Genomic DNA, 57,671 nt, shown 5'->3' on the forward strand with positions numbered 1-57,671 from the left:
AGATCGGAATAGGAACAAGCATTCCGGATGCCAGTGCAGCTTTAGAAGTGGCTTCTACCAACAAAGGAATGCTGATTCCAAGGGTGGCTTTAATGGGTTCTACCGATCAAACAACCATACCTTCTCCTGCTACTGGATTAATGGTTTACAATACCGGAGCAAGCACTCTTACCTACAAAGGTTTTGTATTCTGGAATGGAACAGAATGGAGATCGGTGAATAACAATCCTACGATATCTCCAGCGATTGGATCTCTTAATTGTACGGATTCTTCTACTTTTCCGGCAACCTTTACTTCGGGTACGGCTTATAATGGAACGCTTACCGTTCCTTATACCGGAGGTAACGGAGGAAGCTATTCTTCAGGGACTTCATTCTCCCAAAACGGACTGACGTTTACCTTAAATCCTGGTATGCTCAATTATGGGAATGGTTCGATATCTTATTCTATATCGGGAACTCCCAACTTTACCTCACCTAATACTATCTCAGTTCCACTAAGTTTTTTGGGGCAGACTTGTAATGCTACTGTGGGAGAAAATGTAAGTGTTAACCCTATTCAATCTTTAAAAAAGGTAACCAGTCCTATTCCTACAACAAGTGATGCTGCCGTTCAGAATGCAACTAAAACTACTTTTGGGAATTTGTCAGTGAGATATGGGGGGATACCTTCTAACGTTGCAAATAGTTCTAATTCAATTCAGCTAAGCTCTTCTATAACAACTCAAATAGGAATTTGGGCAATTAGGAATGGATATGATACTATAACAGCTACAACCGTTAATGCTAATAGCTGGACAGGATGGGGTACTAGTTTTAATCCTATAACAAGAGATCAAGCTACAATATTAGTATCCCTGTATGCAACAGGCGAATTATACCGTATCACCATGCTATGTAATGATAATATGACCAGCCCTACAGTGGCAAGTAATATTACCTTTTTTATTGAGAAATTATAATCCTAAGTACATAAAGTAATGGCAAACATCCTACACAAAATCAAAGCATATCTCTACGATAACACCTTAACCAAAGACAACCCCAATGATTTCATTGCCCGTACGGCAAGCGAGCGTTCCCTTTCTGTAAAGCAGATATGTGAAGCCGCCGCCAGCCGAGGTGGTGCAGATGTTTCCGCTTCGGCAATGGAACATGCAACCGAGCTATTCCTGAAAGAAATGGCCTACCAGCTGTGTGATGGCTTTTCAGTCAATACCGGCTACTTTACTGCAAGCACTACCATCCGCGGGGTATTCGATAGTCCTTCAGAGACTTTTAACAAAGATAAGCACAGCATTATTTTCCAGTTCAACCAGGGAGAAAAGCTACGGGCTGAGATTCCTAATATTGAGGTCAATATTTTAGGTGTAGCAGAATCTTCTGCGGTCATTTTACAGGTAATGGATGTGAAGAGTGGTTCGGTGAATGATCTGCTTACTCCAGGCAGAAACCTGAAGATCGTGGGCAGTAAGATCAAAGTTGCAGGATATGAAGCTTCGGTAGGGATCTATTTTGTAGACACAGCAACACAGGGAAGAACCAAAGTGGAGCAAAGTGATATCGTCACCAACAATCCTTCGGAACTTATTGTAGTGATTCCTGCATTAGCAGCGGGAACTTATAATCTGGAAGTGGTCACCCAGTATGGCGGTGGTACTCCCCTGAAAGATGCGAGAACCGCTACTCTCGATAAAATACTGACGGTAGCGTAAGTAATGAGTCTCTGTTTTCCGAGAGACGCTTTCGTCGCCCGACACAAGGGTCTTGCGTCGGGTGTGGTAAGGAGGTTGCGTCGGGCGTCACAAGGTGCCTTCGTCGCCCGACGGAAACATCTCTCGGAAACTGACCCTCTTTTTAACAGAATAATTTTAGTATAATGGTACTCCGGCTTTGGGAATTTCCCGGCCGGAGTTTTTTGTGCGGGGGTGGCTTCGACTCCGCTCAGCCAACTTTGAGTGAGAGGGTTTGAGGGTTACGGAGTGTGAGTATTTTATCATTCCAGCTTGTCATCCCGTAGGGATCTAAGCACGAATCTTCCATGCTAACTTTAAAAGCGATGCCGAGATTCCTACGGAAATCACAGATTCGACGTAGTCAATGACAAAAGTGTGTGGTAGTGTGTGAGGGGTTGGAGAGTTTTAGAGTATGAGTTTTCTAGCGTATTAGGGTGTATGCATATTCTACAGAACGACGAAAAGTTGTCGAATGGCGGCGCCGGAGCGGAGTCGAAGGCCCGCATGTACTAGAAGGACTGATGGCTTCGGCTCCGCTCAGCCAAATTGAGTGGGAGGGTTTGAGGGTTATAGAGTGTGAGTATTTATCATTCCAGCTTGTCATCCCGTAGGGATCTAAGCACGAATCTTCCATGCCAACTTTAAAAGCTATGCCGAGATTCCTACCGGATGACAAAAGTGTGTGGTAGTGTGTGAGGGGTTGGAGAGTTTTAGAGTATGAGTGTTCTAGCGTATTAGGGTGTACGGATATTCTACGGAGCGACAAAAAGTAGTCGAATGGCAGCGCCGGAGCGGAGTCGAAGGCCCTCACGTACTAGAAGGACTGATGGCTTCGGCTCCGCTCAGCCAAATTGAGTGGGAGGGTTTGAGGGTTATAGAGTGTGAGTATTTATCATTCCAGCTTGTCATCCCGTAGGGATCTAAGCACGAATCTTCCATGCCAACTTTAAAAGCTATGCCGAGATTCCTACCGGATGACAAAAGTGTGTGGTAGAGTGTGAGGGGTTGGAGAGTTTTAGAGTACGAGTGTTCTTGCGTATTAGGGTGTATGGATATTCTACAGAACGACGAAAAGTAGTCGAATGGCGGCGCCTGAGGCTCTCGAAGGCCCGCGTTACACTACAAGGACTAGTGGCTTCGAGTGGCCTCAGCCACCATTGAACGCATGGACCTACTTACCCTTGTCATTCTGAAAGAAACTAAGCACGAATCTTTCCATCAATATTACAACGATGCCCAGATTCCTACCGGATGACAAAGACTGTGGAATAATGTGAATACAGGACCCAAAACCCGACACTAGATCTCTAGACTTGCAATCTATACATCACAGTTTCGATCCCCGTATTCTCACCATATAGCCGCTATTATACTCATCAAATTATCGGTTTCTCTTTCTCGTCATCACAATGACGCCATTTTTCCCCTTGTCGCCGTACTTTTCAATGGCAGCCTCTCCTTTAAGAACCTGAACACTTTTTATTAGATGTGAATCAATTTTTTTAAGTTGTTCTTCACTGATTATTTTCCCATCCATTACATACAGAGGAGGGTTGCTCCTTATCGTTTGTGCATGCATCCCTCCTAAAACCATATTCTGCCTTCTTACACTGTCCTGCACGGCAGGTGAAACCACTTTTCCTTTGAGCCTGGGCTGTTTGAGGGTATCCGGCTTCGGTTCACATTGCTGAGCCTGAACGGAAACGAACCCTCCCGCTGTTACGATAAAGCCAATAGCAAACTTCGTAAGCAAGGAATTAATATAAGAAAAGCTCAGATCACGATTAAGCTGCGATGCTTTAAAATGCCCACATACATTCTCAGGATTTCCCGAAAAGGCCTCAACAATTTCTTCATCCGAAGAACCGCTAAAATCTCTCACTGTTTTGGTGCATACAGAACAGAATCTTCCCTTCTCATCCGGCGACATGGCATCCCAGTTTTCATGACAGGGTGTTGGTATGATTAGTTTCATAATATCTCTTTTCTTATAAAGATGCAGTTTTGACAGTAAGGGTTGGAAAGGCATTGATTTCCACAATAAAAATCCGTAGAAATACGGAATGAGGTGTGGTCGTGGTTTTTATTTTTAATGCTTATTTCACTGATTTTGTTGCGGTAAAAATTGATTTAAATACGGGAATCCGTAATGAGTTGTTGTACGCTCTCTTTACATTTGAACATACTATTCAACTAATAATAAAACACTAAAAGTTATGGGATTATTTGACTTTTTAAAGAAGAAAGAATTAAAGGAAATACAAGAATTAAAATCTGATCTGGCAAGTTGTAATCAATCAAGAAGTCAAAAGGAAAAAGATCTAGAAAAGTATTCTTCAATAATAAATCTGGAAGAAGAAAAAAAATCTATTATATCAGAAATTGCACAGCAAAAAACAGAGCTTATAAAATTAAATGAGAAATATTTAGAGGGAATTACCACTTATAAAAATCTGAAAAATGACATTTCAATCTTTGAAAACAATTTAGAGTTATCAGAATTTGGAGTTTATGAGCCTATATATGATTTTGAAAAATCAGATGATTACAGGATTGAGCAAAATAAAATTATAGAGCTCCAAAAATCAATGATCAAAGAAGCAACCGCTGCAATATGCAGAACAAATTGGACTGTTGACGGAAGCCTTTCAAAAGGAAAAGCCTCAACAACCCGATTCATAAAACTGATCTTACGGGCCTTTAATGGTGAAGCGGATTCTCTTATCGCTAAAGTGAAATGGAATAATGTAAATCAGATCAAAGAGAGACTGAAAAAAGCCTTTGAAACTTTAAATAAACTTGGCGAAAGCCAAACAGTAGAGATAACTCACAAATATTTTAAACTGAAAATGCAAGAGCTGATTCTCGAATATGAATACCGAGCAAAAAAACAACAGGAAAAAGAAGAGCTTAGAGCTTTACAGGAAGAATTGAGAGAGGAAGAAAAAGCTAAAAGAGAATTTGAAAAAGCTCAAAAAGAGGCTGAAAAAGAAGAGGCTTACTATTTGAAAATTTTAGAGAAAGTTAAGAAAGATTTCGCGGAAAAAAATGGTAATCCAGAAGAATTACAAAATAAAATATCAGAATTAGAAAAAGAATTGGAAGAGGCTCAGCTCAAGAAAGAACGAGCGTTATCAATGGCTCAACAAACAAAAAGAGGTCATGTATATATTATTTCAAACATTGGTTCATTTGGGGAAAATGTGTTTAAAATAGGTATGACCCGAAGATTAGAGCCGATGGACAGGATCCGGGAATTGGGAGATGCTTCAGTTCCGTTCAGGTTTGATGTTCATGCGTTAATTTATAGTGATGAAGCACGGACTTTAGAATATGAACTACATAAAGCCTTTTCAGAAAAAGCCTTAAACTTATTCAATTTCAGAAAAGAATTCTTTAATGTGACTCTTGAAGAAATTGAAGATAAAATCAAAGAGTTAGGATTTTCGGCCGAGTTTACCTCTGAGCCTGAAGCGATGGAATACAAAGAAACTTTAGCCATAAAGAATAAAGAAAATATTGAAGTGACCGAAAGAGAAACCTTGGAATCTGAATTCCCTCAATCACTGATATAATTAAAAATTAAATAACAACAAATATTGTCTCAGATGAAACAATAAATTATAAATCCAGAAATTACAAAATACAAACCTGCCTCACAGCAGGTTTTCGTATTTCAAAACTTTGTCAAAGATTTCAACTTTAACAAAGTAGAGGCAACCATCTTCTATTTCCTGCGTCTTTTATTATAGAGAGATTCATTACCTATTTAACAGTAAATATTGAGTATGAAAAAAGCAATCTATATGTTAGGGTTCTTCGTGAGTTGCAATCTGTTTTTTGCTCAGAGAGACCATATTGCATTTTTTGCAGGATTAGAATTACAACCGGCGTTAAACGGATACGCACCAGCCTTCCAAATGAATGGACGGTTGTATGTGAACGACCGTATTTCATTGGGTGCCGCACTGGCCTATACCCAGCAGAACCATTCAGACAATTTCGGGTATCTGGCTGATCGAACGAGATCTTATCATACGACATTCAACCTACTTGCCCAAAATGATCTTATTCAAAAGGAAAAATTCTCATTAGGCATTTATATTTCTACAGGGATGTATTTTTTGAGCCTGGTGAATCCCGATGAGACGTACACCCAAACTACGTACAATCAAGTTGAGGACGTATGGTTTGTTCATCAACAGGAAGTACCGAGAAGATTAAGCCGTAACCTGTTTTACAATATACAACCCGGCCTCGACCTCTCCTATAAGCTGGGAACTATCACCAAAGAAAAAGTAGGAATCTATCTTACTTCACGGGTCGGCTATCAGTTTGTACTGGGAAACGGAGATATTACCAATGGAACACAACTGACCAAACCTGTTGTATCTTTGGGCATCACTTTCAACGGACCTAAATAAAACCATGATTACGGATTGGTGAGATTGTAAAAAAAGAACCTGCCTGATGGCAGGTTTTGGTTCTTTTGACGGCAAAACGGCACGCCCATTCTTGACTGGCATTGTCGGGATATTCTGCGTAAGCATAGCAAGTACAGAATTCCCCTCCTTTGGAGGGGTGGCAAAAATTCAAAGAATTTTTGACGGGGTGGTCTTATACTTTTCTACTTTCCCAAAAAAACTTAAATTAGTTCAAACTTAAACACAAATGTTAGAAAAACAGATACTCACCCAAATAGACGGTGTCATTATTTACCGCAATTTTGTCGAACATCTACCTTACAATCCCCATCTTAAGCCCTTAATAAAAGAAAAGAGAAAATTAGGTATTTTATCAGAAGTATTGTTTTGGAAACAGGTCCGAAACAAAAACTTTCACAATATTGATTTTGACAGACAAAGAATTATTGGTAATTATATTGTTGATTTTTATGTAAAAACATTAGGCCTGGTGGTTGAAATTGATGGTATAAGCCATGATTTTAAGCAGGACTATGATTAGGAAAGGACAAAGTTTTTGGAAAGTCTAGGTCTGAAAATTTTTAGAATTACCGATTTTGATGTGAAGCAAAATCTCTCAGTAGCAATGAATGATCTTGAGAACTTTATTATTGAACATTATAGTTCATAGTAATTAGTTTCCTTTTGGAAGGGGTGATCTGATAAAACCTGTATAATGCTTTATAACCACCCCGTCAAAATTTTTCAAATTTTGCCACCCCTCCAGAGGAGGGGAATTTTATTAAAACAAACTTTCATCCACAAAATTCGGGAGTGTTACTTTCAATTTTGGTTCGGTTTCCATGGCTCTTTTGATGGCGAAAACGGCGCCTTCATTTCTGGCCCAGCTGCGTCGGGAGATTCCATTGTTCACATCCCAGAAGAGCATTGATTTTAATCTTCGGTCGGCATCATCGCTGCCATCCAGCAACATTCCGAAACCTCCGTTGATCACTTCGCCCCAGCCTACACCTCCACCGTTGTGAATAGAAACCCAGGTTGCTCCACGGAAACTGTCGCCGATCACATTGTGGATAGCCATATCTGCGGTAAATCTTGAGCCGTCATAAATATTGGAAGTCTCACGGTAAGGCGAGTCGGTTCCTGAAACATCGTGATGATCACGTCCCAGCACGACAGGTCCGATCTCGCCGTTCCTGATTGCTTTGTTGAATGCTTCAGCGATTTTCATTCTTCCTTCGGCGTCAGCATACAAAATTCTCGCCTGCGAACCGACTACCAGCTTATTTTCCTGTGCTCCTTTGATCCACTGGATGTTGTCTTTCATCTGCTGCTGAATCTCTTCCGGAGAATTCTGCTGGATCTCTTCCAATACCGCACAGGCAATATCATCGGTTTTCTGCAGATCTTCAGGTTTTCCGCTGGTGCACACCCAACGGAACGGTCCGAAACCATAATCGAAACACATCGGCCCCATGATATCCTGAACGTATGAAGGGAATTTAAATTCTCTTCCCAGTTTTGGGTTTTCTGCCATGACATCAGCTCCGGCTCTGGAAGCTTCCAACAAGAAAGCATTTCCGTAATCAAAGAAGTAGGTTCCTTTGGCTGTATGCTTGTTGATGGCTTCCGCATGTCTTCTCAAGCTTTCCTGTACTTTATCTTTGAACAGTTCAGGGTCTTCTGCCATCATACGGTTGGATTCCTCAAAGCTTTGTCTGACCGGATAATAGCCCCCCGCCCATGGATTATGAAGTGAAGTCTGATCGGAACCAATATCGATCCTTAAATTTTCCTGATCGAACTTTTCCCAAACCTCAACAATATTTCCCAGGTAAGCTAAAGAAACGGTTTCTTTATTTTCCTGAGCTTTTCTCACTCTTTCTACGAGTTCATCAAGATTTTCGTGAATTTCATTTACCCATTTCTGGTCGTGACGGATTTTGGTAATTTTTGGGTTGACTTCCGCACAAACCGTCACACAACCTGCGATATTTCCGGCTTTCGGCTGAGCACCGCTCATTCCGCCTAATCCCGAAGTCACGAACAATCCGCCTTTTGGTTCTTTGTTGATCTTTCTGAAAGCATTCAGCACCGTGATCGTCGTTCCGTGAACGATTCCCTGCGGACCGATGTACATATAGCTTCCTGCGGTCATCTGTCCGTACTGTGTTACGCCCAATGCATTAAATTTTTCCCAGTCATCCGGCTTGGAATAGTTGGGGATCATCATCCCGTTGGTTACCACTACTCTCGGTGCATCTTTATGTGAAGGGAATAATCCCATCGGGTGTCCCGAATACATGACCAACGTCTGCTCATTTGTCATTTCGGAAAGATATTTCATCGTCAGCAGGTACTGCGCCCAGTTACTGAAAACAGCGCCGTTTCCTCCATAAGTGATAAGCTCATGAGGGTGCTGCGCTACGGCATAATCAAGATTATTCTGGATCATCAGCATGATGGCTTTAGCCTGCTCTGATTTTCCTGGATATTCTGAGATCGGTCTTGCCTTCATCTCATAATCCGGACGGAAACGGTACATATAGATTCTTCCGTATTTTTCAAGCTCTTCTCTGAATTCAGGCAATAATTCCGCATGAAACTGAGGCTCGAAATAACGTAAGGCATTCTTCAGGGCAAGCTTCTTCTCTTCTTCCCCTAAAATTTCTTTTCGTTTTGGAGCATGATTGATATTGGTCTCGTAAGGTTTCGGCTGTGGCAGGCTGGCCGGAATGCCCTGCTGTATCTGTTCCTGGAATGTCATATAATTTTAATTCTACTTTTTAATAAATTTCTGTACTGAAGTTTCTTTTCCGTTTTTCAGAATAAGATAATAAATACCTGTTGAAAGATGAGAAACATCAATCGTTGGCTGTATCTTAGTTAATGGTATAATTGTTCTTCCCAAATGGTCTGTTACTTCGTATTGGCTGTATCCTTCGGCTTTAATGTTAATAATTCCTGTGGTTGGATTTGGATAGATAAGATTTTTTTTGCTGGTCTTTGGCTCTTTGACATTAAGAGAGTTCTGCGGAATAAGTTTAGTCAGCCCTTTCGCATACTGTCCGTCGAAAGCACTGAATTCACCACCTACTAAAAAACCGCCATTATATTTTTTAATTGAGGTTACAATATCTCCGTAGTAGTCGGTATGGCTCATGGTAAATCCGGATCCTATATCAAAGGAGGTATCATAAGAACCGTTGGCATTATGCCGAACCAAATTTCTGGGATCAAATGTATTGATAACTGTTGTGAAAAACTTCCCGTTATTCTCAAATTCAAGTGGCTGCTGCTGAAGCGGACTTCCCGGCAGAGGATAGGTCGGCTGGCTGAATGAAGCATCAACTGTTCCGTCATTATTGAATCTTGAAATCCGGTGTCCGGTGGCTGTGTACCCCATTGTCAGTATTTTACCGTCAGGCGTAGGATAGAACTCGACAATATCAGGCTGCGAAGAGTCCTGAAAGAAACCAGGATCAATCGTTCCATTCGGAAGAAGCCTTCCCAATGTTCTCTTTGAACTGTTGGCATTTTTCCCAGTGAGAAGGATTTTGCTGTCCGGTAATAATTTCAAAGACCTGATTTCCGAATACGGCTTCTGATAATTGATGCTATTATCAAGATTCCCATCGGTGTCAAGTGTTATTATTTCGTAATTGAGATTTACTGTTGAGTTATACCTGTACATGTTAGGAACCACTACCTTCCCGTCTCCTTTCAGAATAAATTTATCCATATATCCCTCTAAACCTATATCAGTTCCCGTAAGGCTGAAAAACGAGGTATCGAGAGAACCATTGTTGTTAAGCCTTATAACGGCACCTCCGAATGCACCGAGTCCTGAAGTATAAATAAATCCGTTCGTACCCATTAAGATCTTCCCATCCGGCTGAAAATGGATATCTACCGGAAAATTACTGGACTGCATATAGAGATGGGTATCCACTTTAAAGGTTTCGTCTACACTTCCGTCGGCATTCAATCGGATGATCCGGTCGCCGGTAAATCCGTTGTAGGAAAAGAAATATCCGGTGGCAATGATCTTACCGTCAGGCTGTACAAAAAGCTTATGAACAGCCCTGTCAAATCCTTTACAGATATTACGGAATGCCATATTAATGGTTCCGTTGGAAGAAAATCTTACCATATTATTAACGGCTACCTCATTAAACATCCTGATATTTCCTGATGCCAGGATGCTTCCATCGCTATAATAACTCAGATGACTAATGACATCCTGATCTGAATAGCCATTGATCATCCCTGTTACTTTTCCCTGGAAAGAGGTATCGATGGTGGCATCATCATTCAGACGTAAAATTCCGGCTGCCTGGTCAGATCCATATTTTTTGAAACATCCGCCGGCAAGCACTTTTCCGTCCGGCTGGATAAGAAATGAGAAAATTCCGTAATTGGCATTATTTTCCCAGGACTGGTTAAAAAAATTCTTCGGTATAAAAGTACTGTCAAGAGTTCCGTCAGCATTTAATCTTGCAACATACTGTCTGTTCAGGGAAATAACAAATCTTCCACCCAAATATATTTTACCATCGTTTCTTACAGCAATACAATACAGTCGCCCACTTACTTCTGTGGATCCCCATCCTTCAATCGTAGAAAAACTGCTGTCGAAAGATCCGTTCGTATTGAATCTTGCCACTTTGGTAGAATACATCGCTATAATCCTGCCATCCGGCTGCAGATCGAAGTCTTTCACTTCGTCATCATTATAACTGTCATCAAAGGTAAAAGTATTGTCTATCGATCCGTCGGTATTCAGCCTGATCATATATTTTTTGGTAACTCCATTATAAGACCAGAAGTTGCCGGCAATAAGAATCTTGTTATCGGACTGAATTTTTATTTTCCGCGGTGTCTTAGAATTTGCATATACATAATAATTAAATCCCGATCCCACTGCAAAACCTGTATCTAATGTGCCGTCTGCGTTCAGCCGTACGATGTTGTAAGAATTGGTTGTATTGTATTTTCTAAACGTTCCAACGAGTATTATTTTACCATCAGTTTGCAGGGCGATGCTGCTGATTGTGCCGTCGAACTCTCCGGCATTATAAGAAGTATCGAGCGTATGGTCCGCATTGATCCTCACAACCTTTGAAACAACCTGTGTAGTACCGGAAATAACGTATTCATAAGTATCGTAAACGACAAGTACTTTTCCGTCCTGCTGTGCTACCGTAGCGGTAATTTTCTTCCCGTCAATGAAATGCGTATTACTTTGAAAAGCTGCATTAAAATCAGGATCCATTACATATTTATCCTGTGCATACAAAAGATCGAAGGATACAAAGAACATCAAAACCAGAAGTATCTGGGAGTATATTTTCGTCATAATTAAATTTAAATTAGTTTTTCGCTAAAATAATGATATTAATTGAATTACTTGATTATTCGATTTCAGAATATTACGTTCCGCAAAGGCGCTTTTCCATTAAAAAATTCCGCGGCAACTTCGTTGCCGCGGAATTTTATTAAGCGTAATTTCAAGTATTATTCATTATTTTTCACCAGAATCCATCCTGTAAACGTCCTGCCATCCGGAAGCGTAATCACATACCAGTAGCTGGAAGTCGGAATAGCCCGGCCTTTTATGGTGCCGTCCCAGAAAAACTGCGTATTCGAGCTTTGTTCGAAAACCTGATACTGGTAACGGTCATAAATTTTAACCGTCGACATCCTGTTGCCAAATACCTGGAGGTCCTTAACAATCCAGTGATCATTAAGCCCATCTCCGTTGGGTGTGATGGCATTTTTAATATCAAGTACTACCCCATCCTGCTTTACGATACAGTCGCTGTTGACATATTTCACATAGAAAGTCGTAACTCCCGTGGGTAAATTGTAGAAAATATTGCCCGCCTGCCATGTTACGCCGTCTACGGAATAAAGAATGGTCTGTGTACCGGTGGCATTGACTACTGCCGTATTGCCATTAAATTGTATTTGCTGAATCACCGGAACATCATAGTGCTTGATTTCAAAGGTATCAGTGTAGGTACATCCGTTGTCAGCTGTTACGGTAAGGGTGTAATTTCCGACAACAGTAACTCCGGTAATGGTATCCGTTGTAGAAATGACCTGTCCCGATGGATTCGTCCAGACGTAACTTACAATCGTATATCCTTCAACATTCACGGTATAATCCAATGAACTTTCCGGACAAAAATAGAGCGTTGGAATATCAAATACCGGCGTCGGTTTCAATGACAGATCAATCTGTACAAGATTCGGGCACGAACCCGGAACGCTAACTTTTACATAAATAATAGCTGAACCTGTACCCTGGTTATAGCTAAAGCCGGAAGGTGTGGCAACAGCATTTGTTCCGGCATGAAGATCAGCCAGGGAAGGATAATAAGTAAAGCTAACGTTTTGCCCTGTATAAATCTGGTTTTCAAACTGTGTCAGGTTGACATTTTCCACACCATCATTCGCAGTATCACAAACTGCAATCTGAAAGGGCCCTCCGTTCTGTAAAACCACTTTATTTCCGAAAGTGAAATTAATGGTTGCTATATCATCACACCCCGGAATATTCTGCACTTTTACCCAAATCTGCGTTGGAAAAGGATTGGCCGAAAAATTACCGGGATTGGAAATGGCATTGGTTCCGTTCTGTGCATCCTGCTGGGTCAGATAAAAGGAAAATGAATTGGCAGGATTCTGTATATCCACCATAAGATTCGTAAAATTCAGCAGATTGACATCATAGCTTCCATCTAAATTTTCGTCACACACGGTAATGGTTGAATTGATGGCCTTTGGCGGGAAATAGGTATTCAGCTGAATCGGAGCAACAGAGTAACAGCCGGTAGTCTGCGACTGAAATCTGGCCCAGACCTGAATGGAAGATACATTCGTTGTTACAGTCGGACCGATCTGGTTGGAAGGATTTCCTGCGTTCGCCTGCGCCGCGGTATTGTAGTAGCTAATCGTCATCGCCGACAATGGATATGTATTCTGTGAAGCGACAAACAATTGTGAAATGGCATCACTAAGCTGGAAAGTTTCATTTAAATTAAAATCTTCATCACATGTTGCCAACGTTGCGGCATTGAGAACGACAGGTGGTAAAAACGTCATCTGTATGCTGAGCTTTGAGACTGAAAAACAGTCACTGCCGTTATATTGTACTTTGACGTACGCCGTTGCGTTTCCGGCAGAAATCAGAAACTGTGAGGGATTTGTGATCTGATTGGAAAATACCTGAGTGGAAGGATTATAATTTAAATAATAGGTAAAATTAACATTCGTCCCAGAATAAATCTGAGGTTGTTCCTGTGTAAGATCATAGATCTCACTTCCGTCATTGTTATTATCGCAGATATCATTTAGATTGATATTCACCTCAGCATTTACTGCCGGTGTTGAAGTTAAGTTCAAGGTAACCGGATATATCTGCTGGCAATTGTAAGAAGTTATTTTGACAAATACCTGCTGCGTTCCGTTTACTGTAATATTGGTGATCGGGTTATTTCCGCTGGCTGCATCAGCTGCCGTCTGATAAAAAATAACGGTTGCATTCTGGTTTCCAATAATAGCCGGAGCATACTGAGACAGCTGTACATTTTCCGAATTGTTATTATTAAAATCACAGATGGTGAATGTAGACTGAACAATTACCGGATGCACGAGATAAACTGTAATCGGCCTTACTGTATAACAGTCATCGGAATTTTCAAACCGTACAAAGTACGTACGAATGACCAGGTTTCCGTCTGTAGTTATCGTTTGGTTGGGACTGATCGGATTGGTTCCGGCATTGGCATTTGCTGAAGTGGCATAGAACTCCGTCACAGGAACCGTAGAAGGAGAAATCAGCATTCCGGTAACAAGGGTATTTAGATCGACCGTAATATCATCCGTCCCGTTAAAGCAAATATATTCCTTCTTCTCATTAGCCACAATCTTGTTGAAAGTAACATTCATATTAACTGTAGCTACGGCAAAACATCCGTTCGGAATCTCCACTCTTATAAAAATGGTATATATTCCTGCTTTAATGGTACTTAAACCCGTTCCGGCTCCTGTAAATGCCTGATCATAGGTTTCGTAGGCAGTAAATGTAGCTCCTGTCTGTGTTGTAATCAGCGGACCTATAACTGATGAATAATTAAAAGGCTCCTGGTTATCAGCATTGATATCGCATACCGTATAAGTAAAATTAACCGGTGAATTGATATTTACTCCAGGTCTGAACTGAAAGCCGACAGGTCCTAAAATATAAGTACAGTTTGCCTCCTGAAGCCTTATCCAAAGATTGGTTCCGGCTGAAACATTTACTGTAGTCAACGCGTTGGTATTATTCTGGGCATCAGACTGTGTCGGATGATAGGAAATTCCGGTAGTGCCGGGAGCAAACAGTTCTGTATTTAATAAGCTTACATTATAATTAGCTTCCACACCGTCATTATTGGTATCGCATATTTCCACTGTATTTTTGATCAAACTTTTAGAAACAAGATTTAAAGTAAGCACTGCAATGCGGTAGCAAGTAGGTACATTCGGATTCTGTATTCTTACATATAAAACCGTATTTGCCGTGAGAGTATAATTGTTAGGTAAAGCATTAACACTATTCTGTGCATCCTGAAGACTGCTGTGGAAACTGAAGTGAAAGCCAGCCGGGTTTTGAGTAGTAAGATTTCCCTGAAAACTATTTAATGTAAGATTTACAGAAGTATTGCCACAAAAGTTCTGGGTATAGTTTGTTGCCACAGGATAAGAGGGATCAAATGTTACCGGAAAGCCATCGGTCAGTGTGAGATCACTGTTTCCGCAAATATTAAACTTAACATTGGCTGTAAATACATCATTCTGAGTAGGGCAAACCGTAGTCTGAACTCCGGTTCCCACGGTCTGACCGGCCGCATTGGTCCAGGTAACTTCAGGCTCAATCACATTTCCCAGTGGGCTAAACTTCCAGCCTTCCTGCATAGCCTGCCAAACGCCCGTATTACGGTTTGCAGGTGATACGCCCTGTGTACCGTCACTGTTGAGAACACCAACCAGCGCATTTTCAAATTTTCGTGTTGGGCAGGGAGTTAGCTTTTTATCGATAAAAACCTCGATCACATTAGTTGTTTCGTGCAGAACAATCTGCGAGGATGATCGGTCGGTACATCCGGAAACTCTTCCTTCAAAAAAGTTAATGACAAATTTTCTGTAAGGCGCTGTCCCAATGGTTGAATAATAGATCTCAGAAGAGTCTCCCGCGGAAAAGACGATATCATGGTATGCTCCGAAGATTGAGTTTTTGGGAAGGTTCGGGTTAGGATTTGTCCACTGTACATTAGGATAATTGATATTTCCTAATTGATTGAGATCAAAAGTGACCATTCCGTTAGAACCCACAATGAGTGACTGGTAATATTGATTATAAAAGCAAAAATTGAAGGGAAGATCTAATTTTTTAGCAAACAGGTCATCATAATTGGCATTCAACGCAGTTCCCTGGTTTAAAGCAACCGGCGGACTGTAAATTTCCTGACTTACCTGATAGCTCGCCGTCTGCCTGAGCACAGGATATTCGACACTTAAGGCAACACATCCGTTGGCATCAAGATCGGTATTGCATGTCACGTTGAAACTTTCATTTCCTGAAGCGTCTTTTACTTTCACATTTACCGGTGCCTGGGAAAACGTAAAAACGCTTAAGAATATGAAGAGAGTTTGTAGATATTTTATCATATTCTTTGATTTTTAATTTATCACTAAGTAATGATAAATTTAATCATTTAAATTAGAATATTTTCTACAAAAATTAATTATCGATACCACATATTTACCATAGCAACAATCTGAAATTTAACAGATAGAATTGTATTAAAGCTTTAGAATTTTTTCTAAAATAATTTGAAATATAGAATAAAAAAAACCTTACCGGTTAAGGTAAGGCTATCTTATCAAGTCGTCGTTCTGCTCTTCGTGGTCATCATCATTGTCACTTAGACCCCAATAACTGTTTTCTTCATCTTCTCCGATATCTTCGGTTCCTGCTTCCTCATCAACTCCGGGAATATCGAGTCCTTTATCTAAAGTATCATCGTCGGTATTTTCATTAAAAATTGGCTTTCCATCTCCGTCTAAAGAGACATGGTCCTCCTGGCTGAATATATCTTCACTGGGCTTATAATCTCTCTGTTCCAGTCTTCTTTCCTGTTCCTGTTCGCTGTTTTCGGGTATCATATAATTATTATTTAGTATTGATTTAAAGTAAACAAAAATAATTCCAAGTTTTTACGAATTGTCAGAATATACTTCAGGATTAGCACAAGCCGGCATCCTCACTCCTTTTGAGAAAGCGATAAGATTTTCCGCAGCGATTTTTGCCATTCCGTTTCTGGCTTCTACTGTTGCCGAGCCGATGTGCGGAAGAACACAGACATTTGAGAGTTCTAAGATAGGATCATCTTTATAAATCGGCTCAGGATTGGTTACATCCAGCCCGGCACCCCAGATTTTATGTTCGGCGAGTGCATCGTACAAATCTTTCTGGTTATGAAAACCTCCTCTCGCCGTATTGATAAATATTGCATTTTCTTGCATCTTTTCAAAAACCGAAGCATTAAAAAGTTCTTTTTGTTCGGGCTTGTAATTTGCGTGAATACTCAAAACATCTGCCGTTGAAATTAATTCTTCAAAAGAAACATATTGTGCTCCCAGCTCTTTTTCAGCTTCCTCGTTTTGGTGACGATTGTGATAGATTATCTCCATATCAAAAGCCGCCTTTGATTTCTTCGCCATTTCAAAACCTATTCTTCCAAGCCCGAAAATTCCTAATGTTTTTCCGTAAAGTTCCTGCCCTAACGCATGAAGCGGATCAAAATCTCCCCAGTTACCCGATTTTACTTTCTCAAAATTGTAGCTGGCTCTTCTTGCAACCGACTGCATCAGCAGAAAAGCAACATCTGAAGTAGCTTTGCTCAGGACATCCGGCGTATTCCCCACCGGGATTTTTCTGCTGTCGGCTTCCTGAATATCCACATGATCAAAGCCTACGGAATACAACGCAATGGCTTTAACATCCGGGCATTCATTAAAGAAATCTTTATCATATTTAAACTCCGTTCCTACACTCAAAATCATGTCGTGACTTTTGCAGTAACTAATCCATTCTTCGCGAGACAAATTATCATGATCCGGGATAAAAACTTCCAGACCAGATTCTTTCAGCATATTGATTCCTATTTCCGGAATTCTTTTATTGATAAATACTTTCATTATTTAATTATTTGAAATTTTTGGATGCTTATATTTCATCAAAAAGCAAACCACCAAAGAAAAAGCCTCACCAAAGTATGATGAGACTTTTACTTCTATACTAAAATGAAGAGCTATAAATTGGTATTTCCAAGCATCGGCACAAATTTATAGGCACCGAATTCTTCCTTTTCAAATTCAGTCGGAGATACTTTTGTGAATCTGTATAAAACCTGTTCATCCGTAGGACCTAATGGAATCACCATTTTCCCACCTACTTTCAGCTGCTTTAGTAATTCAGTCGGCAAAACCGAAGCACCGCAAGTCACAATAATCTTATCAAAAGGCGCAAAAGTAGGAAGTCCGGCAAAGCCGTCACCAAAACTCTGAAATTTCGGATAAAAACCCATTTCACGAAATTTCTTTTTAGAAAAATCAAAAAGATCTTTTTGTCTTTCTACCGTATATACCAACGCTTTCATCGCAAGTAAAACGGCCGTCTGATATCCACAGCCGGTACCAATTTCAAGTATTTTTTCGCCTTCTTTTATCTGTAGCAGCTCAGACTGTTCTGCAACTGTGGAAGGATGGGAAATTGTCTGATGGGCGAGAATAGGAAAAGCTCTGTCTTCGTAAGCAAAATCCTCAAAAATGCTTTCTATAAAAAGATGTCTCGGAACTTCATTCATTGCCGAAAGTACATTTTCATCTGATATTCCGATCCTGTTCCTGAGATAATCAACCAGAATCTTTCTTTTTCCTTTGTGTACAAACGAGTCTTGCGCCATTTAAATTCAGTTTAAAATTTCAGGTAGTAATTTTTACAAAAGTAAAAAAACATTCAGTATTTATCAACCTAAAACCTATCATCTGTCAACCGTTCTTTAAAATTCTTATCTTTACCGAAATTTAATACAGCTATGTTAAAAGCAGGTTTGGTAGGCGCCGGACATTTGGGAAAAATACACTTAAGACTCCTTAATCAGTCAGATCAATATGAATTTGTTGGTTTTCACGATAAAGACATTGAAAACGGCAGAAAACTGGAAGCGGAATTCGGATACAAATATTTTGAAAATTTTGATGAATTGCTTGAACAGATCGATATGCTCGATATTGTAACTCCGACTGTTTATCATTATGATTATGCTTTGAAAGCAATAGATAAAGGGCTTCATTTTTTCATTGAAAAGCCGGTAACACAAACACTTGAACAGGCTGAAGAAATTCTCAGACAATGCCTTGAAAAAGGGATTAAAGCGCAGGTAGGACACGTAGAAAGATACAATCCCGCTTTTATCGCTACGAAAGAATACATTAAGAACCCCATGTTCATTGAGATCCACAGACTTGCTGAATTTAATCCACGAGGAACGGATGTTTCTGTTGTGCTGGATTTAATGATTCATGATCTTGATATTTTGCTGAGTATTGTGAAATCTAAAGTGAAAAACATCCATGCCAGCGGTGTTTGCGTAGTGAGTAAAACCCCGGATATCGCCAATGCAAGAATCGAATTTGAGAACGGATGCGTGGCCAATCTCACCACTTCAAGAATCTCTATGAAAGCGATGAGAAAAAGTCGTTTTTTCCAGAAGGATGCGTACATTTCTGTTGATTTTCTCGAGAAAAAAGCTGAAGTTATCCGAATGAAGGATGCGCCAGAAACGCCGACTCCGTTTGATATGATTATTGAAAATGCGGAAGGTGAAAAGAATCAGATCTTGTTCGAATACCCTGACATTCAACCTAATAATGCAATTCTGGACGAACTGAATTCTTTTGCAAATTCTATTACTGAAAATAAAAACGTTGAAGTTTCCATCGAAGACGGAACGGAAGCACTCAAGGTTGCTTTACGGATCATGGAGCTTATTTCCTGATTTTTAAACATTAAAATAAAATTACCGGCTGCCAAAAATTGGCAGCCGGTAATTTTTTTGTCATTTAATGAAATCATATAATGCATTCCAGAATTTATCATAAACTTCGATATGCGGAAGATGGCCTACGTTCTCAATCTCAATTAATTGAGAACCTTTAATTTCCTGCTGCGTTTTCTTGCCTAACAGTTGGTACTGCCCCATTTTAGGCTGAAGCTCTTTCGGAGCTCTGTCTTTTCCTATAGCTGTTCGGTCTCTGGTTCCGATAATCAAAAGCGTGGGAACTTTGATATTTTTGAACTCATAACAGACTGGCTGATTGTAAATCATATCCGATGTCAGGGCTGCGTCCCAAGCCACTTTTGGATAATCCGGATGAAGTGTCCATCCTGCTATTAAATCAAGCCATGGCTGATATTCAGACTTCCACTTATTATCGTAGTAAAATTTAAGCTGATAATTTTTATATGATTCTGCCGTATTCTTCAGTTCCGACTGATAGGCCTGATCAATTGTCTGATACGCTGCAAATGTTTTATAATCCTCCAATCCGATCGGGTTTTCCAGAATTAATTTCTCTACTTTTTCTGGATATAAGAGTGTAAATCTGGTCGCTACCATTCCACCCATTGAATGTCCTAAAACAATTGTTTTGTCAATATTCAGTTTATCCAAAATTGCTTTAGTATTTTCAGCCAGCTGCGAAAAGGAGAATTGGTAATGTTGTGGTTTAGAAGATTTTCCGAATCCGATCTGATCAGGAATAATCACTCTGAAACCTTTTGCAGAAAGATCTCTTGCGGTTCTTTCCCAATATGCTCCGTTGAAATTTTTACCATGTAACAGCATGATGGCCTTACCGTTTGGCTTTTCAGGTTTTACATCCATATAAGCCATTTTCAAATCATTATTCTGAGATTTAAAATTCAGAAATTGCACTTCAAATGGATATTGATAATTGGTTAGTTCGGCATCAAGAGGTTTAACCTGAGAAAAAAGCATACCGGATATTGTCAATAGCATTACATTCACAATATTTTTAAAATACTTCATAAAGATTTATTTTGATATTAAAATTAAAAAAACTGTCTCAAAAGAAACAGTTTCATTGTTTTATTTTGATGTAATGTAAGTTCAAATATTACACCACAGCAACTTCTTTCTTTGAAGGAAGATTCATTAAAACGATAGCGAAAAGAATCAAGGCAATTCCGACCCATTGCATCAAAATCACTTTTTCCCCTAGCAGTACAAAAGCCATGGTCACGGAAACTGGTAATTCAAGTGATGATACAATGCTTCCCAAACCCAATCCTGCATTCGGAAAACCTATATTAAATAAGATCGGCGGAATGATAGTTCCAAACAACGCCAACACAAAACCATACTTCCATAAAATTGAATACCTGAACGCATGAATATGATGGGTGTTGTCCGTAAAATTAAGGTAAAAAGCTTTTAAGCTTTCCGAATATAATGGTCCTATCTGAGCGAAAATTAAAAATAAAAAAACCACTAGCGAGCCGCCCGCAAGCATAATAATACTTTTTCTGAGCACCGGAAGATGAGTAGCAATTTTATTTGATGAAAACATCGTCAGTGTATAAGAACCGGCCGCCATCAATCCCCAGAAAATTCCTTTTACATCGAGTTCGATATCTGCATTAATAAGATCTGTAGCCAAGACTGTTCCTAATAAAACAATCAGAACCGAAATGATTTTTCTTACATTCGGAAACTTTTTAGTTATGAAACTTTCAACAACCACACTAAACCAAACGGACTGCATCAGCAATACAATAGCAATAGATACATTAATATACTGAACCGCAATATAATAAAACAAACTGGTGCATCCTAAAGACGTTCCTGTCAACAAAAGATTTCTAACTTCTCCGAAACCTGGTGACGAAAGTCTTTTTTTAGAAGTAATGGTTTGAATAAAATTAAGCATCAAAAGACCGATTAAGCCTAATATAAATTGTGAAGTAGTAACTTCTGAAGTTGTATATCCGTCCTGATAGGCGAGTTTTACGAAGGTTGCCAGCATTCCGTATATACTTGCGCCAATTCCTACAAACAGTACTCCTTTCAATACATTTTTCTTCTGCATGATTCATTTTTTAAAAGCCTGCAAAGTTACGGTTATTAAATTAATTAATCTTTATGCTGATGATAGATAAAAAAGTCCGGGCGCAAGCTTCGCTTGCGCCCGGACTGATTAAATATTTTTGGTATTTATTTTTTAACGATCACTTTTGAAGTTGCATCAATACCAATACCTTTTACTTTTACCAGATAGGTTCCGTTGATTAATCTGTCGGTAGAAATGGCTTTTTTAGCATCCGGAGAAACTTTATCTTCAGATGATATCAATTTACCGGACATATCATAGATTTCAACACTCACTTTTCCTAAGGTTTTGCTTGGGAAATTAATGAAGAATTCATTTTTAGCAGGATTCGGATAAATTGAAATTGTATTTTTAACAGTTTGTACTTCATCAGTAGCTAATACACAATCTGTGGGTACACTAAAATCTGCTGTCTGGTCATTAATATCATTTAAAAATCCTGCTGATGCGTTAACCCCTAAACCTCTTTTTGCAAAAGTTCTCCAGATCATACAACGATCTGCTCCCTGTGTAGTAGCCTGATCAGCATCCAGAATTGCATCTCTGCCATCAATAAAAGAAGGATAACAAGGTTGAAGTTTCAATGCATCAGTTACTAACTGTAATACTCTAGTACTGCCATTAGTTGCGTTTGCTGTTACATCTGAAGAATAACCATATTTTGCCACGTATTGCCAATGAAGGTCCCACAACATTGTTGCCCAAATAAAACCAATAGAATGCACGTCCGGAACTATTGCATTTCCATTGTTGTATTCCATACCATTTGTATCATCGTATGTGAAATCATTAATTGCAAAATCAGGAGAATATTTAGCAGGTCTTATTCCTGTTCCTGATATTGTTTGTCCTGTAGGATATGTTCCTATTCCTCTGGGTACAGCAGCATTATCTCCAGCTTTATTAGTAAGCATTAAAGCAAAAAAGTCAGACCATCCTTCACCCATCTGTTCATTATCATCATTTGAGTTGAGGCAACCTGAACCACTACCCGTTAATCTATTTGAAATACCATGCCCATACTCGTGAGCTACAATTCCATTATCAAAACTTCCATCATATCTTGTATCTGCTCTCAGGTCTACATCGACTACTGTATTTGCGGCTAGCTTGGTTTTGATATATTCACCTTCAGCATTGGTAATAAGTACAGAAGGTATGGTGATGGTTGAGTTTGTACCCCCCATATTAATAAGAGTAGAACCATTTGCTGTATTATTATAAATTATTACACCAACTGCTCCCGCATTCTGTGCATTTTTTACCTTAACCGTAAAGGTACATGATGAAGGCCCTCCTCTTTCCACTAAACCAATTTTCCCTGCCAATTCTCCTGCCGGTAATGCCGTACAGGCATTAATTACACTGGCCAGTTTTACGTTACCGGTTACTCCAACATCATTAAGGGTAGGACCAAATTCGGCCACTCCGGCATTTACTATTCTTCCAACCGCATCCGACGGAGCTTTATAAAATACCTTTCGGTTTGATCCTAACCAAAGATACATTTGCATGATTGGGTTGTAGCTATCAGGATAAGGTGCAAAATTGGCGTTATTAAATCCGCCACCGTCCTGTGACTGTGCAAAAACTTCATCGTCGTCTAAACCTCCATTTCCGAAATTATTGTTTTGAAAGTTTTTTGCAGATTCGGTAAATCCTAATTTATAAAATATATCATGAACCATGTTACTGATATAAAAAAGGTTCGTTGTTGCAGCAGATAAATTTGTATATGTTAGAGCTGTTGGATTATATGGAAAATCGAAGTTCCTTGTACTTCCGCCATTTGGTGAAGTTCCAAAAGTATTTTCATTATCATCTTTATCATCGTAAGCATAAACATTGTTACCTCTTGTAATGGTATAATGGGTAGTCCCGTTTGAATGCCATCCTTCAGGTGAAGATGCCAAAATCCAAGGATTGCTCACGACAGATCTTGATCCGAATGTCGGAGCTTCAATAGGAAGTGGAAAAACATTGTAACTGGCATTATCAGGCGACAACATTACCAAGTTATTTTGGTTCGTCTGATATGAGTTTTTATTATCAGGTAATGAAACCATATGACTTTCATCGTGAGAATAAGAGCCATCTGTAAAATTACATGATAAATTTATGTTAAATTTATTCAGTATACTACCTGTATTTGCATCAATAAGATAGCTCCAGTGATTATTTGTTTTAGGCTCATTCAGTAAATATTCGTAAGCAAGTTTTAAATTTCCTGTCTTGTCGGCAGTATATACGAAACGCTGTTTCGCCGCCGTCATTTTGTAAGCTCCCTTTTCAAAAAAAGCCATAATAGGTAAATCTGAAATTTCAGGCTTACCAAGATCTTCAGCGATTTTATGTAGTGCTACATCTTTAGTAATTGCGGCAACTGTAGATGTCGAGTTTTTATAATCTTTAATGAAATTATCTTTATAATAGACAATTTTATTGTCTTTAATTAAAACCGTTCCAACAGAATTATAAACAGGAATTCCATTATACATCTGCTGAAATTTTACGACATTTCCATTCATTGACTTTGAAATATCAACATTATCTATAACAAAACTGTTAAGATCAGATTTTTTATATTCTCGTAATTTATTTTGAGAAATATAATCTTTGATCAACCTTTCATTGTCTTGTGCAAACAACACGGAAGGAAAGATTGTTGAAACTACAAACAGAAGGGGTAAAGCTACTTTTTTCATATTTACAAATAAAGGCGCTAATCTACAAATAATTCCTATCAGAACAATGATATATTTGAAATTATTTAATCATAAACTAATATCACAAATTAATCTTGATTTTGAATAAGCAAGAAATTGAAAATAAGTATGGAAATCACTTTAAATAAACTGCCCCGGAAAGTTTAACCTTCCGGGGCAGTGTAATGAAAGACTGTTAATTATTATTTCTTAATAATCTTTTCGGTGTAAATTTCATTTTTAAGTGAAATTACTTTTACAATATATATACCTTCTTTTTGAGAATGAATATCAATATCTATAATATTCTGACCTTTAAAAGGCTTACTATATACTATATTTCCGTTCAAATCCATGATTTGGAGATTTCCTGACTCAATTTTTTTATCTAAAATAACTTTAAATGCTCCATTGGTAGGATTAGGAGATATTTTAAGACCGTTTTCTTTCAATACAATTGAAGAAGGTGACATTCTTGTAACACCGCAATTTGGTGCCGTAGTAAGGTAAAGATCATAATCAAAGTATGGATGACCATTCCAAGAAATTACATCATATGGTGCGCCTTGATATTCATACTGCATAGAAAGAAGAAATACAAATTTTCCCACTGTTCCCGCTGGAAAAGTAAAATCCGAAGGCTGAAGCGAATAATAAAAACTTGTAGAAGAAGTCATCACCGGAGCAAAGTTAACCGAATAATCCTGTCCCGTTACGACATCCCTTGCTACTAATTTAAACGCAGAAAATGTAGCGCCAGCCGGCAATATATAGCTTCCACTGATTGTCTGCGCCTGTGAGATTCCGCATCCGTTGGGCTCATATTTAAAATTAATATTGCCCCATCCTGAATTATTACAAATTTCAAAAGCTAAATGTGACCAATAATCCGCTTCAGCAGGAGATATATCAAAATAAGATCTCTGGTAATATGATCTGTAAGGTACTCCATAATCAGGATCATCAACATTGGTTTCTACTGGTCCGTTATAAGATCCTCCTTCGCTTGCTATAGATGCCGCAGCAGCCGTCGCCAGCGCATCCGGAGTAAGATGTACCATTGTAAATTTTGCCTGTCTTGCTATTTTAAAATCAAGAACATTTTTAAAGGCGTCAGGTGTATTCAATGCAGGAAAATCATAATTTACCAAATACGAACCATCATCTATACCTCCTGTGTTTCTTTCCGCATCAGTAAATACGATAACTCTCATAGGATTTGCAGGATCCCTGTTTAGCGTTGTCTGAGGACTTACGATATTCGCATTCGAAACACCATCAAGAGCATTACCTATTAATCCTAAGGCTTCATTGAAATGATCACCATTGTCAAGTCTTCTTTGAATCGCTTGCGTCATGAATGTACCGTTTGTAAAATCATATTCAATATAAATTCTCGGCGTATAAAAAGAATTGGTGGTATTGTAAATTCCTGCTCCATAATGAACTACCGCAATTCTGTTTAAAGGATTACATGCCAAAAGCTGTTCAATTACTTTTATTGCTCCTAACTTCATTGATGTAAAGCGGGCGTTCGTCATAGAAGTTCCGTTATCCAAAACAACGATGTAATCTGTTCCTCCAGTTTGTGCAGATAAAGAGTTCCATGACATGATGAAAGTCAGGACTAAAAAGAAGAATGTTTTTTTCATAGTTAAAAAGTTTAAATTTAGGTTCGGCTAAAGATAATAATTATTCTTTAATAAGTGAGTTATTTAAAATCTTTTTAAAAATTTTTAATAATAAAAAAAGCCACTCAAATTGAGTGGCTCATATTTTAAAATGGGTTAAAGATTATTTACCTTCTTCCATTTTTCTTTTTAATTCTGCTAATGCATCGATATCTCCAAGAGTAGATCTCTCTTCGTTTGAAGAAGATGAAACATTATTAGATCTGTTGTTAGAAGCTTCTCTCGCATTTTTCTTTTCTTCGTCTCTGAAGATTCCTGTGTGAGAAACTACTACTCTTTTGAATTCTTTGTTGAATTCAATTACTTTGAAATCAGCTTCTTCACCTTTCTTGATTTTAGATCCGTCTTCCTTCTCTAATAATCTTGATGGGCAGAAAGCTTCAACCTCAGCATCTTCGAACTGTACAGAAGCACCTTTATCGTGAACTTCTACTGCTTTACCAGCGTGGATTGTTCCTTCAGCATATTTCGTTTCGAATGCATCCCAAGGGTTCTCAGTCAATTGCTTGTGACCTAGAGATAATCTTCTAGCCTGGATGTCAAGTTCAAGAACTACAACATCTAACTTATCACCAACTGCACAGAATTCAGATGGGTGCTTGATTTTCTTAGTCCAAGAAAGATCAGAGATGTAGATTAATCCGTCGATACCTTCCTCCAACTCTACGAATACACCAAAGTTAGTGAAGTTTCTTACAGTTCCTACATGCTTAGATCCTACAGGGTATTTAGCTTCGATATTTTCCCATGGATCTTTGCTTAATTGCTTGATACCCAAAGAAATTTTTCTATCTTCTCTATCTAAAGTTAATACTTCAGCTTCAACTTCATCACCTACTTTCACGAAGTCACCGGCAGATCTCAAGTGAGTAGACCAAGACATTTCAGAAACGTGGATTAATCCTTCAACACCTGGAGCGATTTCTACGAATGCACCATAGTCAGCAAGAACAACTACTTTTCCTTTTACTTTATCACCAACTTTTAAGTCAGCAGAAAGAGCATCCCAAGGGTGAGCTTCTAATTGCTTCATACCCAATTGGATTCTTGTTTTCTCATCATCAAAGTCAAGGATAACAACTTTTACAGTTTGTCCGTCCTCAAGGATTTCAGATGGGTGGTTCACTCTAGACCAAGAAAGATCTGTAATGTGGATCAATCCATCAACACCTCCAAGGTCAATGAATACACCGTAAGAAGTAATATTCTTAACAGTACCTTCAAGAACTTGTCCTTTTTCAAGCTGAGCGATGATTTCTTTTTTCTGACCTTCGATATCTGCTTCGATCAATGCTTTGTGAGATACTACTACGTTTTTGAACTCAGGGTTGATTTTCACAACTTTGAACTCCATAGTTTTACCTACGAACTGATCGTAATCTTTGATTGGCTTAACGTCAATTTGAGAACCAGGTAAGAATGCCTCGATTCCGTGTACGTCAACGATCATACCTCCTTTAGTTCTGGATTTAACAAAACCGTTTACGATTTCACCTGTTTCGTGAAGTTCGTTTACTTTATCCCAAGCTTTAAGCGTTCTAGCTTTTCTGTGAGATAACTGTAACTGACCAGTTTTGTCTTCTCTTCTGTCAACCATTACTTCTACCTCGTCACCTACTTTAAGGCCTTGGTTGTAACGGAATTCGTTAAGAGAAATAACACCTTCAGATTTGAAGTTGATGTCTACGATAGCTTCTTTATCAGTTAATCTTACAACTTTTCCAACCAATACGTCATTATCGTCAAGGTTGTTTAAAGATCCGTTGTAGATTTCCTCAAGATCGCTTTTCTCTTTTCTAGCATCAGCATCAAGACCAGATTCGAAAGAATCCCAGTCAAATTGTTCAGGTGCTACGTTTTGGTTTAATAATAATTCTGCTGAATTTGTCTCTTTTGACATAATTCTAATAAAATTTGTATTCCTTCTCTTTCAACGGTTTGAATAAATGTGAATTGAAAAATACGGAAGTAATTAATTTTTAGTTATTTACTTTTCAAACCTTTTCGCCACAAAAGTGGGTGCAAAGATAGTGATTTTATTTGAGATAAACAATAATTCAGAAGATTGTTTTCTTACCCTTAATTAATTGATTTTCAGATTTAAATTAAATAATATTTAGGGAGTTTTGATTATAAGATCCAAGAATTTCACTCTATCTTTCAATGAATGAGTTGATAACTTCATAGCTAATCATTAAAATATCAAAATGAGACAATATTTTTTTTAACTTTAGCTTTTAAATTTTGATGATGAAAAAGCTCTCTTCTTTACTGCTAATTCTGATTACTCATTTACTTTATGCACAAAATGATACCGAAGCTGCCAAGGCACTTCTTCTGCGAATAGCTCCGACCTATAAAGACAAAATAGTATTCAAACAAGAAGCAGATCCCAGAAAGGATTTCTACCAGCTTGAATACAAAAAAGATCACCTTATTATTACGGCAAATTCCGCAAATTCTATGGCGGTAGGATTAAATTTTTTCCTTACAGCCTATTGCAAAATCTCTGTTTCATGGTATGCCGATAACCGAATAGAAGTTCCCGCAACATTTCCTAAACTTTCAGAAACTGTAAAAATGAATCCCGGGTAAATAACCGTTTCTTTCTGAATTACTGCACATTCGGTTACACGATGCCTTGGTGGAAATGGAAAGACTGGGAACGCTTCATCGACTGGATGGCATTAAATGGCGTCAATCTTCCTCTTGCCATCACCGGACAGGAAAAAATATGGCTGAATGTTTGGAAGAAATTCGGGTTTTCGGAGGCTGAGATCAGAAATTACTACACCGGTCCGGCATATCTTCCCTGGCACAGAATGGCCAATATTGATCACTGGGAAGGTCCATTGCCGATGTCATGGATTGATGGACAGGCTGAACTGCAACAAAAGATCCTGAAAAGAGAGCGTGAACTGAATATGAAACCGGTGTTGCCTGCTTTTGCAGGACATGTTCCAAAGATTCTTAAAGATAAATTTCCGAATGCAAAGATTACCTCATTGGGAGAATGGGGAGATTTTGACCGGAAATACGAAAGCTATTTTCTCGATTCCTTTGATCCGCTTTTTGAAAAAATTCAGGAAGAATTTCTTAACGAACAGACTCAATTATTCGGAACTGATCATATTTATGGAACTGATCCTTTCAATGAAGTGACACCACCCAGCTGGGAACCAAAAGATTTAGCAAACGTATCCGGACATATTTACCAATCAATGGCGAAAGTAGATGAAAAAGCACAATGGCTGCAGATGGGATGGATATTTTATTTTCAGAAAGATAAATGGACCAACGACAGAATAAAGGCATTTTTACAGGCAGTTCCACAAGATAAAATGATTCTTCTGGATTATTATTGTGATAAAACTGAAATATGGAAAACAACCGATTCCTTTTTCGGTCAGCCTTACATCTGGTGTTACCTCGGAAATTTCGGGGGAAATACTTCTATTAAAGGAAATCTGGTTGAAATTGATAAAAGAATTGAAAATACCTATCAAAACGGAGGCAAAAACCTCTGGGGACTAGGCGCTACACTAGAAGGCTTTGGCAATAATCCGATGATGTATGAATTTGTTTTAAATAAAGCCTGGACGCATTCAAAATCAAAAGAAGATTTTATTTCTCACTACGCTTTGGCCAGATCAGGGAATACAGATCCTAAAATATCCGAAGCCTGGAAGATTTTATCCGAAAAAATTTATACCGAATCCGCAGATTTAGGAAATGCTGATCTCACCAATTCCAAACCGGTTTTTGAAAAAGCAGGCAGTTGGACGACCAATTTTACCATTCATTACAGCAATAAAGATCTGCTGCAGGCCTGGAAATTACTGATTGACAGCAAGTCAGACATTGATAATTATAAGGATGATCTGGCAGTTGTGGGAAAACAGGTTCTGGGAAATTATTTTCCGGTGTTGAGAGATGCTTTCACACAAGCATATCGTCAGAAAGATATTACCGGAATGAAAAATTCAGGAAAAAAAATGCTGGATCTTATTAATGATATAGACCTGTTGCTATCTGCCAACAAGAATTTTCTGGTTGGAAAATGGATTAATGACGCGAAAGCGATGACGGATATTCCCGGCCAAAAGGCCTATTACGAAAAGGATGCAAGGAAAATCATTACCGTCTGGGGAGAAAAAGGGAAAGGATTGAATGACTACGGCAACCGTTCTATTGCCGGACTTATGAAAGATTATTACGGTGAAAGATGGCGAATCTTTATTGAGGCTTCAATCAAAAGTGTTGAACAGGAAATTCCTGTCGATGAAAAAGAAATCCTGAAAAAAGTAGACGATTTCTCCTGGGAATGGAGCGAAAAACAAAATATTTATCCGGATCAGCCTCATGGTGACGCGAAAAAGATCAGCAGGTTATTATACCAGAAATACGCACCTTTAATTTTAAATACCAAAATAGATGGAAAAAAGTAAACGTTCTCTTTCACTTGATATTTTCCGTGGAATGACCGTATGTTTTATGATTATCGTCAATACGTCAGGAAACTGGGCAACCACTTACGCACCGCTTCTGCACGCTAATTGGAACGGATTCACACCCACCGATCTGGTTTTTCCGTCATTCCTTTTTGCGGTGGGAAACTCGATGAGTTTTGCGATGGATAAATGGAAAATGATGCCCCAGCGTGAAGTGCTGTACAAAATTTTTAAGAGAACTCTCATTATTTTCCTTTTAGGATTTCTGATGTATTGGTTTCCTTTCTATAAATTGGATGCAAATTTCAACAAGCTGCCTTTTCCCTTCTCGGAAACAAGAGTTTTCGGGGTTTTGCAGCGTATCGCTATTTGCTATGGAATCGCTTCCCTCTTGTTATATTATTGTAAACCAAAAATTTCCTTATATATTAGTGCCGGAATTCTGATTATTTACTGGGTCATTTTTGCATTTTATGGCCCGTATGACATTCATCAAAATCCTGTTCTTGATCTGGATTTAAGAATTTTCGGAGAAAATCATCTGTACAAAGGTGAAGGATTTGCATTTGATCCCGAAGGTCTGTTAAGTACCTTTCCTGCATTGGTGAATGTTTTTGCAGGATACTTTACCGGAAAATATATCCGGGAAAAAGGATTTAATTATGAAATGCTTTCCAAATTGTTCTTAACAGGTTTTGTTCTTCTGGCAGCAGGATTTATGTGGAATTATGGATTTCCGATCAACAAGAAGATTTGGTCCAGTTCATATGTGCTGCTAACTGTTGGTTTGGACTTAATGATTCTGGGAATAATTATCTATTATTCTGATTTTCTTAAAGAATCAAATGGCGTTTATTTCTTTGAAGTTTTCGGGAAAAATACGTTAGCTATCTATCTATTCTCAGAAATACTTCCTATCATCATGTACCATATTCCGATTGGTAAAATTAACAGTTACTCATGGATTTATCAGCACATTTTTGCAAAATTCGGCGATTATTCCGGGGCATTTTTATTTGCTTTTTCTGTGATGATGATTTGCTGGGCCGTAGGATACTGGCTCGACCGAAAAAGAATTTATATTAAAATTTAGAGTCTATGGCTGTTTAAACTTTTATATAACCGCAAAAGTTGCAAAAGACGAGCTCAACGTTTATTTAAAGTTGATAATTACAAATGAAAAAAGGCTACAATAGCTTAAAAAAAATCTTCGATTTTTATTCTTTTGAAAACTTTAAATATACTAATCATTTCATTGTGATTATCTTTTGCAACTTTGCGGTTAATTCCGAAATTAGTTCAAACAAGTTTTAGAATGATATTAAAAGAATCAGACTGTCAATACAACTGTCTGATGTTGTTTTTCGTAAAATTTTGACGAAGACAGCTAAAATTTTGGCCAGATCATCTAAAATTTTAACCGAAAAACCTAAAACTTTAGCCAAAAGACCTAAAATTTTAACCATAAGACCTAAACGGAACGTAAAAGGACTTAAACGGATCATCATTGAACCTAAACATTTAAGGTGAAGTATCAAACAGAATTAACGCTGAACTTATTAATGTTTAAATTTCAAAACAAACCATCCAACAGCAACCAACACCAAATTCCTTACCTTTGCAGCATGGAATTAGAATCGATTTACCAAAAACTGCAGATTCAGCAGATGAATCAGATGCAGAAATCTACCTATAAAGCTACTGAAAATAACCAGGACGTTGTGTTGCTCTCTCCTACCGGCTCAGGAAAAACATTGGCTTTTCTGTTTCCCGTTCTACGAAATCTAAAGAAAAATACATCAGGAATTCAGACTTTGATTTTGGTTCCGGCAAGGGAACTGGCGCTACAGATCGAGCAGGTTTTCAAGGCGATGGGAACAGATTTTAAAGTTTCTGTATGCTATGGTGGTCATGATAAAAAGATTGAAGTTAATAATTTAATTGAAGCTCCGGCGATTTTGATAGGAACTCCGGGAAGGGTTGTTTATCATTTAAGAAACAATAATTTTGATCCGAAAACAATTCAGACATTGGTGTTGGATGAATTTGATAAAGCGCTGGAATTAGGTTTTCATGAAGACATGGAATTTATTTCCAATTCTTTGAAAGGCCTTTCACAAAGGATTTTAACGTCTGCAACAGCAATGGACGAAATTCCAGCCTTTACCGGACTGAAAAATGAGAAGATTATTGATTTTCTAAAACTGGGTGATGCAAAACCAGATATTCAATTCAAAAAGGTGATGATAACACCAGAAGAAAAACTGGATACTTTATTCAATTTAATCTGTAAAATCGGAAATAAAAGGACTCTGATTTTCTGCAATCACCGTGAAGCTGTTGACCGTATTTCAGAGCTTCTCCGACAAAAAGGTATTGACAGGGAAACCTTTCACGGGGGTATGGAACAGGATGAAAGAGAACGTGCACTCTTAAAATTCAGAAATGATTCTGCAAGGATTTTAATTACGACTGATCTGGCTGCAAGAGGTTTAGATATCCCTGAAGTTGAGTCGATCGTGCATTATCAGCTGCCTCCGAAAGAAGATGCCTTCATTCATAGAAACGGCCGTACGGCAAGAATGAATGCCAAAGGTTTTGCTTATCTGATCATGACAGAAGATGAAAATTTCCCTTTCATCAAAAACAATACTCCCGAAGAAAGTGTTGCCGGATTTAATAAAGTTCCTGAAAAAACGCCTTTTCAGACCATTTATATCAGCGCCGGAAAAAAAGACAAAGTCAACAAAGTGGATATTGTAGGCTATCTGCTAAAAAAAGGAGAACTCCAGAAAGAAGATGTTGGCTTGATAGAAGTGAAAGATTCAACTTCTTATGTTGCCGTTTCAAGAAATAAAGTAAATGCCCTTTTAAGAAAGCTTGCCAATGAAAAACTCAAAGGCAAAAAAGTGAAAATGGAAGTGGCTTATTGAGGTTGAGGTTGAGGCTAAGGTAAAGTGTTATCCTAATTTTATTGAATTTTACTTTTAACCTTAGCCTCAGCCTTTTCCTATTTTACACCCTTCACTTTTGTCGGTAAGGTATACACAGATTTGCTGGCCGTTATAAACAATACATTATTGTCTTTTCCGCCAAATGTGATATTCCCCGTCCAATCCTCATCAATAGGGATATGGTAGATTTTTTTTCCTTCGTGATTAAAAACATGTACGCCTTTTCCTGTAAGATACACATTTCCGTGTTTGTCAATAGTCATTCCATCTGAACCCATTTCGCAGAACAGCTTTTTCTCAGACAATTTTCCCTCTCCCAATATATCATAAACATATGTTTTTCCGGCATCGATATCAGAAACGTACAGTTTTTTAAACTTTTCACTTCCAATAATTCCATTCGGTTGTGTAAAAGTCTCAATTTTTGTAACATTCCCATCTTTGCTTCTGTAATAAAGGCTTTTATGAGGAAGTTCCTGTTTAAAATCAACCCAATAATCTCTTTCGTATAACGGATCTGTAAAATACATTCCGCCAAATTGATCATTCCAGATATCGTTTGGGCCGTTCAATCTTTTTCCTTCAAAACCTTTCAGCAAAACCTGAACTTTTTTGTCTTTAGAAATTTTCCAGATTTCGCCATTGTTATCAGAGCAGGTGATCAGATTATCATCTTTATCAAAATGCGTCCCGTTGGCTCTGCCGGTATGATCTAAAAACTCTACAATTTTATTTGTTTTCCAGTCCCAGTAATAAATTTTGTCATTGGGCTGATCTGTGAAATAAACATTTCCTTCCTTGTCCGAAGAAGGACCTTCCGTAAATTTGAACTGATCCGAAATTTTTTCCGGTTTTACGTCTTCATAAAACATATTATTAGTATTTACTGATTTGCAGTTTAGTAATACTAAAACCAAACCAACCGGAGCAAGCCGCAGGATATTTTTCATACAACATTAAATTTTAAGCGCACAATTTACGATTTGTTGACGCAGATTCAAAGATTATTTTCTCATTTCTAAACAATAACAACAATTCTGAAAATGTCCGAATAATCCTATTTAAAGAGCAGATCATATTAGGAAAGAAAAGCATTATTAATGAGCTTTGCAGAACCGGAATACGTATTTGATTTCGGGTTTAAAAATCAACATTAAAACGATGAATACACAATCCAACAGCTTTCAGGCACTGGAAAAAAATGATGAGAATTTCAGAAACTCAGTTGGCACGATGGATGAAACCGGAAAGAGAAAATGGGTATATCCGAGAAAGCCTAAAGGGAAATTTACCAATTATAGAAACTACACAAGCTTTTTTCTGCTTGCCCTTTTCTTTGTTTTGCCATTCGTGAAAATCAATCACAATCCTTTTTTGTTGTTGAATGTGATTGACCGGAAATTTTTCATCTTCGGGCAGCCATTTTATCTCCAGGACTTTTTTATTCTTGCTTTAGGGGCTGTGACTTCAGTCATTTTTGTCATGTTATTTACAGTAGTTTTCGGAAGGATTTTCTGTGGCTGGCTTTGTCCGCAAACCATCTTCATGGAAAGTGTTTTCAGAAAAATAGAATATCTCATTGAAGGCGACCGGAACAAACAGATAAAACTCGACCGTCAGGAATGGAATTCCGAAAAAATTAGGAAAAGGTTGTTAAAATGGTCTGTTTTCGTATTAATTTCTGTTGTTATTACCAACTTTATGTTTATGTATATCGTTGGTTATGAAGAGGTTTTCAGGATCATTTCTCAGGGACCCGCAGAAAATCCTTTCAAATTTATTGCAATGGTTGCTTTTACCTTAATTTTTTATTTTGTTTTCACATGGCTTCGTGAGCAGGTTTGTACCTTGGTTTGCCCGTACGGAAGGCTGCAGGGCGTACTAATCGACAAAAACACCATTAATGTATATTACGATTTCAAGAGAGGTGAAAATCGTTCAAAATGGAGAAATAATGAGGACCGAAAAACTGCAGGAAAGGGAGATTGCATCGACTGTAACCAATGCGTCATTGTCTGCCCTACAGGAATCGATATCCGAAACGGACAACAACTGGAATGCGTCAATTGCACCGCATGTATCGATGCCTGTGATCAAGTAATGGAGAAAGTAGGTCTTCCGAAAGGACTTATCCGGTATGCCACAGAGGCTGAAATCGAAAATCAGGAAAAATTCACATTTACTTCCAGAATGAAAGCAACAGCTATTTTCTTGTTTTTACTGATCGGATTTTTAGGTTTTCTGATGTATGACAGAGGTTCAATGGAAGCCAAATTTATCAAACCGGCAGGATCAACATTTTTCGTTAAAAACGGAAAAATAACGAATACTTTTATCTATACCCTTTTAAATAAATCTAATGAAAACAAAACATTAACCATAAAAGTTTTAAATCCTGAAAATGCAGAGATACAGTACTTTGGTAATGAAAAGATTATATTAAAAGGAGATCAGATCTTAAAAGGAAATATCAATATTTCATTCCCTGAAAAAGAGATAAAATTTTCGAAGCAGAATATGACGATCGGAGTTTTTGATGAAAAAGGAAATCTTGTTGATTCTTTCGATACTATTTTTGAAGGGCCTTTCCAGCTGGTATTGTAATTCTTTATGACTTATATATTTTAATAAACTGCGTCGGAGTCATTCCGGAAGATTTTCTAAAAACCCTTACAAAATAAGAATATTCTTCATATCCAAGACGGAAAGCGATTTCTACAAGACTTTCATCAAGGTAGATCAGCATTCTTTTGGCTTCCAGGATTACTCTCTCGGTAATAAGATCTGTCGCCGTTTTCTGAACAACAGTTTGAATAATCCTGTTTAAATGCTTTGGGGAAATATTCATAGCGGATGCGTAAAATGCAACAGATTTTTCTGTGGTAAAATTTTCCTCCAGCAAATCTTCAAAATCCTGATAATGCTTAAAATAAGAAAGTCCTGCAGAAGAGGAAAGATGGTCAAAATCTTTTGAAAACAACCTTGTAGAATGAATAAAAATCTGTGATAACAATGATAATATCAACCCATTTTTCATCAGGTTTTGCGAATGATATTCATTTTCGAGATGATGAATAATCGAAATAAACTCTTGTAAATGCTCATCCTCAAGCTGAACTTTTCTGGGAAAATGCACCGATCCGAAGAAAGGAAAACTTCTGAGCTTCTGATTCACATAATGCATCTCATAAAAATCCTGAGAGCAAAAGAAGATATACCCGTCGATATCGGAAGAAAGCTCCCAGCTGTGGATCTGTCCGGGAGACATAAAAAACAAACTTCCCGGAGAAACATCATATCTTTGGAAATCTATTTCGTGAATACCTTTTCCCTGTGTAAAAAGAATAGTAGCATAAAAATCGTGGCGGTGAGGTTTTTCCAGATGCCGGTGACCGACGATCAGATGCTTTTTCAGAGTACTGAAATAAAAATCAGAGGTATTTCTGCCTCCCTGAAACAAATCAATATTGAGTACCGAAATAGAATTCACGCTGGTTTTAATTTAGTCCAAAAATACTGAAAACAACAATAATGCTATCAGGTCTGAAAATGAATTTTTACCGTAATAACACGTAAAGATCAACTTTTAAGTCACAGTATTGCTGAAGAAAATTAAAAAATTTTTATCTTTGAAAATTACGATTCCAAAAATGAAGATAAATTTACCAGATAAGCTGTATTATTCCATAGGAGAAGTTGCGAAAGCATTTGATGTAAACACTTCATTAATACGCTATTGGGAACAGGAATTCCCTATCATTAAGCCTAAAAAAAACAAAAAAGGCAACCGTTATTTCACACCGGAAGACATCAAAAACCTTCAGATTATCTATCATTTGGTAAAAGAAAAAGGCTACACGCTCGACGGAGCCAAAATTGCGCTTACGACAAACAGCAAAATCTCAGAAACCATTACGCTGATCGACAGACTTGAATTTGTAAAAGCGGAATTATTGAAACTTAAAGATTCTCTTGTTGAAAAGGACAGCGAGTAAGTAAAATTTTAAGATTATTCTTTACATCAATTTATTTTTTCAACCATTTATCTGAAGTTATATATTGAAATTCACCATTTGTAACTTACTCATTGCTAATAACTGAAAGAATTATTAAGTTTACGGCAATGAAAAAAAGTTATTACCAAAGGCTGGCAGGTATTGGAATGCTACTCATCATCTTATTTGCTTTTCAAAAATACAGAAGCAAGGAGAAAGAAGATTTTTCTGATGTGCATTTTATCACCAACAATTCCAAGGCATTACAATTAGCAGAATTCGATCCCAACGAGCTGGATGAAAAACAATGGCAGAATTTAGGCTTTACCGAAAGACAGATTGCCACGATTCTTAATTATAAGAAAGTAGTTGGAGGAAAATTTTTATCCAAAGAACAATTCAAAAAATGCTTTGCCATTTCCGGTGAAAAGTTCTCAGAACTGGAACCATATATTCTTTTACCGGAAAATAGTCTTGAAGCAAAATTCACTCATTTCAAAAATTTCGAGAAAAAATCAATTACGGTTTTGGGTAAGTTTAATCCTGATCTTTATACAGCAAATGACTGGATAAAAATGGGATTTTCTGAGCGGCAGGCGGAAGCCATCATAAAATATAAAAGCTATCTGGGAGGCAGTTTTGTAAGCAAGGAAAAATTCAAAGAATGTTTTATCATCAGTGAAGAAAACTTTGAAAAGATCAATCCATATCTGATCTTACCTGAAAAGACATCGGCGAATTATAACAAGTATGTTAAAAACTTAAATTCCACCAAAATCCAATATCACGCTTTTGATCCGAATACATTGACCCTTGAAGAATGGAAATCTTTTGGCTTTTCCGATAAACAGGCACAAACTATTGTCAATTACCGCGATAGAAATTTAAGAGGAAGCTTTAAAAGCATAGAAGACATTCAAAAATGTTTTGTGATTTCCACTGAAAAATTTGAGGAAATGAAACCTTTTATCAGATTAAATCCGGCAACCATGGCAAATAACGGAACCTCAAAAAGCGAAACTAAGCAACAGGAAAAAACGGATTTTTCAAAAATTGATTTAAATGCAATTACTTTTAAACAGCTTTTAGAATTTGGGTTTGATGAAAAAGCGGCCGGTTCTATGCTTGGTTTCAGGAAAAAATTAGGAGGATTCGTCAATAAAGAACAGATTTTAACTACGTATAATATTGATCCTGAATTAACGAAAAAACTGCTTTCCATAGCACAACTAAACACTTCAAATGTTCCTAAGTATACCTTGTTGGATGCCCCGGAAGAATGGCTGAAAAATCATCCGTACTTCAAATATTCTGCAGATAAAATTATCTTTTACAGACTTACCGAAAAAGACGAAAAGAAAATCTGGAAACTATTGAAAACAAAGCCCGAATATGAAGCGAGAATGAAGCTGTACCTTAAATAATAAAATGATCTATTGAAATAATAAAATAATCTATTGAAATAATGATGATAACAATTACTGTAAATTAATCAAAAGTTTTGCTGGAATCTTCTACAAGTTTTTGTAAGGTAGAAAGCTCATCGTCAGTAAGGTCTCTCCATTTTCCGATCGGCAGATCCAGTTTGATATTTAAAACCCTGATGCGTTTAAGCTTTTTTACTTCGTAGCCAAGATACTCACACATTCTGCGGATCTGCCGGTTTAATCCTTGTGTCAAAACGATCCGGAAATTCATTTCATCAATTTTTTCTACTTCACACTTTTTGGTGACAGTATCTAAAATCGGCACTCCGTTTCGCATTTTATCGAGGAATTTTGGGGTAATAGGTTTATCAACTCGTACAATATATTCTTTGCCGTGATTATTCCTCGACCGTAGAATTTTATTCACAATATCACCGTCACTGGTCAGTAAAATCAGTCCTTCACTTGGCTTATCCAAACGTCCTATAGGAAAAATCCTTTTCGGATGGTTAATGTAATCGATGATATTATTTTGTTCCCGTTTGGTGTCCGTTGTACAAACGATCCCGACAGGCTTATTAAATGCGATATAAACATGATCTTCTTCCGGCTCACGGATGGGTTTACCGTCGACCTCAATCACATCTTCATCGGAAACTTTAGTTCCCATTTCGGGAATTTTTCCATTGATCTTAATTCTACCCTCCTCCAAAAGTTTGTCTGCCGCTCTTCTTGAGCAGTAGCCAACTTCTGACAGATATTTGTTGATACGTGTTTTTTCCATTAGTCTTCTCCGTAGCCTGTATAATTTTTATTGCTGAAAATGGTCACTCCATAGCTCACTCCAACGAAAAACGGATTGGAATTTCCCAGTTTATGACCTTCCAGAAAGATCCCTCCTTCCTGGCTGAGTCTTTTGGAATAGGAAACCTGTATTCCCAGTCTCCCACCCCAGAATTCAGCATCGGAAACGACTGCATTGTTTAGCTGTTTACCATAATTTAATTCGATATAGAAAGGTCGGTCACCCGGATCAAAAATAAATTTAGGCTGTACCATTAGGTAGATCAGATGATAATTATCCTGAATAAAACTATATCTGAATCCTGCTCCTAAGGCAAAGTTAGGAAGAAAATTATAACCGCCAATGGCTGTTATACCGTATGTGAATTTCCTTGGAGGCTCGGAATTGATGTATTGTGTATTGTTGGGAATTTCTTTTTCTTTATTTAATTTAAATCCAAGATTCAGTGACGGATTAAAATAAAATCCCATCGTCTTGGAAGCTTTGATTTCCTGGGAAAAAACTAAAGAGAAAGAAACTAAAGTCAAGAGCAAAAGTAATTTTTTTTTCATGGTTTATTAAATTTAAAATCGTTATCCAAAAAATCAGATGTTGCATCTTCGATTTTATATTCTCCGATTTTTGTTCTCCTCAATTGCGTAAGATATGCTCCAACTCCAAGTTCCTGGCCGACATCATGAGCGAGGCTTCTGATATAAGTTCCTTTTGAACATCCTACTGTAAAACTTACCAACGGAAGATTGATGGTAATATCATTTATATAAAAAATGGTTGTTTTCCTAGATTTCATTTCAACCTCGGCTCCTGCCCTGGCTAGATCGTAAGCTCTTTTTCCATCAATTTTTATGGCAGAAAATACCGGTGGCGTTTGATCAATTTCACCAATAAATTTTAACAAAGTATCTCTGATCTGATCTTCTGTAACATGCGAAATATCCTGATGAAGAATTTCAGGTTTTTCTGTGTCGTAAGATTCGGTTTGAACTCCAATTTTTATTTCTGTCCAGTATTCTTTCGGGGCATCCTGAATTTCAGGAATTTTTTTCGTGAATTTTCCACAGCAGATAATCAGGAGTCCGGTTGCTCTTGGATCTAAAGTTCCGGCATGACCGATTTTGAATTTTTTAGGAAGGTCAAACTCTTTTTTGAGTTTGTATTTCATTTTATTAACCGCCTGAAAAGATGTCCAATCCAAAGGTTTGTCCAGTAAAAATATATGTCCTGATTGTAAGTCTTCAGCAGTCATTTTATATATAGGTAATGGGTAATAAGTAATGAGTAATTGATTTATTTAAAGAAATAAAAATAAATCAGCAGAGCTACACCGACGAAAATACGGTACCAGCCCCAAGGTTTGAAACCATATTTATTTAAAACTCCGATGAAAGCTTTAATGGCAATTAATGCAACAATAAAAGCAACTATATTTCCTACAATAAAAATAGTAATATGATCCTGTGAAGCCATAATCATCTCATAGCCTTTTTGCGGATTTGCCGTTTCCTTGCCCCATGTTTTTACAAAAACGGAATAAACCGTAACGGCCAGCATCGTTGGAACTGCGAGAAAGAAAGAAAACTCTGCTGCAGCTTTTCTCGTTAATCCCTGGGTCATTCCACCAATAATGGATGCTGCACTTCTGCTGGTTCCCGGCATCATTGCTAAACATTGCCAAAAACCGATCGTAACGGCCTTCTTTATCGTGATTCCTTTTTCATCGTCAATTTTCGGATTTTTAAACCAATCGTCAGCAAACAATAACACCACACCACCCAGCACCAAAACTGAAGAAATTGCAATCTGATTGCCAAGAATAGCTTCAATTTTATCATCAAAAAGATATCCCAATACCAACGCTGGAATTACTGCAAAAGCAAGTTTGAAATAAAACTGTAAATTTTTAAGATCAAAAAACTTCTTCCAGTATGCCACTACAACAGAAAGAATCGCCCCAAACTGAATGGAAACCTGAAACATTTTTAAAAATTCGTCTTCCGGTAGCCCCATCAGGCTTGCTGTAAATCCCATGTGCGCGGTTGAGGAAATTGGAAGATATTCTGTTAATCCCTCAATAATAGCAATGATTATTGCTTTGATTAAATCCATAAAAATTTTGTATTTATCAAAAAAAACTTTGTCAAAGTTCAGAACCCTGACAAAGTTTTTACTGCGTAAAGTATATTTATTTTCTTTTCAAGATCGCGTAAACTTCGATCACAAAACCGATTACAACGAATAAAGGTGCAATTCTGATTCTACGAATGGAAAAAATATCTTCATTCCAGGAATTCGGATCAAATTTTCCGTCTACGGTGTTGGCGTCGTGTCCCATCATCAGTAGAAATCCTACTACGATAAATGCAAGACCGATAAGCATCCACTTGAAGTTCTGCTTTCCGAAATAGAATGTATTTTCCTGCGGTGTTTCGGTAATTTCTTTTCCAAAACTGTCTGCGGAAAATTTATTTGTTTTTTTGCTCATTTTAAGAATAATATAAATCGTCTACGTTTGATCTTAAGAATCTCCAGGTGGCAACCACCGTACTCAAGACCGTAATAAAAATCCCTACTCCAAATACCAGCAATACCAGCCAGAAATATTGGTTGTTGTCCTGTACAAAGGCCGAGCCTATCTGACTCGTAAAGTAATACCAGAGTCCGAACAATGCCAAAAGTCCTATTAAAGAACCTATCGCACCTAACACGACAGCTTCGATAATGAAAGGCTTAAGAATAAATCTTCTTTTTGCCCCTACCAGCTGCATGGTTTTAATGATAAATCTTTTAGAGAATATTTTCAGACGGATCGAGTTGTTGATCAATACGACCGCCAGTATTAAAAACAGTATGGAAAACCCTAAAATCCATTTAAGAATTCTGCTAAGATTATTGTAAACATCTACCATCAAAGTGCTGTCGTTTTTCACTTCGGCGATTCCCGGAACAGCCTTGATGACCTTTAATGCCTGATCAATTTTGGCAGGATCAACATATTCCGGCTTGAGGGCAATTTCTATAGATGAAGGAAAAATATTTTCTTCGAAAAGTGCGTCGGTATCGATTCCCATGCTTTTTTTAGCTTCCTGAGACGCCATTTCTCTGCTAATGTAGGTTGCCTTTTTCACGGGAGCCAATGTCTGAATTTCCTTAAAAACTTCAGCCTCCATTTTTGCAATTTTAGCAGAATCTTTAGCATTATAATTTTCAGCGAAATAAGCATTTACTACGAGCTGTTCTTTGATATAATCGGAATATTTCTGGGCATTGATTAAAATAAGTCCCATTAATCCCAACAAAAATAACACTAAGGCAATACTTATCACAACTGTAATATTGCTAGACCTAAGCCTTTTCTTATTAAATTCATCTACAGATTTAGCCATTAATATTAAAATTTTTGGCTAAAATAGAAAAAATCTTCCGAAATTTGGGAACGAAAAAGAGAAAATCACTGTTAATAAAATCATAAAAAACATTGAGTGTAAAAGCAAAAAAGCATCTTGGTCAGCACTTTCTGACGGATGAAAACATCGCAAGAAAAATCGTAGAAGGCCTGAGTTTTGAAGGCTACAAAAACGTCATGGAAGTAGGGCCTGGAATGGGTGTTCTCACCAAATATCTGCTGGAAAAAGATCAGAAAATTTACCTCGCGGAAATTGATAATGAATCTATTGAATATCTTAAAAATAACTATTCAAAAGTAAGCGAAGAAACATTTGTCGGTGATTTTCTGAAGCAGGATTTTCAGTTCACAAACGGGGAGCAGATTGCCATCATCGGTAATTTTCCCTACAATATTTCATCACAGATTTTGTTTCAGATCATTGATCATTATGAGCTGATTCCTGAAATGGTCGGTATGTTCCAGAAAGAAGTTGCTGAAAGAACAGCAGCCGTTCCGCGAACAAAGGACTACGGAATCCTTTCTGTTTTGATTCAGGCCTATTACGATACGTCGTATCTCTTTACGGTTCATGAAAATGTGTTCAATCCGCCACCAAAAGTAAAATCAGGCGTCATCAGAATAACACGAAATCCGAAAGAAGGGCTGGCAGGAAATGAAGTTTTGTTTAAACAGATCGTAAAAGCTGGATTTAACCAGAGAAGAAAAAAACTTTCGAATGCCCTTAAAGTCCTCAATATTCCCGAAGCTTTAAAAACCCACGAATTTATGGATAAAAGAGCTGAAGAGTTAAGTGTGGCAGATTTTATTACTTTCACGCAACTCTGGAAAAACAATCAATAACAAAAGCCTGTTTAAATTTATAATGTATTTTAACATTAAGGAATTAAGAAGCACCTTAGCTTAAAAAACTTAATAAAAATCAATTTATTGATTCCTTAACTTGAATAAAGTCTAACTTACTAAAATCCTTAATGTTAAATCAAAGAATAAACAAAGTTTATTTAGTTTAGAAAATTAGAAAGAACTATAAAATTTATTTAGTGAAATTTAAATAGACCCTAAGTTTAATTTATGCTATAAAAAAAACCTCCAGAAAATCGATATTCCTGGAGGTTTTATAATTTAAAAGTAAATTAATTTTCTAATTTATGAACTTTTTTAGTTCCTTCATACATTTCGTACTGCAGGAATCTTGTTTCCAGCTTTCCGTTGAAAAGTTTGATTTTTCTGGAAGGGCGCAATCCTATTTTCTTTACCGCTTCAAGATCCGATGAGATCAGCCATGCCAACGTATTAGGATAATTTGTCTTGAAAGTATCTCCGATTTTCTTGTAAAAATCATCATCATTAATCGAAATTCTCTCGTCATAAGGCGGATTGAAAACCATTAACAACGGGAAAAGCTCTTTTTTGGAATCAAAGAAATTCTGTTTTTTAACTTCAATCACATCTTCCATTTCTGCAGCTTCAATATTGATTCTCGCTGCGTTGAGCATTCTGGCATCTATATCATAACCGACAATCTTACCGGTAAACTCTTTAATCCTGTTGATTCTGAATTCTTTTATTTTTGCAAACAGTTCGGCGTCATAGTTTTTCCAGTTCTGGAAAGCAAATCTTTTTCTGAAAATCTGTGCCGGAAGGTCCATCGCAATCATGGCCGCTTCGATCAACAATGTTCCGGAACCGCACATAGGATCCAGGAAATTGCCTTTTCCATCCCAGCCGGCCAGCTGAAGCATTCCGCTTGCCAGCACTTCATTAATAGGTGCTTCTCCCTGTTCTCTTCTGTATCCTCTTTTAAACAAAGCATCACCGGAAGAATCAAGAGAAATCGTGATGAGCTCACGGTCAATATGAAGGTGGAATTTAATATCCGGATTTCTGGTTTCAACATTCGGACGTCTTTTGAATTTTTCCTGAAAATAATCAACAATGGCGTCTTTCATCTTTAGGGTTACGAATTGAGAATGTTTAAAAGTCTCTGAATTTACCGTAGCATCGATCGCAAATGACTGTTCAACATCCATAAATTCTTCCCAGTTGAATTTAAAAAGCCTGTCATAAAACTGATGCTGATTAAAAGCTTTAAATTCATGAACAGGTACCAGGATTTTCAGGGCCGTTCTCGCAGAATAATTGATTTTATATAAAAACCCTAAATCGCCTTCGCAATTAACAGCTCTGTTTTTAACTTCAACTTTTCTCCCTCCCAATTTTTTAATCTCTTCTGCCAGGATCTGTTCGAGGCCAAAGAAAGTTTTTATCTGAATCTGTATATTTTCTGTATCCATACGTAATTATTAAAGGTTTAAATATTTAAGAATTAAAAGATTAGGTATTACAATTATTGGCTTATTGAATATTTCGATCTTTCAATATTAAATACTTTTTCCTTTTACCGCACAAATTTAGTTATTTTTGCATTATGGAATGGTTTGAATCTTGGTTTGATACCCCTTATTATCATTTGCTTTACAACAACAGAGACTATACGGAAGCAGAAAATTTTATTATAAAACTTACAGCAGACCTTCAGTTGGCGCCAAATTCTAAGATCATTGACCTGGCCTGCGGAAAAGGCAGACACTCTGTTTTTCTCAATAAATTAGGATATGACGTTCTTGGATTGGATCTTTCCAGACAAAGTATAGAATTTGATAAACAGTTTGAGAATGAGACATTAGTTTTCAAAGTCCATGATATGAGGAATCCGATTGAAGCTGAACCTATGGATGCCGTTTTCAATCTTTTTACAAGTTTCGGATATTTTGATCAGGAAAGTGATGATAAGAAAGTTTTTAATTCAGTTTATAATGCTTTAAAACGCGGAGGATTTTTTGTTCTTGATTATCTGAATGAAGAATTTGTACGAGAAAATATAATTCCTGAATCTACGGTAATCAGAGGAGATATTGAGTTTAAAATTACTAAAAAGATAGAAGGGAGACATATCATCAAAGATATCAGATTCGAAGATAATGGTAAGCCTTATCATTTTTTTGAAAAAGTAAAGCTTCACACTTTAGAAGCCATTAATTCATATGCCGAAGAATGTGGATTTGAAAGAATTAAAATCTGGGGAGATTATCAGCTGAATGAATTTGATAAAGAAAGCTCGCCCCGTTGTATCAATTTATTTAAGAAGAAATGGTAACAGTTATTTTACTGATTTTAAGTGTTATTTCAGGAGTATTTCTCGGAAAGCATTTTGGTAAAAAAGAAAAGCTGGCGAAAAATCTATTGATTTTAAGTGCCGGATTTCTGATTACCATCTGTCTTAACGAAGTTTTTCCGCAAGTCTATACCGCAGAGCCCGGAAGCAGTCTGGGAATCTTCGTACTCATCGGAGTTCTGTTACAAATGGTTCTGGAAGCCCTTACAAAAGGCTTTGAACATGGACATTTCCATCATCACAGCGATCATAACATCCTTCCTTTAGCTTTAATGGTGGGACTTTTCATCCATGCTTTTATTGAAGGAATTCCTTTGGCAAATGAAGAGCATCAGCTTTCACCTTACCTTTGGGGAATTGTTTTTCATAATCTGCCGATTTCGTTTATTCTTGGAGCTTTTTTATTCAACAGGAAAGATGAGTCTAAGCGTACACCGTCTTACCCTTCTTTACTGATTGTTGCATTATTTGCTCTGGCTTCACCGATGGGAATGTTGTTGGGGAATTATTTTAATCCTGATTTGCAGCCTTATTTCCTGGCTATTGTAGGAGGCATATTCTTGCATATCTCTTCTGTTATTATATTTGAAAGCAATAAAAGTCACAATATTGACTGGGTAAAGATCGGACTTGTTATTCTTGGTGTTTCACTGGCGTTGATCATGCATTTGTTCCACGATCATTCTCATCTGGAGCATCATCATTAAAAACAAATTCATTACTCATAATAAAAAATCTCCGAATTTGCTTCGGAGATTTTTTTATAGGATATTTTTATATAATTTAAAACTTCCAGCCAAATGTAATAAAGAAATTGTTTCTTACATTTTTTACATCTGATACAGCGTAAGCATCACTTGAAATCAAGCGGTTTGGAGAATAATATCCTGCTTCATAATTGTTGACAACTACACCATATAAAAACGGGTTTGTATATTTTGAAGTCACATTCTGATATGATGCGTCAATATAAAACGATTTGAAATCATATCCTAAACCAACTGAAAGCGCATTTCTGTCATTTAAAATCAGATTTCCGTAAGATTGTCCTTCTGCTACACCACCATTGTCAGTGTATCTGTCAACCGTCAATGCATCAAACGGACTTGAAGCGTAGGCATATCCTCCTCTTAGTCTAAACTGTTTAAGTCGGTATTCTGCTCCTATTTTTAATTCTGAAAGATTTTTGTAGTTATCTTTAAAGAAATCATTCAGTTCTGTTTCTGCACCTCCGTATACTTTATATTTTGGTTTTGTTAATCCCAATGTATAGTCAACATTTAAAGCAAAACTTTTACTCGCGATAAATGCAGCACTAACAGTTGCCTTTAGAGGAGAGGTTAATTTTCGGTCTTCAGAAGCATAATCATCACCGTAGATAGGATCGTTATAGAAACTGTAGCCTCTGGTAATGTTCCAGAAAGTCGGAGTTTCTAATGCAGCACCTAATCTAAAGTTAGGACTTAATTTCCCGATCACCCCCAAAGAAGCCGAGAAACCATTTCCTCTTTCAGAGAAAGGAGTATTTTGCTTGCTGAAATATTCCGAACTTCCGTTTGATAAAGAGTTGAAAATTGCCGTATCAGACTGATCAATAGATGAATTAAAGAAATTAAGTCCTGCTCCAAGGTAAAAATTATTATTATAATTTGCTCCTACCCCAACACTCGTTTTAGATACATACCCATATCGGTCATATGCATGTCTTGCGAAAGAAGAGCTGGTAGCATCCGGAAAATCATAAATCAAATTAGTATTACCTGGAGTCTCAACATAATTTTCAATCGATTGATTCGAATAGTTTACACCGATATTAATAAATTTCCAAGCACTTTCAGTCATCAGCTGAAACGTCATCACCGCTCCGATATTTCCAAGATCACCTTTATTAATATTATATCCGTAAGAAGATCCTGCAAAAGAAGATGTATTTTTATTACTTGTGATAGAAAGCGTTCCTGAAACTTCCCCCGAAATCGCAACTCCTAAACCGGCAGGGTTGGTAAGCAAAGAATTCGCATCACCTCCCAAAGCACCGTTTGATCCGGCCATAGCATTAAATTTAGCTGAACCGACATTAGGGGCATTTGAATAAACATCCACTGTATTTCTTATTACAGAAACATCCTGAGCCTGCGCAAAAAATGCTGCAGAAATACTCATTATTGCTAAAGATTTTTTTAACATTATTTTTTTGAATAGTTATTAATTTAGAAATTATCTGCCACCTCTGAAGCCACCGCCTCCACCGCCGCCGGATCTGAATCCGCCGCCGCCTCCACCGAAGCCTCCGCCTCCTGATCTGAAGCCGCCTCCGCTGTTGGAATTGTTAAAGCCACCATTATTTCTGAAGCCACCGTCATTTCGTGGCTGAGATTGCTGCTGATAATTGTAATTTGGTCTTGGTTGACTCTGATTACGGAAACCGCCTTGTCTTACTCCATTTTGATTTCTGAAACCGCCATTGGTACTTCCCTGTCTGAAACCACCACTGTTACCAGAATTTCTGAAACCACCGTAATTGCCATTATTTCTGAAACTTCCGGCATCTGTACTACTTCTTCTAAAACCACCTGAATTTGAAGTTACACCATATTTATTGGCAAAGCTACCGTTATAGCTGTTAAATCCTCTACCATTTACACCGCTTCTTCTGTAAGGAGCATAATAACCTCCTCCCCAGTATCCGCCGTAGCCCCAGTAAGGATATCCGTAATATCCGCCCCAGCCCCAATAAGGGTTATAGCCCCAGTATGGTGAGTATCCCCAGCCCATATTCCAGCCGCCGCCCCAGCCCCATGAGCCTCCCCATGAAAGACCGATGCCCCAGCTGCCGCCGTAGCCCCAGTATGGATTATATCCTCCATACCAGCCGCCGCCCCAGCCCCATGGATAACCCCAGCCCCAACCCCACGAATTATCGTAGTAATTGGTCTGGCTTCCGGCATACATTCCCCAATCTGAATCGGTAGCAGTGGTATTCCAGTTATAATTGTTCCAATCATTGTAACGTCCCTCTCTCGAGTTTGCTTCAGCATTCTGAATAAGATTAGAATCATCCTGATAATAGTCGTAATCTTCTCCTACTCTGTTCCCTCTGTCATTGATAATCACTCCTTCCGGAAGGGTATCTTTATTGGGGTCGTAATAAACGCCATCTGTCTCGCTGTATCCACCCATTTGGGCGCCGCAGGACACAAGTAACAATCCGCCTGCTACAGCCAGAATCCCTTTGGATTTTAACATACCAAGCAAATTTTTATGTATATTTCTTTTCATGATAACGTAAAAATTTTTTATTTAAATTATATTTGCAAAATGTACCAAAAATGTACCATCACCCGTGGTACAAAAATCTATCAAAAATAGATTTTTATTTTTAGATAACAATAATAGCGAAAAGTTAAAAAAATTAAAAAAAAATTAATGGCAAAATTAACCTCAAGAAGCGAAGATTACAGCAAATGGTATAACGAGTTGGTGGTAAAAGCCGACTTAGCTGAAAACTCAGGAGTAAGAGGATGCATGGTGATTAAACCATATGGCTATGCAATCTGGGAGAAAATGCGTGACGAAATGGATAAAAAATTCAAGGAAACAGGTCACGTAAACGCATATTTCCCGCTTTTTGTGCCCAAGAGCTTGTTTGAGGCTGAAGAAAAAAATGCAGAAGGTTTTGCTAAAGAATGTGCTGTTGTTACCCATTACCGTTTAAAGACAGATCCGGACAATCCTTCCAAACTTATTGTGGATCCTGACGCGAAGCTTGAGGAAGAACTGATCGTGCGCCCTACTTCGGAAGCGATCATCTGGAATACTTATAAAAACTGGATTCAATCCTACAGGGATTTACCGATATTGATTAACCAATGGGCAAATGTTGTCCGTTGGGAAATGAGAACACGTCTTTTCCTTAGAACTGCTGAATTCCTTTGGCAGGAAGGGCATACGGCACATGCCACAAAAGATGAAGCCGTTGAAGAGGCTGAAAAAATGAATAAAGTATATGCAGATTTTGCAGAAAACTTTATGGCAATGCCGGTAATTCAGGGGTTAAAAACTCCTTCTGAAAGATTCGCGGGAGCTGATGAAACATATTGTATCGAGGCATTAATGCAGGATGGAAAAGCCCTTCAGGCAGGAACATCTCACTTTTTAGGACAGAATTTTGCCAAAGCTTTTGATGTTAAATTCACCAACAAAGAGGGAAAAATCGAGTATGCATGGGCAACCTCATGGGGAACTTCAACCCGTTTGATGGGAGCTTTAATTATGACCCACTCCGATGATTTCGGATTGGTACTGCCTCCTACACTAGCGCCTATCCAGGTGGTTATTGTTCCAATTTTTAAAGGAGAAGAGCAATTGGAGCAGATCAGTGAAGTGGCTTTGGATATCCAAGCGAAGCTGAGAGCGAAAGGAATTTCTGTAAAATTTGACAATGATACCCAAAATAAACCAGGCTGGAAATTTGCAGAATATGAACTGAAAGGAGTTCCTGTAAGAATTGCTATGGGACCTAGAGATCTGGAAAATAAATCGGTGGAAATCGCCAGAAGAGATAACCTGACAAAAGAAGTTCGTTCTATCGAAGGTTTGGATTCTTATATCGAAGAATTATTAAAAACCATTCAAAAAGATCTTTATACTAAAGCGGCCAACTTCAGAAAAGATAATATCACTAAAGTTGATTCTTATGATGAATTTAAAAAAGTTCTGGAAGAGAAAGGAGGATTTATTTATGCGCACTGGGACGGAACCGCTGAAGAAGAAGAGCAAATAAAAGAAGAGACCAAAGCAACGATCAGATGTATTCCATTAGATGATGATGTTGAAGAAGGTACTTCTCTTATTTCCGGAAAACCTTCAAAAAGAAGAGTCTTGTTTGCCAAAGCATATTAAATTAATAATAAAAAAGACTTATCAGATCTGCAAAAATCCTAAGGATTTTTGCAGATTTTTTTTAAGATATAAAGGTTTGGACAAATTTTTGATTGCATAAGAGAACATTAATCTCAAAATAAATTATTATGTCTCTAAACATTATTGATCTCATTAAAGGACAATTGGGTCCTGCCTTTGTATCACAGGCTGCCTCACAGTATGGAGAAAGTGAATCCGGTATTTCAAAAGCAATTGGCGGATTGCTACCTGCTGTGGTAGGAGGACTTGCCAATAATTCCGACAATCCTCTTGTTTTAGATGCTATCACCAATTCCTCTTCAAGTGGAATATTAGGAAACCTTATGGGGAACTCTACGGACAACTCTTTTATTGCCAGCGTACTAACACAAATTTTCGGTGACAAACTTAGTGGACTGATTAATTCAGTTGCTACCTATGCCGGAATCAGCAATAATTCTTCGAGTGCTCTTTTAAACTTAGTTACAGGTGCTACACTAGGCTCAATCGGTAAATATGCAACCGAAAACAACCTTGATAAAGCAGGAATTTCAAATCTTCTTAATGACCAGAAGGGAATCGTTTCCTCTCTTCTACCTGCAGGTCTTTCTTTTGCTTCTTTAAGCATGGGAGATTGGGATGCAAGATACAAATTCGACAATGATAAAGATGCCATTAATATTCCGGCTGAGGAAGAACCAAAAATTCAGGTGACAAGAAGCACCACACTCGATGGAACTTTCCCTGACAGAAATACCAACACCGGGGGCGGATCGATCTGGAAATGGCTTTTGCCATTATTGCTTTTAATCGCAGCAGCCTATTTTATCTGGAGGCAATGCGAGCAAAAAGAAACGACCGTTACGACTACTATGAACGATTCAGGTGAGGTTGTTACAGATACGGTAAATACTACTACTGACACAGCAGCAGGAATTTCAGCAACAAAGGTTGATGAAGATATTGATCTGAACGGAACTTCTTTAAAAGGATACAAAGGAGGTATGGAAGATCGCATGATTGCTTTCTTAAAATCAGATGGCTATAAAAATGCAAAAGATGATAATGCGTTAAAGGATACATGGTACAATTTTGACCACGTTAATTTTAAAATGGGAAGCGCTACTGAACTTGAAGCAGGCTCTGAAGGACAGTTGCAAAATTTAGTAGCAATTTTAAAAGCGTATCCTGATGCTAAAGTAAAAATCGGAGGATATACCGATAAAACAGGAGATGAAGCTAAAAATCAGAAGTTATCAGCCGAAAGAGCGAACTTCATCAGATCATGGCTGGACAAACAAGGCGTAGGATCTCAAATTACCGGAGCTGATGGTTATGGAAGCCAGTTTGCAACCGTTGATGCTTCTGCTTCTGATGCAGAAAGAGCCATTGATCGTAAAATGGCAGTAAGATTTGCAAAATAAATCTTATCAAAATATTGTAAAAATCCCGGAATATTTTCGGGATTTTTATTTGTGATTTTGTAGTTTTCATTTATTTAATTACATTTGTTAGTCATTTCTAACATTTTATGAATCTGAATTTAAAGAACGCCTGGCGAAAAGATAAAACATCCAATTCCTTATCTGAAGTATATTCATCTGTAAAAGTTCCCCAGAATGGTAGTTTCTGGAGGAAGTACCTTGCTTTTGCAGGTCCGGGACTGATGGTTGCCGTAGGATATATGGATCCCGGAAACTGGGCTACCGATATTGCAGGAGGCGCACAATTCGGGTATACGCTTCTTTCAGTGATACTCATCTCTAATATTTTTGCTATGGTTTTGCAGCATCTTTCTGTGAAACTGGGAGTTGTTGCGGAAAGAGATCTGGCACAAGCGTGCAGGGATCATTTTAGTCCGACAACAAATTTTATACTGTGGATATTCTGTGAAATTGCCATTGCAGCCTGTGACCTTGCAGAAGTTATAGGATCTGCCATTGCTCTGAATCTTCTATTTCATATTCCTTTAACCTGGGGAATTGTCATCACCACTATTGATGTATTGTTTATTTTGCTTTTGCAGGCTAAAGGTTTCCGATGGATAGAAAGCATTGTGGGAGGACTGATCTTTATAATTCTCGCATGTTTTATCTATGAACTGGTGATTTCAAAACCTGCAGTTAATGAGCTTTTAGGGGGACTTATTCCTAAAGCAGAAATTATTCAGAACCCGGCGATGCTATATATTGCGATAGGAATATTAGGTGCTACCGTCATGCCTCATAACCTTTATTTGCACAGCAGCATCGTACAGACAAGAGATTATCCACGCAATACGGAAGGTAAAAAAGAAGCCATTAAATTTGCAACGTTAGACAGCACTGTTTCTCTGATGCTGGCATTTTTTATTAATGGAGCCATACTAATTTTGGCAGCTGCTACTTTCCATGTTTCGGGAAATCATGATGTGGCGGATATTCATGATGCATACAAAATGCTCACCCCAATATTAGGAGCCTCAATGGCAAGTATTGTTTTTGCTATTGCCTTATTAGCTTCGGGACAGAATTCTACTTTAACAGGCACTCTTGCCGGGCAAATCGTCATGGAAGGTTTTTTAAATATTAAATTAAAACCCTGGTTGCGACGGCTGATCACAAGGCTGATCGCTGTAATTCCCGCACTGATTGTAGCCATACTCTATGGTGAGAAAGGAACGACGGAACTTTTGGTACTGAGCCAGGTAATCTTATCGATGCAACTGAGTTTTGCGGTTGTTCCGTTGGTGATGTTCACAAACGATAAGGCGAAGATGGGAGAATTCGTAAATAAACCTTTCTTAAAAGTCTGTGTTTGGGTGATCTCTTTTATTATCATTGTTTTAAATGTTTATCTTCTGTATCAGACCTTTTTCGGAGAGGGAGTTTAGTCCGGGAAATCCTATTTATAACGATGCAGAATAACCTTAGCCGCGATAGTAACGGATACCCCACAGCATGCGTTGGAGAATGCGGCTGTGCGAGGAGTATGAGTGGATAGCGCGATAAAGCTTCTAAAAAAAATTATTGATGAATGATGTTTGATAATTGATGATTGACGGTCTTGCGCAAACTTCTAACTCCCAACTTCCAGCTTCCTTCCCCTACCCTTCTGCCTTATTGTCACCCTTTGCCCTTTGGCAGAATGTTTGTGAATAATAACCCAAATAAATATTGAATTATGGAAAATCAGGATATCAACGAAGAAAGCATCAATAATCAGGAAGATACAAATATTCAGAATGAAGCTGCAACAGAAGACAATGTGACAGCAAAACCTACTGCTGAGGAACTTTTGGCAGAAGAAAAAGACCGTTACATCAGATTGTACGCAGAATTTGAAAACTATAAAAAGAGAACATCCAAAGAAAAAATGGAGTTTTTCCAATATGCCAACCAGGATATGATGGTTTCTATGCTGGGTGTTTTGGATGACTTTGAAAGAGCATTAAAGGAAATTGCCAAGAATGGCAATCCTTCCGATCTTCAGGGTGTTGAGCTGATCTACAATAAATTCAAGAGCAAACTGACTGAAAAAGGTCTGAAAGCTATGGAAGTAAAGGCCGGAGACAGCTTCAACGTAGATTTTCACGAGGCAATCACCCAGATTCCTGCACCTTCGGAAGATCTTAAAGGAAAAATTGTGGATGTAATTGAAACGGGATATACGCTGGGAGATAAAGTGATCCGTTTTGCAAAAGTAGTAACAGGAAATTAAACATAAGCAATACGTAATGGGTAATAAGTAATTTTATTTATTACCCATTGCTGATTACTAATTACTCATAAAAAAGATGTCAAAAAGAGATTATTACGAGGTTCTTGAGATCAGCAAATCTGCATCAGCCGACGAAATAAAGAAAGCATACCGCAAAATGGCCATTAAATATCACCCTGATAAAAATCCGGGAGATAAAGAGGCCGAAGAAAAATTCAAGGAAGCAGCTGAAGCTTACGAAGTGCTGAGTGACGAGCAAAAACGTGCAAGATACGATCAGTTTGGTCATGCCGGTGTTGGTGGTAATGGCGGATTCGGCGGTGGCTTTGGCGGCGGCATGAATATGGAAGATATCTTCAGCCAGTTTGGTGATATTTTCGGTGGCGGTTTCGGGGGATTCGGCGGTGGTGGCGGTCGTCAGCAGGTAAAAGGTTCTAATTTAAGAATCAGAATCAAGCTGAATCTTGACGAAATGGTAAACGGCACGCAGAAAACCATCAAAGTCAAAAAAATGAAGATGGCGGAAGGTGCTACTTCTAAAACCTGTCCTACCTGTGGCGGATCCGGAGTTCAACTAAAAGTGATGAACACCATGTTCGGACAAATGCAGACACAGACTACCTGCGGAACCTGTCAGGGAATCGGTAAAGTTGCCGACAAAATTCCGGCAGGCGCCAACGCTCAGGGACTTATTAAAGATGAAGAGGAAGTAACGATTAACATTCCTGCGGGAGCAAGAGACGGCATTCAGCTTAATGTAAGAGGAAAAGGGAATGACGCTCCTTTTGGTGGTATTCCGGGAGATCTTTTGGTCATCATCGAAGAGGAAGTTGATAAAACTATAAAAAGAGAAGGAGATAATCTTCATCAGGAGCTCTATATTTCATTTGCTGAAGCGGCGTTGGGAACGAAAAAAGAGGTTCCTACCGTTGGTGGCAAAGTGAAGATCACGGTAGATCCGGGAACGCAGTCTGGGAAAATCCTGAGACTTGCAGGGAAAGGTCTTCCAAGCATAGACAGCTATGGTAAGGGTGATATGTTCATTCATATCAACGTATGGACACCGCAAAAGCTGACCAAAGAACAGAAGGATTTCTTCGAGAAGCAGATGAGCAGCGGAGAAATGGTCGCTGAACCATCCGGAAAGGAAAAAACTTTTTTTGATAAGGTAAAAGATTTATTCAATTAAATACGTAAAGGATTCTTCGGAATCCTTTTTTGTTACGATTTAATGATCATGCTATTACTACTGCCAATCATTGTTCGTTCAATTATTGAAAGAATGTATACTAAAGAATGTTGAAGGAGAAAGATAAGATAATAGCAAAAATGGAATAGCTTTTAAAGAGAAAAACTGATCGGTTCAATTTCTAATTATTTTCATCATTTTTCATTATATTTGTCTCAATAATTACAATGAATTATATCAAAAATGATACAAGAAATTTTAAATTATAAGAAAGTGATGGGCGAAATTGAAGGACTATTAAACCATAGTCCCTACAAAAAAAGCCATATTATTTCAAAGATAGGACTTGCACCAGCTACCTTTTACCGGAAATTGAGTGCTCAGTCATTTACGCCAGATGAAATGTTGGCCTTGGCAAAAATATTGTCACCGCGTGAAGCATTGTTATTAGAAATAGAGCAATCAGAGAAAGATATTGAGAATGGCAACTATAGAGAACATTCGGTGGTTAGTGAAGAATTACGTAAGAAGTTTTTGTAGCTTATCCGGATCTTGAAAGTTGTTCCAAAAGGATACAAGATATATTCTATCAGAAGTAACACGGTAATAAAGATATATTTGTGGTACGACTAAATATTTTCTATAGTTATAATTTTCTTCTGAAACACTACCTATTAATGAATTAAGCGATATATTCATAACTGCTTCATCAACCTTATCCATAAAGTTGCGAATTTCTCTTGTTGACCAATACTCCGAAAGATATTGCAGATTATTTTCATATGATTTTTCTGCAGTTTCTGTCCAAACAACGGTATACATTTCTTACAATATTTTTCCAAAAATATGAAAAAGATTATATAATTTTTTGATAGGCTCACCAGAGTCGGAAAAACTTAAATATTGCTTAAAGCTTATGTAAACTTCATACCATCTGTCCTCGTTTTATATTTGAAAATTTTAATACAAATTTTTAAAGTTTAAAAAAATAATGAGTCCTGCCGTTTTAAATGGCAGGACTCATTATCTAATATTATTTCTCTTCTGCTTATTTTTTTACAGCCAGTGAATAAATTCCTTTCCCTGCTGTGAAAAGCGCTACTGCAAGAAGTCCGCCCGTTATTCCGAATACAGCCTCCTTCAGTATACTCGGCCATGAAGGAAATAAATGATGAAAATAATCGATCCTGTGGGCAAAAATCCCTCCGGCAACCAGAATCAAAGCGATAGTACCGATAACCCCCAGTGCTTTAATAACAATAGGTAATGCTTTTACCAGTAAATGTCCCAATTGTCCAAAGAACCCTTTGTCATTGCTTTTTTTGATCAGCTTAAAACCTGCATCATCCATTCTGACGATCAGCGCAACAATTCCGTAGACACCTACTGTGGCAATAAATGCAACCAAACTCGTTACCAGAATCTGGGTGATAAAAGGATGGCTTTCTTCAAGTACCGTTCCCAAAGCGATGATTACGATCTCAATCGATAAAATAAAATCGGTGGTAATGGCTGATTTCACTTTTGCCTTTTCTATTTCTTCAGGACTTTGTCCTTTTGTGTCTTCGATTTCTTCCTCCACTTCATGTCCCTTTTTGTTACGGTGAAACAGATATTCAATAATCTTTTCCATCCCTTCGAATGACAGATATAATCCACCTAGAATCAGTACATAATTGATTGCTGGCGCATACAGCCAGTTCAGTAAAAATACAATGGGCAGGATGATCAGTTTATTAAGAAAAGAGCCTTTTGTGATTGCCCACAATACCGGAAGCTCACGAGATGATAGAAAACCGGTTGCTTTTTCGGCATTTACAGCCAAATCATCTCCCAGAATTCCTGCTGTTTTTTGCGTTGCAACTT

The 57,671-nt window shown here is 37.8% G+C and carries 46 protein-coding genes and 1 pseudogene (1 of these 47 running past the window's edge); 22 read left to right on the top strand and 25 right to left on the bottom strand.

Annotated elements, in window-relative coordinates:
• Both BMW64_RS20625 and BMW64_RS06820 read left to right on the top strand, forming a co-directional pair.
• A pseudogene (locus BMW64_RS20625) lies at positions 1 to 962 on the top strand (hypothetical protein); the annotation flags it as partial.
• An 18-nt stretch (positions 963 to 980) separates the two neighbouring features.
• Positions 981 to 1,715 (top strand): DNA-binding domain-containing protein, encoded by a 735-nt coding sequence (locus BMW64_RS06820; protein ID WP_089999291.1) that lies wholly within the window; start codon positions 981 to 983, stop codon positions 1,713 to 1,715.
• Positions 1,716 to 3,117: 1,402 nt separating this feature from the next.
• Here BMW64_RS06820 and BMW64_RS06825 read toward each other — a convergent pair.
• Positions 3,118 to 3,711 carry a TonB-dependent receptor plug domain-containing protein gene (locus BMW64_RS06825; protein ID WP_143052652.1) on the bottom strand — a complete coding sequence of 198 codons (594 nt, stop codon included), beginning with the start codon at positions 3,709 to 3,711 and terminating at the stop codon, positions 3,118 to 3,120.
• A 241-nt stretch (positions 3,712 to 3,952) separates the two neighbouring features.
• On the opposite strand from BMW64_RS06825, the gene BMW64_RS06830 reads away from it, so the two are divergent.
• The 3 genes from BMW64_RS06830 (at position 3,953) to BMW64_RS06845 (ending at position 6,701) form a co-directional block, all read left to right on the top strand.
• The gene (locus BMW64_RS06830) at positions 3,953 to 5,311 is read left to right on the top strand and encodes an SNIPE associated domain-containing protein (RefSeq protein ID WP_089999293.1); all 1,359 of its coding nucleotides are present in this window, start codon (positions 3,953 to 3,955) and stop codon (positions 5,309 to 5,311) included.
• 213 nt (positions 5,312 to 5,524) lie between these two features.
• Positions 5,525 to 6,160: a hypothetical protein gene (locus BMW64_RS06835; RefSeq protein WP_089999294.1), complete on the top strand. Its 636-nt coding sequence runs from the start codon at positions 5,525 to 5,527 to the stop codon at positions 6,158 to 6,160.
• Between the two features lie 247 nt (positions 6,161 to 6,407).
• Complete coding sequence (locus tag BMW64_RS06845; RefSeq protein ID WP_228400869.1) at positions 6,408 to 6,701, top strand: DUF559 domain-containing protein; 294 nt, start codon at positions 6,408 to 6,410, stop codon at positions 6,699 to 6,701.
• Positions 6,702 to 6,941: 240 nt separating this feature from the next.
• Here the strand turns inward: BMW64_RS06845 and BMW64_RS06850 are convergent, their stop codons facing one another.
• The 6 genes from BMW64_RS06850 to BMW64_RS06875 form a co-directional block, all read right to left on the bottom strand.
• On the bottom strand, positions 6,942 to 8,927 hold the full coding sequence (locus tag BMW64_RS06850) for a urocanate hydratase (protein WP_089999296.1): 1,986 nt from the start codon (positions 8,925 to 8,927) through the stop codon (positions 6,942 to 6,944).
• Between the two features lie 12 nt (positions 8,928 to 8,939).
• A complete protein-coding gene (locus BMW64_RS06855; protein WP_089999297.1) occupies positions 8,940 to 11,519 on the bottom strand; it encodes a T9SS type A sorting domain-containing protein in 2,580 nt (859 codons plus the stop codon).
• A gap of 158 nt (positions 11,520 to 11,677) precedes the next feature.
• A complete protein-coding gene (locus tag BMW64_RS06860) occupies positions 11,678 to 15,877 on the bottom strand; it encodes a T9SS type B sorting domain-containing protein (RefSeq protein WP_089999298.1) in 4,200 nt (1,399 codons plus the stop codon).
• 207 nt (positions 15,878 to 16,084) lie between these two features.
• Positions 16,085 to 16,375 carry a hypothetical protein gene (locus BMW64_RS06865; protein ID WP_089999299.1) on the bottom strand — a complete coding sequence of 97 codons (291 nt, stop codon included), beginning with the start codon at positions 16,373 to 16,375 and terminating at the stop codon, positions 16,085 to 16,087.
• Positions 16,376 to 16,426: 51 nt separating this feature from the next.
• Positions 16,427 to 17,410: a 2-hydroxyacid dehydrogenase gene (locus BMW64_RS06870; protein ID WP_089999300.1), complete on the bottom strand. Its 984-nt coding sequence runs from the start codon at positions 17,408 to 17,410 to the stop codon at positions 16,427 to 16,429.
• Positions 17,411 to 17,523: 113 nt separating this feature from the next.
• Positions 17,524 to 18,177 carry a protein-L-isoaspartate(D-aspartate) O-methyltransferase gene (locus BMW64_RS06875; RefSeq protein WP_089999301.1) on the bottom strand — a complete coding sequence of 218 codons (654 nt, stop codon included), beginning with the start codon at positions 18,175 to 18,177 and terminating at the stop codon, positions 17,524 to 17,526.
• Positions 18,178 to 18,309: 132 nt separating this feature from the next.
• Here BMW64_RS06875 and BMW64_RS06880 point away from each other — a divergent pair, with 132 nt between their 5' ends.
• Positions 18,310 to 19,272: a Gfo/Idh/MocA family protein gene (locus tag BMW64_RS06880; protein WP_089999302.1), complete on the top strand. Its 963-nt coding sequence runs from the start codon at positions 18,310 to 18,312 to the stop codon at positions 19,270 to 19,272.
• A gap of 60 nt (positions 19,273 to 19,332) precedes the next feature.
• On the opposite strand, the gene BMW64_RS06885 is transcribed toward BMW64_RS06880, so the two are convergent.
• The 5 genes from BMW64_RS06885 to rpsA all read right to left on the bottom strand — a co-directional run bounded on the left by BMW64_RS06885 (position 19,333) and on the right by rpsA (position 27,702).
• Complete coding sequence (locus BMW64_RS06885) at positions 19,333 to 20,325, bottom strand: alpha/beta fold hydrolase (RefSeq protein ID WP_089999303.1); 993 nt, start codon at positions 20,323 to 20,325, stop codon at positions 19,333 to 19,335.
• A gap of 88 nt (positions 20,326 to 20,413) precedes the next feature.
• Positions 20,414 to 21,385, bottom strand: coding sequence for an EamA family transporter (locus BMW64_RS06890; RefSeq protein WP_089999304.1), 972 nt, complete (start codon positions 21,383 to 21,385; stop codon positions 20,414 to 20,416).
• 125 nt (positions 21,386 to 21,510) lie between these two features.
• Positions 21,511 to 24,111, bottom strand: coding sequence for a T9SS-dependent M36 family metallopeptidase (locus tag BMW64_RS06895; RefSeq protein ID WP_177175251.1), 2,601 nt, complete (start codon positions 24,109 to 24,111; stop codon positions 21,511 to 21,513).
• A 203-nt stretch (positions 24,112 to 24,314) separates the two neighbouring features.
• Positions 24,315 to 25,763: a T9SS type A sorting domain-containing protein gene (locus BMW64_RS06900; protein WP_089999306.1), complete on the bottom strand. Its 1,449-nt coding sequence runs from the start codon at positions 25,761 to 25,763 to the stop codon at positions 24,315 to 24,317.
• Positions 25,764 to 25,905: 142 nt separating this feature from the next.
• Positions 25,906 to 27,702: a 30S ribosomal protein S1 gene (gene rpsA / locus BMW64_RS06905; RefSeq protein ID WP_089999307.1), complete on the bottom strand. Its 1,797-nt coding sequence runs from the start codon at positions 27,700 to 27,702 to the stop codon at positions 25,906 to 25,908.
• 347 nt (positions 27,703 to 28,049) lie between these two features.
• Between rpsA and BMW64_RS20420 the strand changes: the two genes are divergently transcribed.
• The 4 genes from BMW64_RS20420 (at position 28,050) to BMW64_RS06930 (ending at position 33,186) form a co-directional block, all read left to right on the top strand.
• A complete protein-coding gene (locus BMW64_RS20420; protein ID WP_143052653.1) occupies positions 28,050 to 28,397 on the top strand; it encodes an alpha-N-acetylglucosaminidase N-terminal domain-containing protein in 348 nt (115 codons plus the stop codon).
• Positions 28,398 to 28,411: 14 nt separating this feature from the next.
• A complete protein-coding gene (locus BMW64_RS20425; protein ID WP_228400895.1) occupies positions 28,412 to 30,250 on the top strand; it encodes an alpha-N-acetylglucosaminidase in 1,839 nt (612 codons plus the stop codon).
• Positions 30,237 to 31,346 carry an acyltransferase family protein gene (locus BMW64_RS06920; protein WP_089999308.1) on the top strand — a complete coding sequence of 370 codons (1,110 nt, stop codon included), beginning with the start codon at positions 30,237 to 30,239 and terminating at the stop codon, positions 31,344 to 31,346. The genes BMW64_RS20425 and BMW64_RS06920 overlap by 14 nt, the downstream gene beginning before the upstream one ends.
• A 532-nt stretch (positions 31,347 to 31,878) precedes the next feature.
• A complete protein-coding gene (locus BMW64_RS06930) occupies positions 31,879 to 33,186 on the top strand; it encodes a DEAD/DEAH box helicase (protein ID WP_089999310.1) in 1,308 nt (435 codons plus the stop codon).
• A 77-nt stretch (positions 33,187 to 33,263) separates the two neighbouring features.
• Here BMW64_RS06930 and BMW64_RS06935 read toward each other — a convergent pair whose 3' ends face one another.
• Positions 33,264 to 34,157: an SMP-30/gluconolactonase/LRE family protein gene (locus tag BMW64_RS06935; RefSeq protein ID WP_089999311.1), complete on the bottom strand. Its 894-nt coding sequence runs from the start codon at positions 34,155 to 34,157 to the stop codon at positions 33,264 to 33,266.
• 211 nt (positions 34,158 to 34,368) lie between these two features.
• On the opposite strand from BMW64_RS06935, the gene ccoG reads away from it, so the two are divergent.
• Entirely contained in the window at positions 34,369 to 35,811 is a 1,443-nt protein-coding gene (gene ccoG, locus BMW64_RS06940) for a cytochrome c oxidase accessory protein CcoG (RefSeq protein WP_089999694.1), read from the top strand.
• 4 nt (positions 35,812 to 35,815) lie between these two features.
• Here the strand turns inward: ccoG and BMW64_RS06945 are convergent, their stop codons facing one another.
• Positions 35,816 to 36,697 (bottom strand): AraC family transcriptional regulator, encoded by an 882-nt coding sequence (locus tag BMW64_RS06945; RefSeq protein WP_089999312.1) that lies wholly within the window; start codon positions 36,695 to 36,697, stop codon positions 35,816 to 35,818.
• 160 nt (positions 36,698 to 36,857) lie between these two features.
• On the opposite strand from BMW64_RS06945, the gene BMW64_RS06950 reads away from it, so the two are divergent.
• Positions 36,858 to 37,202: a MerR family transcriptional regulator gene (locus tag BMW64_RS06950; protein WP_029294276.1), complete on the top strand. Its 345-nt coding sequence runs from the start codon at positions 36,858 to 36,860 to the stop codon at positions 37,200 to 37,202.
• A 128-nt stretch (positions 37,203 to 37,330) separates the two neighbouring features.
• Positions 37,331 to 38,626 carry a helix-hairpin-helix domain-containing protein gene (locus BMW64_RS06955; protein ID WP_089999313.1) on the top strand — a complete coding sequence of 432 codons (1,296 nt, stop codon included), beginning with the start codon at positions 37,331 to 37,333 and terminating at the stop codon, positions 38,624 to 38,626.
• Positions 38,627 to 38,690: 64 nt separating this feature from the next.
• Here BMW64_RS06955 and rluF read toward each other — a convergent pair whose 3' ends face one another.
• The 6 genes from rluF to BMW64_RS06985 all read right to left on the bottom strand — a co-directional run bounded on the left by rluF (position 38,691) and on the right by BMW64_RS06985 (position 42,817).
• On the bottom strand, positions 38,691 to 39,413 hold the full coding sequence (rluF, locus tag BMW64_RS06960) for a 23S rRNA pseudouridine(2604) synthase RluF (protein ID WP_089999314.1): 723 nt from the start codon (positions 39,411 to 39,413) through the stop codon (positions 38,691 to 38,693).
• A complete protein-coding gene (locus BMW64_RS06965) occupies positions 39,413 to 39,985 on the bottom strand; it encodes a hypothetical protein (protein ID WP_089999315.1) in 573 nt (190 codons plus the stop codon). The genes rluF and BMW64_RS06965 overlap by 1 nt, the downstream gene beginning before the upstream one ends.
• The gene (gene truB, locus BMW64_RS06970) at positions 39,982 to 40,680 is read right to left on the bottom strand and encodes a tRNA pseudouridine(55) synthase TruB (RefSeq protein ID WP_089999316.1); all 699 of its coding nucleotides are present in this window, start codon (positions 40,678 to 40,680) and stop codon (positions 39,982 to 39,984) included. Before truB ends, BMW64_RS06965 begins: the two co-directional genes overlap by 4 nt.
• 41 nt (positions 40,681 to 40,721) lie before the next feature.
• Positions 40,722 to 41,540: an undecaprenyl-diphosphate phosphatase gene (locus BMW64_RS06975; protein ID WP_089999317.1), complete on the bottom strand. Its 819-nt coding sequence runs from the start codon at positions 41,538 to 41,540 to the stop codon at positions 40,722 to 40,724.
• A gap of 76 nt (positions 41,541 to 41,616) precedes the next feature.
• Positions 41,617 to 41,916, bottom strand: coding sequence for a DUF3098 domain-containing protein (locus BMW64_RS06980; protein WP_089999318.1), 300 nt, complete (start codon positions 41,914 to 41,916; stop codon positions 41,617 to 41,619).
• A 1-nt stretch (position 41,917) separates the two neighbouring features.
• Positions 41,918 to 42,817 carry a cell division protein FtsX gene (locus tag BMW64_RS06985; protein ID WP_089999319.1) on the bottom strand — a complete coding sequence of 300 codons (900 nt, stop codon included), beginning with the start codon at positions 42,815 to 42,817 and terminating at the stop codon, positions 41,918 to 41,920.
• 92 nt (positions 42,818 to 42,909) lie between these two features.
• Here BMW64_RS06985 and rsmA point away from each other — a divergent pair, with 92 nt between their 5' ends.
• Complete coding sequence (gene rsmA, locus BMW64_RS06990; RefSeq protein WP_089999320.1) at positions 42,910 to 43,680, top strand: 16S rRNA (adenine(1518)-N(6)/adenine(1519)-N(6))-dimethyltransferase RsmA; 771 nt, start codon at positions 42,910 to 42,912, stop codon at positions 43,678 to 43,680.
• A 293-nt stretch (positions 43,681 to 43,973) separates the two neighbouring features.
• On the opposite strand, the gene BMW64_RS06995 is transcribed toward rsmA, so the two are convergent.
• On the bottom strand, positions 43,974 to 45,134 hold the full coding sequence (locus BMW64_RS06995) for a THUMP domain-containing class I SAM-dependent RNA methyltransferase (protein ID WP_089999321.1): 1,161 nt from the start codon (positions 45,132 to 45,134) through the stop codon (positions 43,974 to 43,976).
• A 134-nt stretch (positions 45,135 to 45,268) separates the two neighbouring features.
• Between BMW64_RS06995 and BMW64_RS07000 the strand changes: the two genes are divergently transcribed.
• Positions 45,269 to 45,997, top strand: coding sequence for a class I SAM-dependent DNA methyltransferase (locus tag BMW64_RS07000; RefSeq protein ID WP_089999322.1), 729 nt, complete (start codon positions 45,269 to 45,271; stop codon positions 45,995 to 45,997).
• Positions 45,991 to 46,722 carry a ZIP family metal transporter gene (locus BMW64_RS07005; RefSeq protein WP_089999323.1) on the top strand — a complete coding sequence of 244 codons (732 nt, stop codon included), beginning with the start codon at positions 45,991 to 45,993 and terminating at the stop codon, positions 46,720 to 46,722. Before BMW64_RS07000 ends, BMW64_RS07005 begins: the two co-directional genes overlap by 7 nt.
• A gap of 76 nt (positions 46,723 to 46,798) precedes the next feature.
• Here BMW64_RS07005 and BMW64_RS07010 read toward each other — a convergent pair whose 3' ends face one another.
• Positions 46,799 to 48,178 (bottom strand): OmpP1/FadL family transporter, encoded by a 1,380-nt coding sequence (locus BMW64_RS07010; RefSeq protein ID WP_089999324.1) that lies wholly within the window; start codon positions 48,176 to 48,178, stop codon positions 46,799 to 46,801.
• Positions 48,179 to 48,232: 54 nt separating this feature from the next.
• Complete coding sequence (locus tag BMW64_RS07015; protein ID WP_143052655.1) at positions 48,233 to 49,261, bottom strand: prolyl-tRNA synthetase; 1,029 nt, start codon at positions 49,259 to 49,261, stop codon at positions 48,233 to 48,235.
• A 180-nt stretch (positions 49,262 to 49,441) separates the two neighbouring features.
• Between BMW64_RS07015 and proS the strand changes: the two genes are divergently transcribed.
• The 6 genes from proS (at position 49,442) to BMW64_RS07045 (ending at position 56,345) form a co-directional block, all read left to right on the top strand.
• A complete protein-coding gene (proS, locus tag BMW64_RS07020) occupies positions 49,442 to 50,917 on the top strand; it encodes a proline--tRNA ligase (RefSeq protein ID WP_089999326.1) in 1,476 nt (491 codons plus the stop codon).
• A gap of 128 nt (positions 50,918 to 51,045) precedes the next feature.
• The gene (locus BMW64_RS07025) at positions 51,046 to 52,341 is read left to right on the top strand and encodes an OmpA family protein (RefSeq protein ID WP_089999327.1); all 1,296 of its coding nucleotides are present in this window, start codon (positions 51,046 to 51,048) and stop codon (positions 52,339 to 52,341) included.
• Positions 52,342 to 52,448: 107 nt separating this feature from the next.
• Positions 52,449 to 53,789 carry an Nramp family divalent metal transporter gene (locus BMW64_RS07030; RefSeq protein WP_089999328.1) on the top strand — a complete coding sequence of 447 codons (1,341 nt, stop codon included), beginning with the start codon at positions 52,449 to 52,451 and terminating at the stop codon, positions 53,787 to 53,789.
• Positions 53,790 to 54,079: 290 nt separating this feature from the next.
• Positions 54,080 to 54,616, top strand: coding sequence for a nucleotide exchange factor GrpE (locus BMW64_RS07035; RefSeq protein WP_089999329.1), 537 nt, complete (start codon positions 54,080 to 54,082; stop codon positions 54,614 to 54,616).
• A 76-nt stretch (positions 54,617 to 54,692) separates the two neighbouring features.
• Positions 54,693 to 55,805, top strand: a complete 1,113-nt coding sequence (gene dnaJ / locus BMW64_RS07040) for a molecular chaperone DnaJ (RefSeq protein ID WP_089999330.1) — start codon at positions 54,693 to 54,695, stop codon at positions 55,803 to 55,805.
• 243 nt (positions 55,806 to 56,048) lie between these two features.
• Positions 56,049 to 56,345, top strand: a complete 297-nt coding sequence (locus BMW64_RS07045; protein WP_089999331.1) for a hypothetical protein — start codon at positions 56,049 to 56,051, stop codon at positions 56,343 to 56,345.
• Here the strand turns inward: BMW64_RS07045 and BMW64_RS07050 are convergent.
• Both BMW64_RS07050 and BMW64_RS07055 read right to left on the bottom strand, forming a co-directional pair.
• The gene (locus tag BMW64_RS07050; RefSeq protein ID WP_089999332.1) at positions 56,325 to 56,627 is read right to left on the bottom strand and encodes a type II toxin-antitoxin system RelE/ParE family toxin; all 303 of its coding nucleotides are present in this window, start codon (positions 56,625 to 56,627) and stop codon (positions 56,325 to 56,327) included. The genes BMW64_RS07045 and BMW64_RS07050 overlap by 21 nt on opposite strands.
• A 226-nt stretch (positions 56,628 to 56,853) precedes the next feature.
• Positions 56,854 to 57,671, bottom strand: partial view of a DUF808 domain-containing protein gene (locus BMW64_RS07055; protein ID WP_089999333.1) — the 3' portion only. Its footprint extends 70 nt past the window's final position; the window shows 818 of its 888 coding nt (coding positions 71-888); its start codon lies beyond the right edge, outside the window; its stop codon occupies positions 56,854 to 56,856.

The organism is Chryseobacterium taichungense, assembly GCF_900109935.1.
Lineage (GTDB): Bacteria > Bacteroidota > Bacteroidia > Flavobacteriales > Weeksellaceae > Chryseobacterium > Chryseobacterium taichungense.

Excerpts from the sequence above, each read along its gene's own strand:
- BMW64_RS06835 (WP_089999294.1), top strand. The coding sequence starts at position 5,525 with ATGAAAAAAGCAATCTATATGTTAGGGTTCTTCGTGAGTTGCAATCTG.
- dnaJ (WP_089999330.1), top strand. The coding sequence starts at position 54,693 with ATGTCAAAAAGAGATTATTACGAGGTTCTTGAGATCAGCAAATCTGCA.
- BMW64_RS06895 (WP_177175251.1), bottom strand. The coding sequence starts at position 24,111 with ATGAAAAAAGTAGCTTTACCCCTTCTGTTTGTAGTTTCAACAATCTTT.
- BMW64_RS06930 (WP_089999310.1), top strand. The coding sequence starts at position 31,879 with ATGGAATTAGAATCGATTTACCAAAAACTGCAGATTCAGCAGATGAAT.
- BMW64_RS06875 (WP_089999301.1), bottom strand. The coding sequence starts at position 18,177 with ATGGCGCAAGACTCGTTTGTACACAAAGGAAAAAGAAAGATTCTGGTT.
- ccoG (WP_089999694.1), top strand. The coding sequence starts at position 34,369 with ATGAATACACAATCCAACAGCTTTCAGGCACTGGAAAAAAATGATGAG.
- BMW64_RS06820 (WP_089999291.1), top strand. The coding sequence starts at position 981 with ATGGCAAACATCCTACACAAAATCAAAGCATATCTCTACGATAACACC.
- BMW64_RS07010 (WP_089999324.1), bottom strand. The coding sequence starts at position 48,178 with ATGAGTATTTCTGCAGCATTTTTTGCGCAGGCTCAGGATGTTTCTGTA.
- rpsA (WP_089999307.1), bottom strand. The coding sequence starts at position 27,702 with ATGTCAAAAGAGACAAATTCAGCAGAATTATTATTAAACCAAAACGTA.
- truB (WP_089999316.1), bottom strand. The coding sequence starts at position 40,680 with ATGACTGCTGAAGACTTACAATCAGGACATATATTTTTACTGGACAAA.
- rluF (WP_089999314.1), bottom strand. The coding sequence starts at position 39,413 with ATGGAAAAAACACGTATCAACAAATATCTGTCAGAAGTTGGCTACTGC.
- BMW64_RS06830 (WP_089999293.1), top strand. The coding sequence starts at position 3,953 with ATGGGATTATTTGACTTTTTAAAGAAGAAAGAATTAAAGGAAATACAA.
- BMW64_RS06885 (WP_089999303.1), bottom strand. The coding sequence starts at position 20,325 with ATGAAGTATTTTAAAAATATTGTGAATGTAATGCTATTGACAATATCC.
- BMW64_RS07050 (WP_089999332.1), bottom strand. The coding sequence starts at position 56,627 with ATGTATACCGTTGTTTGGACAGAAACTGCAGAAAAATCATATGAAAAT.
- BMW64_RS07030 (WP_089999328.1), top strand. The coding sequence starts at position 52,449 with ATGAATCTGAATTTAAAGAACGCCTGGCGAAAAGATAAAACATCCAAT.
- BMW64_RS06935 (WP_089999311.1), bottom strand. The coding sequence starts at position 34,157 with ATGAAAAATATCCTGCGGCTTGCTCCGGTTGGTTTGGTTTTAGTATTA.
- BMW64_RS06995 (WP_089999321.1), bottom strand. The coding sequence starts at position 45,134 with ATGGATACAGAAAATATACAGATTCAGATAAAAACTTTCTTTGGCCTC.
- BMW64_RS06920 (WP_089999308.1), top strand. The coding sequence starts at position 30,237 with ATGGAAAAAAGTAAACGTTCTCTTTCACTTGATATTTTCCGTGGAATG.
- BMW64_RS07045 (WP_089999331.1), top strand. The coding sequence starts at position 56,049 with ATGATACAAGAAATTTTAAATTATAAGAAAGTGATGGGCGAAATTGAA.
- BMW64_RS06975 (WP_089999317.1), bottom strand. The coding sequence starts at position 41,540 with ATGGATTTAATCAAAGCAATAATCATTGCTATTATTGAGGGATTAACA.
- BMW64_RS07005 (WP_089999323.1), top strand. The coding sequence starts at position 45,991 with ATGGTAACAGTTATTTTACTGATTTTAAGTGTTATTTCAGGAGTATTT.
- BMW64_RS06855 (WP_089999297.1), bottom strand. The coding sequence starts at position 11,519 with ATGACGAAAATATACTCCCAGATACTTCTGGTTTTGATGTTCTTTGTA.
- BMW64_RS06950 (WP_029294276.1), top strand. The coding sequence starts at position 36,858 with ATGAAGATAAATTTACCAGATAAGCTGTATTATTCCATAGGAGAAGTT.
- BMW64_RS06900 (WP_089999306.1), bottom strand. The coding sequence starts at position 25,763 with ATGAAAAAAACATTCTTCTTTTTAGTCCTGACTTTCATCATGTCATGG.
- BMW64_RS06890 (WP_089999304.1), bottom strand. The coding sequence starts at position 21,385 with ATGCAGAAGAAAAATGTATTGAAAGGAGTACTGTTTGTAGGAATTGGC.
- BMW64_RS07035 (WP_089999329.1), top strand. The coding sequence starts at position 54,080 with ATGGAAAATCAGGATATCAACGAAGAAAGCATCAATAATCAGGAAGAT.
- BMW64_RS06825 (WP_143052652.1), bottom strand. The coding sequence starts at position 3,711 with ATGAAACTAATCATACCAACACCCTGTCATGAAAACTGGGATGCCATG.
- BMW64_RS06865 (WP_089999299.1), bottom strand. The coding sequence starts at position 16,375 with ATGATACCCGAAAACAGCGAACAGGAACAGGAAAGAAGACTGGAACAG.
- BMW64_RS06870 (WP_089999300.1), bottom strand. The coding sequence starts at position 17,410 with ATGAAAGTATTTATCAATAAAAGAATTCCGGAAATAGGAATCAATATG.
- BMW64_RS06850 (WP_089999296.1), bottom strand. The coding sequence starts at position 8,927 with ATGACATTCCAGGAACAGATACAGCAGGGCATTCCGGCCAGCCTGCCA.
- BMW64_RS06860 (WP_089999298.1), bottom strand. The coding sequence starts at position 15,877 with ATGATAAAATATCTACAAACTCTCTTCATATTCTTAAGCGTTTTTACG.
- BMW64_RS06965 (WP_089999315.1), bottom strand. The coding sequence starts at position 39,985 with ATGAAAAAAAAATTACTTTTGCTCTTGACTTTAGTTTCTTTCTCTTTA.
- BMW64_RS06980 (WP_089999318.1), bottom strand. The coding sequence starts at position 41,916 with ATGAGCAAAAAAACAAATAAATTTTCCGCAGACAGTTTTGGAAAAGAA.
- BMW64_RS06985 (WP_089999319.1), bottom strand. The coding sequence starts at position 42,817 with ATGGCTAAATCTGTAGATGAATTTAATAAGAAAAGGCTTAGGTCTAGC.
- BMW64_RS06845 (WP_228400869.1), top strand. The coding sequence starts at position 6,408 with ATGTTAGAAAAACAGATACTCACCCAAATAGACGGTGTCATTATTTAC.
- BMW64_RS07025 (WP_089999327.1), top strand. The coding sequence starts at position 51,046 with ATGTCTCTAAACATTATTGATCTCATTAAAGGACAATTGGGTCCTGCC.
- proS (WP_089999326.1), top strand. The coding sequence starts at position 49,442 with ATGGCAAAATTAACCTCAAGAAGCGAAGATTACAGCAAATGGTATAAC.
- BMW64_RS07015 (WP_143052655.1), bottom strand. The coding sequence starts at position 49,261 with ATGTTAAAATCCAAAGGGATTCTGGCTGTAGCAGGCGGATTGTTACTT.
- BMW64_RS06955 (WP_089999313.1), top strand. The coding sequence starts at position 37,331 with ATGAAAAAAAGTTATTACCAAAGGCTGGCAGGTATTGGAATGCTACTC.
- BMW64_RS06880 (WP_089999302.1), top strand. The coding sequence starts at position 18,310 with ATGTTAAAAGCAGGTTTGGTAGGCGCCGGACATTTGGGAAAAATACAC.
- BMW64_RS20420 (WP_143052653.1), top strand. The coding sequence starts at position 28,050 with ATGATGAAAAAGCTCTCTTCTTTACTGCTAATTCTGATTACTCATTTA.
- BMW64_RS07000 (WP_089999322.1), top strand. The coding sequence starts at position 45,269 with ATGGAATGGTTTGAATCTTGGTTTGATACCCCTTATTATCATTTGCTT.